Origin of the sequence: Heyndrickxia camelliae, from assembly GCF_002844575.1 — a bacterium.
GTDB lineage: Bacteria > Bacillota > Bacilli > Bacillales > Bacillaceae_C > Margalitia > Margalitia camelliae.
Genome location: NZ_PIQO01000001.1, coordinates 461371 through 519041, shown reverse-complemented (window position 1 = coordinate 519041; position 57671 = coordinate 461371). Strand labels below are relative to the sequence as shown.

The following is a 57671-nucleotide window of genomic DNA, read 5'->3' as shown; positions in this document are numbered from 1 at the left end:
TTGTAATGAAACGTACAACTATGATAAAAAAGAGCAGACCGAATATTAAAAATAATATCCCTGCTCCTTTGTTAATATTGGCTCTTTTTTTGATCATTTACCTTCAACAACCTTAACATTATTTTCATTTAATTTTAATCCCAGTTTTTCGGCCTTTTTCTTAATTCGATCATATTGACTTAAGTCACTGACCTGTGTTTGCAAATCGTTATTTGCTTTTATTTGAGATTGAATGGAGGACTGCTGATTTTGAATATCTCTATTCACTTTATAGATAGCAGCTTGAGTAGAAATAATCTTGATAGCCATTATAGCAATAAATGCAACTAACAATGCTCCTAGCACTTTCTCTCCTAAAGTAATGGATCTTCGGGTATGTACGGGTACTGGCTGTTGTTTTGTTTGGGTATTTTGTTGTCTTTGTGGTTCTAAATACTGTTGTTTCCTAGCTAAATTACTCAAGCTCTTCTCCTCCTTTTATTTGATGTAATCTCTGATTTGAGACATATTTTATTACAGCTTTTCAGCAACTCTTAACTTCGCTGACCTAGCGCGGTTATTATGATTTAATTCCTCTTCACTAGGTATTATTGGTTTTTTTGTGATGATTTTTAGTGGAGGTTTGTATTCATCCGGTATAAATGGGAGACCTGGAGGTAACTCGGGCCCTTGACTCGCTTCTTTAAAAATCGTTTTACAAATTCTGTCTTCCAATGAATGAAAAGTAATGACACTAATTCTTCCACTTGGTTTTAATAATTGAATTGCATCTTTAAGGGAATTTTCAAAAACACCTAACTCATCATTAACCGCAATTCTTATTGCCTGGAAAACCCTTTTTGCAGGATGACCGCCTTTTCTCCTTGCTGGTGCAGGTATCCCCTCTTTAATTAATTCTACAAGTTGTCCAGTTGTTTGAATGGGTGCATTCTCACGCGCAGCCTCTATTTTTCTGGCAATTTGTTTCGAAAATTTTTCTTCCCCATATTTAAAGAAAATTTTCACTAATTCTTCGTATGGCCAGGTATTTACTACTTCGTATGCTGAAATTTCTCCACTAAGGTCCATCCGCATATCTAACGGCGCATCATGGTGGTAACTAAATCCTCGCTCGGGTGTATCTAATTGTGGTGAAGAAACCCCCAAATCATATAAAACACCATCGACAGCTTGAATTCCTATTCTAAGAAGCTCGTCCTTTATATTACGAAAATTACTATTAATAAAAGTTACCTGGTTTTCATATTGGTTCAATTTTTCTTTTGCATGCTTTAGGGCTGTTACATCTTGATCAAATGCAATTAGCCTTCCTTGTGGTGAAAGCTTGGACAATAGGTACTGACTATGCCCAGCGCCTCCAAGGGTACAGTCTACATAAATACCATCTGGTTTAATATTTAATTGATCAACGGTTTCTTTTAATAGCACAGTTGTATGCTCAAACATGTAAAAAATCACCTTCCAATCGAATCATGGGAAATTAATTTTATTATCATTGCCCTTTTAAGTCTTAGATGTCAAATCCAATCATATTTTCCGCAATTTCGGCAAATGATTCTTCAGATTCCTCAAAATAGTCTTCCCATAAATCCTTGCTCCAAATCTCTATTCGATTGGAAACACCTAATACGACACACTCTTTTTCTAACTGGGCATAGGCCACAAGTGGAGTGGGGATATTGATTCTTCCTTGCTTATCCAGTTCACACTCAGAAGCGCCAGAAAAGAAAAATCGGGTAAAAGCACGTGCATCTTTTTTTGTTAGTGGGAGGGCTTTAAGTTTTTCTTCGACTTGTTTCCATTCTTCAATTGGGTAACCAAATAAGCATCGATCAAGTCCTCTCGTGATAACAAACGTCTCACCTAAGAGCTCACGAAACTTGGCGGGAATAATAATTCGTCCCTTCGTATCAATGTTGTGTTGGTATTCCCCCATGAACATAGAACAAGCCCCCACTTTCTAAAATAAATGTACCACATTCCCCCACTTTTCACCACCTATTTTTTAAATTATACTTGACCCTTAATATTTCCTGCTTTTTGTCATGTTTTTTTCATAAAAAAAACCAGTTTGAAATCTCAAACTGGTTTACAATCTTATTAATTTATGGGTTCCGTCAAACTCATACGGAAGAGATAAAAGATCATCAATAAATGCGATTCCATATTTATTAATGAAATAAAAGATATTCCAAATTCTTTCTTGTGGAGAATTATTTGGTCTTAAGCTTCTTTCGATGCGATTATATACTTCCAACACGTTGTCATGCTTTTGTTCAATATTTAAATTAATTTTCCTTTGTAAGAACTCAAGCTGACGCATATGGATAGATAAATTTTTCTCAATCAACGGTTCGATACCTTTATCACTGTTGGATAGAATTTGGCTATATTGTTTTTCTAGCCAGTCCCTCGCTTCTGATACTAGTCCATCCAACGTTTCATCTTTTACTGAATTCCAATAATCAGTTCTGACTTCCTCTACTCCATCACGAATGGTCTGTACAACATCTAACTGCATTTCCTCCATATCTGCAGCAATGGAGCGTTCTAAGATTGTCAGATTCAATCTTGCAATAACAGGAGGCATATCGAATCCCATATGTTCAAAGGCAAGCTTTAATTCTGCCCAATATGCTATTTCACCAGGACCTCCGATAAAAGCAAGGGTTGGAAAGAGCCATTCCTCCATCATTGGTCTAGTCACTACATTATTACTAAAATGTTCTGGATGATTTTCAAGTTCTGTTAATAACTCCATTTTAGTAAACTGGACTTTATTATTTTTGCCGATGTAGATATCTTGCTCTGGGAAGTAGTCTAATAATATTCTCTCCTTCCCATCATAATAGAATAAATTAACGGCATTCTTTCCAATGTCAATAGTATTGGCAAAATCAAAAGAACCAATATTCTGTTGCTGTTGTAAGACTAAATTAGTAATCGAACTACTTTGTTCAATAATCTGTTTAAAGAAAGGAACCTCTAGCCTTCTTAATTGTTTATCTGCGGAATCAATAAGCAGTACCCCATATTTAGAAAATAGATCAAGGATTACTTTCACAAAAAAATCAACAAACGTTTTGGATTGATCAATTGTGTTGTCCATCATATGAAGCAGCTTGTTAGTATATTCAGTTTCTCCGAAGTGCTCGAATACTTTTTTAACCCATTTTTTCATATGTACTTTATCAAATTCCACATCGGAAACCATTCGTTTATCAATTGGTCCCTCAGCATAACTTAATTTATGGATGGAACGATCTTTTTCTACAAAAACATGGTTAACTTCTAAGTAATCATGATCTTCTCCCGCTATCCAGAAAACCGGAACAACAGGGACTTGTAATGCCTGTTCCTGTTCCCTTGCAAGGTGAATAATCGAAATAAGTTTATGAACTGTATATAACGGTCCTGTCAATAATCCAGCTTGTTGCCCACCTATAACCACAACTGATTCAGGTTGTCTTAATTTTGCAAGAGACTTTTTTACTTCCTCAGTTGGAGAAAATTTCTCCATATATGCTTCTATACAATCTGCAAGTTTTTCTCTTTCAAATGTTCGAGCTTGCACATCTTTATATCGCTTCTTAAAAACATCTTGATCTGTTATGTCATAATGAAAAAAGTCTTTCACAGGTTTTTTTTGCTCTATGTAAAGGGAAGCAAAACGGTTCGTTGCTGGAATGAAGATTTTTTCCAGATCCATAAGGTGAATCTTCCTTTCTCAATAACTTAATAAAACAAATGATAATTTTCCATCTTAATCTTGTTAGAGTATAGCATTATTATGCAGGAAAGAGAAAAAAATTGCTTAAATAATTTTCCTTGTTTAATTCATTGCAACTGAATCAAGTACACTTCTTGTCAAACCATAAATCATAAGAATAATGTATGCGGCACAAAATAATAAGAAATTAAAGCGCCAAAATCCTTTGAAAACCTTGGAATAAATAATTTCATTCCGCATATAGCGATATAAGAAAACAAAACCTATGGCTATTAACAGCAATAGCAATATGATGACCCATAAAAATGAATGTGACCATAATACAAACGCAATTTCATTAACCGATAATATAAGAAATAAGGTAGTAATATCAATTGCGTAAGAAACAGCTCTTCTATGATTATTCGTAATAAGTTTCACTGCGAAAAACACTAGTAAATAGGCAATGAAAGGAATCAATATCAATACTCCGGCGATCCATGAAAGAAATATTCCCATTCTATTCTCCGCTTCCCCCTTCCATTCCCTTTACCATTTGAAATAATATCTTTGTAATTGGCAATTGGATTTTTTGTGATTTCGCTCTTTCTAAAATATAGCCTAGAATCGCATCTATCTCTGTTTTGCGATTATGCAGGATATCATTAAGCATGGAAGACTTATTTTCACTAGTATTACGGCATATCTTCAATATTTCCTCAAAAACCAACTGCTTGTCCATAAAAGAAAAGACGGAAAAAAGCTCAAGAAAATACTCTTTTAACAATGATAAATAGAAAGAGTTTGTTATAAGTTGACCATTTTTTATTTTTAAAACAGCTGTTAGAGGATTAATAATTGCATTAATCATCAGCTTTTTTACAAGCATCTTTTCCCAATTATATTGCTGACAAAATGGGAAAGAAGCAATATTGTATGAAACCAGGGAGTCGATGATAGAGCTTTCCCCTTTATACATAGCAATATTGGTTTGGCCAATACCATTATGTTTCACAGTATAATCATTTACTTTTAAAGCACCGTGCTCAACCGTTCCTACTAATATTGTTTTACTGTTTAAATCTTTTAATATTTCTATATGTCCCATACCGTTTTGCAAAAACAACAACGGTATTGTGTGTTTCAAGTCAACTAAAATTGGTTTGATATTTGGAAGATGGTATTGTTTCACTGCAACAATTACCAGATCTTGTTCATTTAAAGATTCATATCCTATATTTGATTTCACAATGGTTTTAAAGCATTTGTTGCCTTCCATAACGATTGATATTCCCTCTTTTTCGAGTTGTGCACACTGCTCCTCTCTTCTCGGAATTATCGTTACGGCATGCTTCTTTCCTAGATATCCAGCAAATAAAAGACCTATGGATCCTGCACCGATAATTGCGATTTTCATTCGAATCCCTCAATTTAATTCTTTTATACTATTGTACCAAATTATAATAATAGTGTGAAAAAAAAAGAAATGCGGCGATCCGTTAATGATTGAATTCGTTATTTACGCACAAGCGCCCTAAAAATCACTTTTTTATACAAGTTAATGAAACGTCCTTCTGTATAATAAAAAAACAACCAACCTTGCCCATATCACAGAACTAGTGACCGGTAATCACAGAAAAAAACAAAAGACCAAATCTTTTGCGATTTGGTCTTTTGCACTTGCTTAATTTACACAGGATACACTGGGTGTTTGCGTGTGCTAAAGTTTAATTCTTTTGTTTCATATAGATGGAATCGACTAATCAATACTTTTCTTAAATCATTTGGTGCTACTATCTCATCAACTATTAATTCGGAAGCCAGCTTATAAATATCAATGGTTTCTTGATATTCTTTTTGCTTTTCCTGAACGAAGGCTATTCTCTCTTTCGGGTCTTCAATAGCCTGAATTTTATTAGAATAGACAGCATTAACGGCAGCTTCCGGACCCATTACAGCTATTTGCGCCGTCGGCAATGCAATACAACAATCCGGTTCAAATGCCGGGCCAGCCATTGCATACAATCCTGCACCATATGCTTTTCTAACTATAACGGATATTTTCGGAACAGTAGCCGAGCTCATGGCGGCAATTAATTTCGCTCCATGTCGTATAATCCCTGCCCTTTCTACCTTTGTACCTATCATAAATCCTGGAACATCTGCTAAAAACAATAACGGAATATGGAAGGCATCACATAGTTGAATAAACTTTGCTGCTTTATCCGCGGAATCCACAAATAAAACTCCGCCCTTTACTTTAGGCTGATTGGCGATAATTCCAACCGCTCTACCTCCAATCCTAGCTAACCCTGTAATTAACTCTGGTGCGAATAGTTTTTTAATTTCAAAAAAGCTCTCGTCATCGATCAGTGAATCAATGCATTCATACATATCAAACGGAGCATTTTGGTGTTTTGGAATAATCTCATCTAAACTTCTGCCATTTCTAGGTTGAACAGCTTCCACCTTACTTGGCTTCTCTGAATAATTCTTTGGAAAGTATCCTAAATACTTACGAGCGGCATCAATCGCCTCTTCTTCTGATTGTACTAACATATCCCCACAGCCGCTGACAGAACAATGCATTCTCGCACCGCCCATTTCCTCAAGCGATACCTTTTCCCCAATAACCTTTTCCGCCATTCTCGGAGACCCTAGATACATAGAGGCATTTTTATCTACCATAATAACAATATCGCAAAACGCTGGTATATAAGCCCCACCCGCAGCAGAAGGTCCGAACAACAAACATATCTGAGGGATCATTCCGGATAATTTTACTTGATTGTAAAAAATTCTCCCTGCACCTCGTCGGTTTGGAAACATTTCTAATTGATCAGTAATGCGTGCACCTGCGGAATCGACTAAATACAATAGAGGAATCTTTAACTTTTCTGCTGTTTCTTGAATACGTATGATTTTCTCAACGGTTCTTGCTCCCCAAGATCCTGCCTTAACCGTTGAATCGTTTGCCATCACACATACTGTTTGACCATTTATGGCTCCGATTGCTGTGACAACTCCATCTGCTGGCAAATCATCCGCTTGGCAATTTGCAAACAGGCCATCCTCTTCATATTCTCCATTATCAAACAATCTATCTAAACGATTCCTTACAAAAAGTTTATTTTGGCTCTTAAGTTTTTCATGATACTTTTCAGGACCACCCGCACTAATTCTTTCCCTTATTTCTGATAGTGACACATCTGCAATTTTTGTCATATAGCCATCTCCCCTCGTCCAAAGAGCTTATTCTAATGTTAGTAATATGTCTCCTTCATTTACAAAATCTCCAATGTTTACTTTTACCTCAGTTACTTTACCAGCTACTTCGGCATCCATTGGGATCTCCATTTTCATGGATTCCAACATAATGACCGTCTGCCCCTGCGTAACCTCATCACCATTGTTTACAAATATATTTAAAACTGTACCTGCCATTGAAGCATAAACTTCCTTCATGAATTTTTCCTCCAGTTTCAATGATTAATAGACTTTAATTTATCGATAATATTAGTAAAATAATAACCGTTTTGAAAATCTTCACTCATTAATACATGCTGGATAAAAGGAATATTTGTTTTAATTCCTTCTATTCTCGTTTCCAGTAAAAATTTTTGCGTTTTTTCTATACAAGCTTCTCTTGTTTCCGAATAAATAACACACTTAGCAATCATCGGATCATAAAACGGAGTTACCTTAAGTCCTTCACTATATCCTGCATCAATTCTTATCCCATCGTCCATCCCCCATGAAAGAGATGTAATCGTTCCTGGTGACGGATAGAATGTCTTAGGATCCTCAGCGTATATCCTTAATTCGATTGCATGGCCCCTTTTCATTATATCCTTTTGGGTTAGTGGGAGTTTTTCCCCGCAAGCAACACTTATTTGCCATTTTACCAAATCAAGATCAGTAATCATTTCTGTCACCGGGTGCTCCACTTGCAGACGTGTATTCATTTCTAGGAAATAGAAATTTTCGTCTTCATCTACGATGAACTCTACTGTACCAGCATTTTCATAGTGAACCGCCTTAGCTGCCTTTATTGCAGCTTCATACATTTTCCTTTTTGTTTCCTCTGATAAATGGGGTGATCCCGCTTCCTCTATAACCTTTTGATTCCTGCGCTGTACCGAACAATTTCTTTCAAATAAATGAATGACTTGGTCATGCTGATCCGCAAATATCTGAACTTCAATATGACGTGCACGATCGATACATTTTTCAATAAATACACCGTCTGTACCAAAATAGCTTAATGCACGATTTTTCGTGGATTCAAAATGTTGATTGAGCGCTTGCTCATTTTCACAGCGAATCATTCCAATTCCCCCGCCTCCACCGCTTGCTTTAAGCATAACTGGGTAACCAATTTTCTCCGCAAAGGCAACCGCCTCCTCAACATTTTGCAGTCCGGTTACACTTCCAGGTACAACTGGAACACCTGCTGCCATCATCTTTTTGCGCGCCTTTATTTTATCACCCATTTCGTCCACGGTCTCCGGACTTGGGCCAATAAACTTAATCCCGCTATCCTTAACCTTTCGTGCGAATGCACTATTTTCAGAGAGCAGCCCATAACCAGGATGAATTCCCTGAACCCCTTCCTTTAAAGCGATATCGATTATTAAATCCATATTTAAATAGGATTGGTTTACCGGTGGTGCTCCAATACAAACTGCTTTATCAGCTTCCTGAACATATGGAAGCAGAGCGTCCGCATCAGAAAATATCGCTACTGTTTCGATTCCCATTTGTTTGCATGTTCGTATTATACGAGATGCAATTTCTCCGCGATTTGCTATTAAAATCTTATTCATAGCAAAACCCCTTTCCGTAAATCTCATTGATCTCTTATAACGGAATGATCTGCATTTGACTTAGCTATTTCCCCTTCAAAATGCATCACAGTTATAAATTTCTACAAAAAATTTTAAATTCCTCCCTTTTTTTGCAAACGCTTTCGAAACAAAATACGGAAAAACTTCCGCTTCTGGTATATAATTAAATATATACACATAGTTTTTGAAATATTGCCAATAAATATCTTCACAATAGATTAAGACAAAAAGGAGGAACACTAATGGAAATAAAGAGATTGAAAGTTAACTATAAAACACTAGAGGAATTTAAGAAATTCAAAGAATACGGTCTCCAAGAATTATCCATGCTCGAGGACCTCCAAGAAAACATTATTGAAGATAATTCAGAATCCCCATTCTACGGAATATATTATGCCGACAAACTGGTTGCTCGGATGAGTTTGTATCAAAGAGATGCAAAATATGATCTTTATTTCGAGCCGCAACAAACATATTTAGAATTATGGAAATTAGAAGTACTCCCGGACTATCAGTTCAAGGGTTTCGGTAAAGCACTTGTTGATTTTGCTAAAGGCTTTGGTCTTCCAATCAAAACTAATTCTAGAATGCAGTCAAGGGAGTTTTGGGACAAAATGGAGTTCCAAGCTGTAGAATATGATATGAATAGAGATTTAGGACTAAATCCATTAGTGTGGTGTCCTGAGGGTGTGAACCTGCAAAAAACAAACAGCTAATTCGCTGTTTGTTTTTTGCAGGATTTATTATTTAAGAGCCATTTTTCTAGCTTTTTCCATAATCGCTAGCATAGAAGAGTATTCCTTTTCCAATTCACTATATTCTCTTTTTTGTTCTTCATACAATTCTTGTAATTGTCCCAATTTATTTTGGAAATTATTTACCTCATTTTTTAAACTTTCCTTCTCCTTTTGAATCTTTTCTTGTGATGCTTGTAAATTTCCTAAAAATTTAATAACATCCGCTAATGTCAGATTAACAACTGCATCAACCTGTTTATACTCTTCTGTTTGCGGCACTTGAACAGGCTCCTCTTGATGATCACTTTGTTTGCTTTTTCTTTCTTTTCTTTGTTTCTTCGCTAATTCTATTCCCGATTTATATTGTTTTCGAACATATGAGTTCCAACGAAAGCCACAAGCGGCAGCGGTACGATTCATTTGCTTTCCGACCTCTTCAAACGCTTGAAGCTGCGTGCTTCCTTCACGAATATGCCTTAAAACCACCTCTGCTAATAATAAATCTTCATCATGTGACCATGCATCTTGACGAGTAGAAGACACTTCTATCCCTCCCAGCTATTTTATTAACTTTTTAACTGTCTGATAGACAAGAAAATGAGCCCTATTGGTTTCGTTCTTTCATGCCTACCATCACATTTATTTGACAGTATTGCTAATTAAAATTTCTCCCCTAAGTAGTAAAATCTAAATGGATGCATCACAAAAACAACTAATGAATGACACGCTATATACTTCTACTATAGGAGGATTTCTTTATTCATACATATGCAGCTGATAGAAAAGATAGACTATATCTGGAATTACATTTTATTTAATTAGGAAGAAAATTTTCTAATATTTCGTTACCCTTTTTCCTAGTAATAAAAAAAGATGAAGAGCCATGGTCTCTTCATCTTTTTTCGTAATATTTTACAACTGAAAGCTTTTATAGATACCTTCAGTGAAAAACACACAATATTAGTTATTTACTACATCCTTGCCTTTATATGTTCCACACGCTTTACATACACGGTGAGCAAGTTTCATTTCACCACAACTTGGACATTCAACCATGCCAGGCACTTGTAATTTAAAGTGTGTACGGCGTTTTCTTTTTGCTGTTTTGGATGTTCTTCTAAAAGGTACAGCCATTCTTCCCACCTCCTTAAAGAGATCACTGTTGTATAAGATCCAGTAGTGCTGGTTCTTCCAATTTTCAAGATTCTTCCTTATCAAAGAATTTAGCTAATCCGGCTAGACGAGGATCAATTTTCTTGGTGTCTTTGCCATCATTAGGTTTGTCTTGGTTTTCAACCACAACTTCCCAGTCATTCCCAGAAGGAAGGTCAGAATCGTCTTTTGCTTCCTCACTAAATACTTGCATAGGAATTTCCAATAGAAGTAATTCGGTGATAATTGGGTTCAAGTCAATCATTTCACCGATTGGACGGTGAACTTCAGCCTCGTCATCTTCAAATGTTTGTTCAGGCTTCAGTAAAAATATTTCAGTAGATTCAATATCGATTGGAAATGGAACATCTTTTAGTGTTCTTGCACAAGGCAAGATGAGTTTTCCGTGTATATGAAGGTGAAAAGTTACCTTCTCCGTTGTAATATTTGCAATACCTGTTACATGTATCGGAGAAACATCACGAACCTGCGAATCCCTTTTCATGAGCTCTGCGGAAACATCTATCATTTCATCTAATTCAATGTTTTTTCCTCGATATTTTTGTAACTGAATCGTAGACCATTTCATGTAAATCACCCCAAGGCAACAAAGGTAATTATAGCTTTCCTCATACCTTTTGTCAATATTTTATCTTTACAAATTCGAAAGCAATAGGAATATAAGTTAAACGGAAAAGCTATATCAAATAATTTGTTTGATCACTATATAAAAATCGCTATATTTTTATGTAAGATCTAACCTTAGTATTGTATACTGTTTTGCAGAAAATGCAAACACATTCATATAAAACGAAATATTACCTGGTTTTTTCCCAACTAGTGATAAAATAAAGTCAACATAAAAAAATGCCAGTTTTTCATTTACATAAAAACATGGAGGGAAAATATGAGAAGTACAGGAATTATTGTGGAATACAATCCATTCCATAATGGCCATCTATATCATTTTAACCAATCGAAGGAATCTTCAAAAGCTGATGTTGTAATTGCTGTTATGAGCGGGAATTTTTTACAAAGGGGGGAACCTGCTATTGTCTCTAAATGGGCTAGAACCAAAATGGCGTTACTTTCAGGTATTGACCTTGTTGTTGAGCTTCCTTACAAATTTGCGGTTCAACAGGCTGAAATCTTTGCATTAGGATCTGTGTATCTATTAGATGCTTTAGGCTGCCAAAGTTTTTGTTTCGGGAGTGAATCCGGGAAGATTGACACATTTACCAGGACAATTGACATTCTGCAAAAAAATCATCATCAATACAATGAAAATATAAAAAAATATATGCAATCCGGAATCAGCTATCCTTCTGCATTATCTAAGAGCTTTAAAGAATTAGGGTTAGGAGAGGAATATCTTGATCTTTCCCAACCAAATAATATATTAGGTTACCAATATGTTAAAGCAAGGAATCATCTTCATTCTAAAATGGAAGCATTAACTATTTCCAGAAAAAACGCCAATTATCATGATGAAGATTTTTCTTCCTCTACCATTGCAAGTGCTACCGCTATTAGAAAAGCTATCTTTGATGAAAATGATACATTAAAGATACAGCAATATGTCCCTATTGCCACTTTTAACGAGCTGTCGAATTACAAACAAGTTTTTGGCATACTCCACGAATGGGAGAGATATTGGCCATATTTGCAATATAAGCTGCTTACTTCTTCACATGAAGAAATTGCGGAATGCTATGAAGTAGAAGAAGGGATAGAGTTTAGACTAATTAGAGAAGCTGAGAAAGCAGTCAGTTTCCAAGACTTTATGGAAAAGGTGAAAACAAAGAGATACACATGGACTAGAATTCAAAGAATGTGTGTTCATATCTTAACAAACACCAAAAAAACGGAAATGAAAAATGAACATAGATATCCAGAGTATATTCGACTTCTTGGAATGAGTGCTAATGGCAGAAATTATTTAAATGAAATGAAAAAAAGCATCTCTTTACCAATTATTTCAAAGCTCTCAGCATTCCAAAATGAAGCAGTTCAGCTAGATATTAAAGCAGCAAAAGTATATTCACTTGCTTTAAAAGAACCAAAAAGGAAACATCTACTAAACCTGGAATTTGCTCAACCGCCTATACAAATAGGAAAACGTGAAGCATAGTATGAAAATTTCACCATTACAGCCTCAATTAAAAATTGAGGCAATACTTTGCCGCAACACGCATACAAGACCAGCAGGATAGTAATGACTACTCGCAATAAAAACAGGTGATTCGCATTTCACCTGTTTTTTTGTGGAAGTTTTTCTAAATAGGATAGAGCATCATCGAAAGTTTTTACTGGCACTATTTTCATTTTCGTTCCAATATCCTTTGCGGTCGCTAATGCCTCTTGATAATTCGTTTTTATTTTAGGAACGGCTTTTTTCATTTCGGGAGTTATATCATCATTCGGTGCAAAGAAAATCTCTGCGCCTTCCTTGTCAGCTGCCACTACTTTCTTATCAATGCCTCCTATTCTCCCTACCTTTCCGTCGGGATCAATAGTGCCGGTTCCAGCAATACTATACCCTTTCGTAATATCTTGCTTTGTTAATTGATTATATATTTCTAAGCTAAACATTAAACCTGCCGATGGTCCTCCAATACTATTTGTTTGGAAGGAAACTTTGGGCTTGGATATTAACTCTCTATCATCTACAAGCCCAATCCCCATTCCTACTTTCCCCCCAGCATCTTTAAATGAAGCTAATGTAATTTCATCAGTCTTTTCTTCATTATTACGAATATATCCAACACGAACTTTGTCTCCCGCACGTTTCTCTGCTATATAATGAATAAACTGCTCAGAAGATGTAAAAGTATGATTATCTACCCTGATAATTCTATCTCCTGGTTTGAAAACTTTTGCAGCTGGCATTTTGGGATAAACATCTAATACATATACCCCTTTATAAATAAAGTGATATGGTTTATTCGCTTTTTTATATGCCATTTGGATGGCATTATGCTTTGAACTTTCCATTAAATACAATTGATACACATTATACTCTTCGTCTGTTTGGTTTTTGTCCTTTATTTGATTAACAGATACTATTTCATCATATTTTTTTACTTTGGCTAAGAGATAATCATAAATATTTGCCTTACCTAATTGAACAGTGGTTAACATTAGTTTGCCTTTATCGTCATATCCTCCTTGTACTTTTACGATAGACTCTAGTTCATGTGCCATCCCTGGTTTTTCAATATAATATGGCAGCCGATAAAAGAACAGAGCCAATAATAAAATCACTATTATGAGGGTAACCGGATACCGTAGTTTATGCTTCATTTTTTTTCCTCTCCTTCCACTGTTTCAACGCCTCCATTATCTCTGGTATTTTCTTTCGTGTTTCTTCTTCTCCTATCTTAATAATTTCGCTTGTATTTGTAAAAGCCGTAGAACTAAATTGTGAAACATCAGGCTGGATTAAAATGTCAGACCCAAGTTGCTGATTATTAATGGCCTCCATGTGCAAAATATCAATACTCTTCATAATAACATCGTATATATTGGTGATCTCCGTTTCTTTTTTACTAAAGGCAACATCGACTCCGATGATAATATCCGCACCCATTTTTCTTACAACGGAAACAGGGACACGGTCTATTACTCCACCATCAACTAATATTTTCCCATTCATTTTAACAGGAACAAAAATGCCTGGTATCGAAATACTTGCCCTAACTGCATCTGCAATCGATCCACTGGAAAATATCACTTCTTCCCCCTTTGTAAGATCTGTAGCTATGATAGAAATCGGAATCTTTAAATCTTCTAGGTTTTTCCCATGAGTAAATAGCTTGATAAAATCCTTTACTCTGTTTCCACTTATAAACCCCATTTTAGGTACAGTGAAATCCATATAAAATTTCCTTCTGAATGCTAGGGAAAGTTTTATTAACTCTTCGATATTATGTCCCATCCCATAAAAAGATGCGACGAGTGCTCCCATACTGCTACCTGCTATATAATCAATCGGTATATTATTCTCCTCTAAGATTTTTAAGACACCTAAGTGGGCAAATCCTCTTGCTCCGCCTGATCCTAATGCCAAACCAATTTTCGGTTTGTCCATTTTTTTTAATCCCCTTTCAAATGGTAAAACTGCTTTATACACAAAAAAAAAATGAATTTCGAACTTATAACATAATATGGTCTAAAATATTTAACTATGAGTATATTGATTTATATGAGGACAAGTAATGAAAAACATATTGGCCGTAAATAGAAGGTTGATAAGACCTAAAAATACCATATTGGTTCAACTGACCATTTGAGAAAAGGTTTCCAAATGGAGTTTCACTTTATTTAGGAGGGACAAAGGTTGTTTAAATCAAAATTAAAAACCGTCTTTTTAGCTTCCAGCGCAACATTAATGGCAATATCAATGATTGTTCTTCCCAAGGTAACATCCGAAGCATCGGTTGACGGATTAAATATTTGGTGGGGAGTGGTATTTCCATCCCTGTTTCCTTTTTTCGTTATTTCCGAATTATTGATAGGCTTTGGTGTGGTAAGGTTTATAGGGGTGATCCTTGAACCGTTAATGCGCCCTTTATTTCGTGTTCCAGGAGTCGGAGGATTTGCGTTAGCAATGGGGATGGCATCAGGCAATCCGGCTGGCGCCAAAATAACTGCTAGGCTTCGGCAGGAAAAACAAATTTCTCAGATTGAAGCTGAAAGACTTGTATCGTTTACTAATTATTCCAGTCCATTGTTCATATTCGTGGCTGTATCAGTAGGATTTTTCCATAACAAGGATTTGGGGCTAATATTTGCTATTGCACATTATGCAGGGAACATAATTGTTGGGTTATTCATGAGATTTTATGGATATTCACGTGAAGAAAGAGTAACAAATCAAATGAGGAAAATCCCAATAAAAGAAGCCTTAAGAGCATTACATAAAACCCGTATAGAAGATAAACGGCCAATTGGGAAACTATTAGGGGATGCCGTAAATTCCTCCGTTCAAACGTTATTAATGATTGGCGGATTCATTATTCTTTTTTCTGTAATAAATCGTCTATTATTTCATCTTCATATTACATCTTTCTTAGCTAGTATTATCGGAAATGTACTGTTGTCGATTCATTTTCCTACTTCATTAAGTATCCCATATATTGCTGGATTATTTGAAATCACGTTAGGAAGTAAGTTACTAAGTGAAGTTGCCAAATCCACTCTGTTACAGCAAGTGGTCTTGACGAGCTTTATACTTGGTTTTAGTGGCTTTAGTATTCAAGCACAAGTAGCAAGTATTCTTGCACAAACAGATATTCGTTTTAAGCCATTTTTCATCGCTAGAATCATGCATGGTTTTATTGCTGCAATCATTACGTTTCTTATATGGAAACCGATTTACTTAAGATTTTTTCATCCTGATAAATCAACCAATCTCCCCGTATTTTTAAGTGGACTCAAACATCATTATATAGATGGAATGTACCAATGGGGAATACATTATGGACCGCTTATCACCATCGGGGTACTCCTGTTTTACATTTTTCTTTATTATAAGAGAAGTTTTCACTAAAATTAGAAATGCTGCACCAAAGTGCAGCATTTCTACTGATTATTGATATTTCTTTCGAAGAGCCTCTTCCACCGCTTTTGGAACAAGGTCTGATATACGGCCATTATATTTTGCTGCTTCTTTTACAATACTTGAACTCAGGAATGAGTATTGATTATTGGTCATGATAAAAAAAGTTTCAATTTTCTCATTGAGAACTCTATTCATGGATGTAATTTGCATTTCATACTCAAAATCAGAGACTGCACGTAAGCCCCGAATAATAGCATTCGCTTTGACATTTGAAGCATAGTCGACAAGTAATCCTTGAAATGAATCAACAACCACATTAGGAATATTTTTTGTTACTTCCTCTATTAATTGTTTTCTTTCTTCAACAGAAAACAGAGGATTTTTGGATGAGTTATTTAGAATAACTACATATAATTTGTCAAATACTCTTGCGCCTCTCTTAATGATATCCAAATGCCCATTCGTAATTGGGTCGAAACTCCCCGGACAAACTGCGATGCTTGTCATTTTACAACTCTCCCTTATATGTATCTAATCGAAATATAGAAAGACCGATGATTCCATATTTCGCTGTCTTTACAGATATTAAATCTCCTACTGAATTCGGCAGCTCCAAATCAGAACTATGTTCACATACAATGGTACCGTTTTCACTTAGCATTTTAGCATCACTGATCATCTTTAGTAAATCCACAAGCTTTTGTTTTTTATATGGAGGATCTAGGAAAATAACATCAAATGAAATTTGCCTCTTAATTAAGGCCTTTAAGGCGCGCTCCGAATCGTTTCTGAAAACCTCGCTTTGCTCCTCAAAACCACATATTTTGAGATTTGCTTTTACCGTTTGAAATGCCTGAATATCACGGTCAACAAAAATAACTTTTTCCAAGCCTCTACTCAGTCCTTCAATTCCTAAGCCACCGCTTCCTGCAAATAAGTCTAGGCCAATTCCACCTGAAAAATAAGGACCTACCATATTAAATATCGCTTCTTTAACTTTGTCAGTTGTTGGTCTTGTTTGATTGCCGGGAACAGATTTTAAGCTTTTCCCTTTACGGCTTCCTGAGATTACCCTCATTTTAGTCACCACAATATTTTTTTATTATTTTTTCCTTACTATCCTACCATAATGCGTATAGATGGAAAAGCTATAAATTGGTCATATGCGATATACACTGTTTAGAACAATTTTTGTCGATTTGTTAGAATGACGTTATTCGAGGATGTATAAATTTACCGTCATTGGTCATACTTTTATTAGCGACATCATTTTAGATGTTGTTGCCAACCGCGGAGAAGACTTACGTTTCCCCATAAGTTCTTCCTCCGGTTTCTCCTCTCCCTTTGCCTTCTGTCCTTTACATAGGATATAGAAGGACCCTGCAGGAAATCTGCAGGGTTTTTTATTATTTTGAATTTATTAGATCTATTTGTTTTTCACGATTATCTATGCTTACCTTAAATAGCTGCTTTAACCAATTTTCCTCGATATAATACTTCTGACTCATTTCAATAATTGGATTGCTAAGTACACCATATTTTTGATTGTTAAAATAAAAAATATGACTATTTTTATCAAAAATATATTTTTGATTAGGTTTCTCAATTTCGATTTTTGAACTTTTATTTGATAACTTTACAGTATATCCTAGTGCAGACAACGTTTCTTCAATAGGGTACACCCTTTTTCCTTTTAGTAAAATAATTTTCAAGTTGTTTTCAACTTTTCCATCTATGAATACCATACGAGGATCATAAAAATGCAATGGTTTCAATGGCTCCTCTGGTCGCTTATTTTCTTGAAAATAATATGTTTTCCATCCTGATGCCTTTTGTATTAAGATATCTAAATCCTTTTCCTGTATTTTTCTCTCCTTAATATCCATTATATCGCTAATCCATTTTTCCATTTCATTATCACTTAGTATGTTGGCAAGCTGTTTAAACATCGCTTTTTCTTTATTATTGCCAATTGGAATGCCTAGTATGGAAGAGGTAACGATATCTCTTATCCACTCTTTAGTATCAGGAAATCGGTCTTTTAAATAGGATTGAACAACCATAGGTTTAAGACTAGAAACGTCCTTTTTATTTAATAGGATTAAGGATCCGATTTGTTTTGTTGGTTTATCTGTTGTTATATATAGAGAGACAGGATATTGATTTATCCATTTATTTATTTTATTAAAATGAAGATCCGGAACACTTACGGATTCATCATGGTATACTGTTAGCCAATCATTTACTGATGCTTTTAAAAGTTTTCGTTTTATCCAAAGCAACGAAGGATATTTTCCATTACTTTCAAAAACATAGTAATCAATGAATTTAAGGCGTTTAACAGAAATGTTGTTTCCGCTTGATATCCAAGTACCGTTTTGTAATTGACTTTCTGATAATTGGATATTAATTTTATCCAAATTTAATTTATTTAATTGAATAAACCAATTTTCTAACTCAAGCAAATCATTTGCACTACTTACTTTCGGTATCCTAAACGTAAAGGTTACCGTATTGCTGCTTATTTTTAGTTTTGATTTATTCGGACCTGTCCAATCACATTCTTTGTGAGATCCCTCGATACATTTTAAACTAATAATATTTTTAGGTAGGAGCACTTCATAAATTTCAGGACGTATATGCTGTATGCTTTGTTGAATAGAAAAATAATTATTTTGATGTTTTATGGAAATATCCGCTTTTACTTTTTCCTGGTATTCTCTGCTTTGTGTGGAAAAGCTTTTCCATTGAAAAAATATTACGCTAACTAAAATAACGGTTAAAATACAAACGGCTATTTTCCAGCTACTCTTTCGCTGCATTTTTCTTACCTCATTTATAAATAAATAATATCCATTGATTCCTTCTCTTTTTTATAGTTCAATGATACATTAATAGTAAATACAATAGCTATATGCAAAATGAATAATGATTGCGAAAAGGATAAGAAAGTGTGGGGAAATATTATGATTCAACGATTTATTGAGCTTGGAGAAGGTTATTCAGATATATACGAATTAATCGAATTAGCGAAAGCAAATCAACATCGTTTAGCACATTTAATGGCATTTAATACGAACATAATGGACAAGAAGCTAACTTCTTTAGTGGTTATTTTGCAACCAACAGATCCAGGTAATTTTCAAGCATTATATATTTGCAGAGAAGGAATACCTAACCCTAAAGTAATACCAAATAAAAGATATGAACTATTCCAAAATGTTGCTGAACTATTAAATAAAAATATCATTGAAATAGATGTAAAACCATCTACACTATTTGCAGAAAAGGAATTATATTATCAGTATTTAATCGGAATATTAAGAATGAACCATTTCATTAAACCTCTTCAATAAGAAAAGTGAAAGCGCCTTGATCATCTTTTAGCCAATTTGCGCTACAGCCGACTTTTTCCGATATTGGATTATGGATAACCAATTCAAAAAAAAGCAACAAGTGATTAACCTCACCTGTTGCTTAAATACCGATTTTATAATCGTATTCTTTCGCCTTATCCGGCTTTGAATTTTCATATTCAGTTTTTAAAAAAGGCCTATATGATGGCTCCACCTTACGTACAAATCCAAAGGAGCCTAGTTTTTCTTCCAGCGTTTCTATCTCGGAACGATCGCAATATAAAACTACATACTTCATTTTTTTGGATATATAGTGAATATTACCGAATCGCCGCAATGACTTGGCATGTTTTAAATTATTTAACCATATAATTAATCCTTGTCTATCTGATTGCATATCCTAAATCCCCTTATTTTCATTCACATAAGTTTACCATATAATTTGAAAGAATCGCAATAGAGTGAAACTTTTATTTGGAATGATTTTGCTAGTTGTAAAAGAAATAGGAATACCTAAAAGTATCCCTGATTGGTTGAAGTACTCTATTTTGCTTGACTACGCTGAACAACCGCAGCTTCCTCCGGTTCCACATCCACCAGAACATGCTGAACCAGAATCAAAGAAGGGATTTCCGGTTGGTACTTTGATATGTTCCGAAACAGATTTGCCAACAATCACACTAATCTCATCTAAGATTTGTTGAAGTTCGTTTTCCGCTTGACGAAAACGTGCTACATTTTCATCTAAATCCATTTCCCGCTTCGCTTCACGGGTTTTTTTATTGATATCTTTATAATCCGGATGATATCTGCCAAATCGTTGTACATCCTCAAACAAATCCTTCATACGCATGAATTCACTAATCTTTTTTTGTGTTTCAGAATCATGTTTAAGCTTAAAATAGGCTGTTCTATATTTTAACGCGGCTTCTGATTGCAATATCTTCTTTGCTAAGTCTTCCGCTGCCGTTAGTACCTCTAATCTTTCAATAGTTGCAAGCAAAATGCTCACCTCCAACATCATTTTACCATGTTTTCAGCAAGCAAGCGAATTTTAATGTATTAAATAGTAATATAGAACTTCTTACTCAGTCCAAGGCTTTTATTATTTGGTTTGACAATATCAACTTTCACATAATGAATTCCGCTATTTAAATCTTTTAAAATAAATGCTGCTGTATTATAATCTCCCTTAAATTCACCATCTACATATACTTTAATTTTTGCAGGCTGTCCTTTATTCAAACCGGAAAATGATACGTAAGGAACGAAGCATTCCACAAATAAATCATTTCCACGGACAAAATGACGAATGGTTGCCTCTTTTTTAACTTGGCTTACCATATTTCCCTCAGAAGCTTTTACATTTATGGTCTCAGGCTTTGGTATATTTTGTCTACAGCCGCTTAGGATTAGCAAAGATAATAATATGCCTAGCATTTTTTTCATGTACATCACTCCTTGATTTTATCATTCTTCAAATCAAGGAATTTTACTCAACCTTTTTATGCAAAAGCCAAGGACATATAATAAAATGTGCTTTTTATGATTGAGTATACATTGCTTGAACCATATTCATCATCATGGAAGCCATTTGTACTCCATTCGTAAACTTTTCCATACGATGAGGAATGGTTCGTTTATAATAATGCATAGACGTGATTTCAAAGCGCTCTAATTCCTCAGGATGTCGGCTTAATGTCCGGTACCAAATCGGCTGTTCACGAATAAATTGCTTTAATTCATTATTTGAATGAATATATTCTATTATTTCTAAACGCATGAAAATACCTCCACACTACTCAATCCTTTCGAAAAGAAAATGGATTTCTTCCTTCAGGGGCTTGATTTTGATTCTGAGTTCCTCCAGAAGATGCACCACCCTGGAATTGTGCCAATACACCTTGAATTGCTGCAACCGCTTGACTTAAATTATGAATATGATGATCCATTTGATCCGGATCCATTTTCTGCAGAATATTGCCAATTTGATTTATCCAACCTTTTTCTGTTTTAGATGTTTTTTTTGTTTTAGTTTTAGTATTCGTTTCGTCTGCATGTTCACTTTGATATGTTTCCCATTTTGGATCATCTTCCCCTAATAAGTACCAGTCCTCAAATAATTCCTGCCAAGTATGTTCACCCTTGCGAACCTCCTTAATAAGCCCGGGATGTTCTTTTACGAACGACTTAAATTTTTCTACTGAAGGGTGAAGTTTTTTCGAAGCCATATTTTTTCACCTCTAAAAAAGAGCACGTTTTTATATCAAAATATGATAAACACATAGAAATGGTGAAAAAGTTTTGCTATCATTGGAAGAGTTGAAACTAATGAAGAAAAGTGAATCATCTTGCCCAACGACAGATCAATGAGTAAAATTTGAGATGTAATTTCATCTTCGTAATCTTCAACTGGGATATAATCAATCGTGCTGTGTTATGCAGGAGCTGGTGAAACGTGGACTTTAAAATTCACTTGATCTGACTTTGCTTATGGAGCAGACGTAGATCCGCTAGCCGACAGGCGTTATAGCTAAACAAATTTCTAACTCGTCAAAATAATTTATGTCAATAAAACTTATAAATTCTTTGATTAGAATAAGAGGGATTAAAAATAATGAAAAAACAGGATGTACAAGAACTATTTAATCAATGTATGGAACAAGCAACAGCTGATGAACTAAAAGTTATTCATCAGCTTTTAACGGGGGTACAAAGAAAAAAACAGAAATACAATGATTCCTATATTAGTGCTATCTTGAATATGGAGAAGTTTCCATCTGATAATGAATACAAGATTTCTATTCCCATTAACACTTTAACTGATAATTCCCTTGGGATTGTTCATGGCGGAATTACTGCAACCGTTTTAGATACAGTGATGGGGACATTAGCAAATACGTTAGTCCCTGAAGGGTATGGTGCCGTTACCTCAAACCTAGCCATTCATTTCATTGCACCTGGAAAAGGGGAAAAAATGGAGACCATCGCAAAAATTATCCATAAAGGAACAAATACATTAGTGATAGAAGGAACCGCATTTTGTGATAACGGAAAGAAAATTGCACATTGCACTGGCACATTTTTCATTATTAAAAAGTAGAAAATCCGAGCTATTAGCTCGGATTCTAATTTATTTCCAACTTTTCTCAATAAAATTTTGAGTATAATATTTCCGATAAACTCCTACTCCTAAATGGGTAAATCCCTTTTCAAGCAAGGACTTTCTATGACCTTCAGAATTTAACCAGCCTTCAACAGCTGCAGGACCATCTAAATATTGCGCTGCAATATTTTCTCCTGCCAACTGATAAAAGACATGTGCCGTATCCAATCTCTTAGCCAGATCTCCATACTTAGGAGATTCATGAGAAAAATATTGTTCATTAAACATATCTTCACTATGCTTGTAGGCAACTTGTGCTACTTCACTATCCCATTCTAACTTTTTTAAATGAAATCTCTCACGAATAATATTCGTAAGATCAAATATTTGCTGTTCACTGCCTTTTTCTATCATTTTCCATTTCGCTTCATTAGGCTCTTTAGGCTTGATTAGTTCTCCTCGGTATACCATTTCATATGGTCTCTGTTTTATAAGTGTTTCTTTATCCATGAACCTAATACTCGATAATGTACCTGTAAATTTATCTAGGGAAAGCTGAGCAAATATATCTCCCAATTTAACTAATGGTCGGATATTCAAATCTTCCTCGGACAATTCAAATCGGTAATAGCCCTTATTATAATTAAGCAGTATCTCTGTATTTAATAAGATCGATTTATAAATGTCCTCCACTTTTTCCCCTATTTTAAATGGTTCGATGCCTAACTCATTACCAACTGCGAAAATGGTGACTACCTTTCCATTTTCTACTCCTGCCTGAAAATATTTTTTGTCATTTTGTTTATATATCCACCAATCATAATCATAGGGAGAGGAGTCTATTCTTGAAGGTTTTCCATATACTTTGATAAGATTGCTCGTATTCTTTCCGATAAAAGTGGAAATGCCCTCTTCTGGCCGTTTATAACTTTTCCCTCTTTCTTGCTTTGTTAACATATTTTGCTGGTCAATCTTTGGTTCCTGTGAGCTTTTATCACCATTTAATATGGGACTATCTTTTTCTGGTCGTAGATGTAAATATAAGCTTATAATAAATATAATGGCTAATACCATTAATACTTTATAAAAAGTACGCAGCTGGCATTCCTCCCTCCCCATAATAAATAAAATCTATATTAAAAATTATTATATTATTCCAATCCATACTTCCATTATAGCATTTAATGAAAAGGAGATTACAGTAGTAATGTTAAGATAATGTAAGAAACCTCTCAATTTTATGATAAGCACCCATAAAATCCCCTTTTAATGGTTTAATTGGTTTTTAGTGGTTTGAAATTCATATTAATAGGTTTGCTTGCTCTAGCGTGGTTAATTCACAAAATTAGCTATTGTATTAAACCGACTAATTTCCTTGTTGTTCTGTTCCTTATATTTCACAATGTATACATTGCAAGTTAGTAAATTTTGGACTATTATTAAACATGAGACAAATTGCGCATTTTATTAATAGAAAATGCTTTACGGGAGGTAAAACGATGAGATTCGAAAATACAAACCTTGAAACTTTAAAAATTGACTTAAACCGTTTAGATGATGTAATGGAGAGAAATGGTATGATTCGCGCTGGTCAATGGGACTATGAACGTGTTTCTTATGATCGTAAATTTCAAGTGAAAGAAGGCATTTATTATCTTCGCGTGCAAGGATATGCTGTTGAAGGCGATGTAGATACATTCGATGCAACCATTCAGTTAATGGTTCCGATATTAGGAAAATATTATTACCCTCATGGAGTAGAATATGGAGAAGATGAGGTATATCCAACACATTTAGTGAATCAATGTGAAAAACTTCTTAAGAATATTAAAAAAGAAGCAGAAGCATTTGCAGAATAATAACGGATAAGAGGATGATAAAAACAGTTCGGAAAAAGTTTTCCGAACTGTTTTTATTATGTACCCAATATCGCCTTAATCATTGAGGTTGTTTCCCCACCATGATAAAAGACATATAGCAGCAAATAAACTACTATACCGGTGATAGCGGTTAAAAACCAAACAATACTAGTAAATGGTCCCATTTTACGATGGAATGAATACCTTTGTTTATATCCTGTCCATAAAGAAATAATCCCTAATACAGCACCAACTGTTGCTAAAGTAATGTGGAATATTAGGAAGATAGTATAAAATATTTTTATACTGTCTGGGCCACCAAAGGATGTATTCCCAATAAATATGGTTCTAGATGCATAGATAATGAAAAAAACAAGTGCAAAAATAGCTGCAGTAAGCATCACTTTCATATGCTGTTCAATTTTTCTCTGTCTAATAAGTGACCAGCCGATTGCAACAAAGATTGCACTAATCACGATACAGGACGTACTTATAGTTGGCAAAATAGGTAATGACATTATATAGACCTCTCCATAATTTTAATTAGTATATATGTACATAGAAGGAACACCTTCTTTATACTACTTCACTGGTTCTGGTTTATTGGCAAGCATCATTTCAGTAAGTTTCTCAGCCTCTTCTTGATCTTTTCTAAACCATTCAAATAGAATTTTTCCTAGTACAATAATATCAACAATTTCTTGAACAATTTTCATTATTACTCCACCAAGCTGCTGATCTTCCAAAACAGGCATAGGTGAAAATAGTTCTGGACCGCTTAAATTCAAACTGGCTAATGTTTCTGTAGGGACACATAAGGACATCGCTTGCAGCCAGCTTGTGCTATCGGAATATGTCTGATAAATGGGGTGACCGGCAAATATAATAATTCCACAAGCGGGTGTTAAAAGTATAGCGCTTGTAATTAAATAAGCAACCTTCTTCACACCAGACAATTGGCTCTGACCTGGTATGTTATTAATCATCGGCCACCATAAAAATATTGCTAGTACAAACAAAAATAATGTATACAATCCATGTGCAGCCCCATTTTTCTTAATTGCATCAAAAACTAGCGGCAAGTGATATAAAGAAAAGAAGACATTAAATAATATCACGGAAATGACAGGTTTAGTGAATAAACGAAATACTTGTTTAATTACTGGAAGCCTTAAAAAAGAGAGCCAAAGCCAGTTTGGGATAGCTAATATAAACAATGGCGGAATTATCATCACAAGAATGGACATTTGAACCATATGCATGGTGAACATAATATGTCCCATCAAATCAATTGGCGATCCTTTTACCGCATATATTAGAAACATTGCTAAAATAAAATATATAGCCTGTTTGGGTTTCAATGGTTCGCTCTCTTTAAAGTGTTTCCTCCAAACAGTTGTGGTAAGAAAATATAATACAGTTATAACTAATATCGTCAATAAAAAGAATGGACTCCACAATGCACGAAAACCAAAAATACTTATAGCACCCAATATTATCACCTCGCATAGTAAAATCTTCAACTTTCATTATACTTTTGTTCTATGGAGACTTCAATGTGCGGTGCACTTAGTTAGTGACAGAATCATTACATTTACATAGAACACGAGAGTTACCTAAGCTAGGCAAAGACCATCTCATAAAGTAAAAAATCCAGACCGTAGTCTGGATTTTTATCTTACCACCATATTATGGTACTGAAAGTTAGAATGGTAAGAAAACCAACTAAAGCTCCTGAAAATAGAAACAATTGTGGAGCTTCATGCCCTTTATGACTCATATGCATGAAATAATAAAGTTGAAATATAACTTGCACAATAGCAAGTAATAAAATAATCGGAATCGTAAACCATTTTGAAAAATCAGCGTATACTGCTCCAAATGCAATAAGTGTAAGGAAAATCATCAATATAAATGAAATTACTTGATATTTCATTTCCTCTGCACTTTTTCTTCGACGATAGTCATAATCAACCCGAGGGTTACCAGTTTTTACTTGTTCATTCGTCATATTCTTATCCCACCATTCCCATTAAGTATACGACTGTGAAAATGAAAACCCATACAACGTCGATGAAATGCCAGTATAAACTTGCAACATAGAACTTAGGTGCATTATATAGGTTTAAACCACGTCCAGAGTTTCGCAGCATTAACGTTAGAATCCAAAGGAGACCGAATGCTACGTGTCCTCCGTGAAATCCAACTAATGTGTAGAACGCAGAACCAAATGCGCTGCTTGTAAAAGTATGATGAAACTCAGTTACATAATGATGAAATTCATAAACTTCGGTACCTAGAAATCCAGCACCTAATAGGACTGTAATTAACAACCAAAATTGCATTTTTTTAAATGCAAAGTTTTTCATGTGATACATTGCATAAACACTTGTGATAGAACTTACTAAAAGTAACATAGTTGCTAAAAACGATAATGGTAATTCAAAAAGGTCCTTAGCATGTGCCATTGAAGGATCAGGAACTTTATCCTTCAATGAAATATAAGTAGCGAAAAGTGAAGCAAATAGTACAGTTTCTCCACCAAGGAATAGCCAAAAGCCTAAAAATTTATTTTTCGCTTCGAGGGTTGCTTTTTCAGGCGCTTCAGGCCAGGTTTTTGGCGTGAATTGTTCTTCTACATGCATTATGCCTTAACCCCCTTATCTTTATCATCTTCCAAAAGTTCTTCTTTATGAATATGGAATCCATGATAATCCTTCACAGAGCGTATTAACATACCTAATAGTGCAATACCAATTCCAATAATAAGAACTGGAAGTCCCCAAGTATTGCCTTTATCACCATGATATAGTGCACCGAAAGCGGCTATAAATAATCCGCCTGAGATGACAACTGGTAATATAGATGCATCAGGCATATGTATATCACCAAGCGGCTCAGCTGGAGTAAGTTCTTTCTTACCTTCCATTTTTTCAATCCACCAAGTATCAACTCCACGTACAAGTGGAAGCTGCTTGAAGTTATAGAATGGTGGTGGTGATGGAATTGCCCATTCAAGAGTACGTCCGTCTCCCCAAGGGTCATTACCAACACGTTTATTTTGTACCGTGGTAATAATAATGTTAATAAGCATAACAATGACACCGAATGCCATGAATGCAGCACCAACCGAACTTATTAGGTTTCCTGTATCCAAACCTTGGTTCGGCAAGAACTTCCAAATACGACGTGGCATACCCATTAATCCAAGGAAATGTTGAATAAAGAATGTCAAGTGGAAACCAATTAAGAAAGTCCAGAATGTAATTTTACCTAAGACCTCATTTAACATTGTTCCAAACATCTTTGGCCAATAGAATTGCGTTCCTGCAAGGATTGCAAATACAACTCCACCAACGATTACATAGTGGAAGTGAGCAACAACAAAATAAGTATCATGATATTGATAATCTGCTGGAGCTGCTGCAAGCATAACCCCTGTAACTCCACCCATTAGGAAGGAAGGAATAAATGCAACAGACCATAGCATTGGGGTAGTAAATTTCAAATTTCCGCCCCACATTGTAAATAGCCAGTTAAAAATTTTCATACCTGTTGGTACGGCAATAGTCATGGTAGCAATTGCAAAAATTGCATTGGCCACATTACCTAAACCCACTGTAAACATGTGGTGAGCCCATACCATGAAACCTAAAAATCCGATTAAGACAGTTGCAAATACCATTGACGAATAACCAAATAGTCTTTTTCGAGAGAAAACAGGAATAATTTCCGAGAAAATCCCAAACGCTGGTAGAATCAAGATATACACTTCTGGGTGTCCGAAGATCCAGAATAGATGTTCCCAAATAATGGTGTTACCTCCGCCAGCAACATCAAAGAATTGTGCCCCAAACATACGGTCAAATGTCATTAAAAATAATCCAACTGTAAGTGGGGGGAATGCAAATAAGATTAGTGCAGATGTTACAAAAGTTGTCCAAGTAAACATAGGCATACGCATATAGGTCATACCAGGTGCACGCATATTGATAATGGTTACTAGGAAGTTAATCCCCCCCATTAACGTACCAAAACCTGAAAGCTGAAGACCTAATGAATAAAAGTCAATACCATGACCAGGTGATTCTTTGGATAATGATGCATAAGAAGTCCAACCTGCATCAGGTGCTCCACCTAAAAACCATGATAAGTTTAAGAATACTCCCCCAAAAAAGAAGAACCAAAAACCTAATGAATTGATGAATGGGAACGCAACGTCACGTGCACCAATTTGCAGTGGCATTACAGCATTCATAAAAGCGAACACCAAAGGCATTGCGGCTAAGAAAATCATTGTCGTTCCGTGCATTGTAAGCACTTCGTTATAAAGACCTGCACTAACAAAATTATTGTCAGGTATAGCAAGCTGGATACGAATCATCATGGCTTCAATACCACCGATTAAAAAGAACAATCCACCCGCAATGAGGTAAAGGATGGCGATCTTTTTATGGTCTACTGTCGTTAAGTAATCCCATATGGTAGCACCAAAACCTTTCTTTTGAGCTTTAGTACTCACAGTTAAACCTCCCTTTTGTGCCTAAAAACTTTTATCGATTTTCCACTTTTAAGCCCATTAGGTAATCTGCTAATGCATCTAGGTCTTGATCAGATAATTGATCTTTGAAGGCCGGCATCTTATTACCTGGTTTATAGGCTTGTGGATCCTTGATCCATTTTTTTAGATTCTCTTTATTGTGATCTAAAATACCTGCAACTCGCTCACGTTCACCAAAAGTAGCTAAGTTAGGCGCCAAACGAGCAGATTCAGGTCTTTTATCATTTGGTGTTACAGCATGACAGCTAGCACATGATTGTTTGAAAATATTTTCGCCATCCTTTGCAAGTGCTGTAGTAGGCGCAGGATTAGTATCTGCCTTCATTTCGTCTACCCAGCTTGCAAAATCCTCTTTTGACATTGTTTTCACTTTAAAATCCATTAGACCGTGTGAAGGTCCACAAAGCTCAGCACATTTTCCATAGAACAAATTGTTAGCTTCTTTTGCCTTATCACTGTCAACTTCTAACCAGAATTTATTTACGTTATCAACGTTTGCATCAATTTTTCCACCGATTGCTGGAATCCAAAATGCATGTTTTACATCAGCAGCTTTTACGTTGAAATATACTTTTTGATCTTCTGGCATTACTAAAGTCTGACTGGTAATTATACCTTGATCAGGATACTCAAATTCCCACCAATAAAGATGTGCACGTACATTAACAACAAGTACTTTGGAATGGCCGTTTTTGTCTTTCTTATCCATAGCCTTTGTATCCCCTAAATTAAAGGTGGCTGCAATTACTGGTATTGCTAAAATAACAAGTAAAACGATAGGAATGACAGTCCAGATAATCTCTAATACGTGATTTCCCTCTACTTGTTTAGGAATATAATCTTCTTTTCCTTTCTTGCGTCGGAAACGGATTAGTGCAGTAACATAAATAACGACGACTACTGCTATTACAATTACCATGATACTCGTGCTCAAAATCATTAAGTGATATTGTTTTTGAGCAACTTCACCGGCTGGATCCAATGCAGATAAATATGGTTTCCCACAACCGGAAAGAGCAAGCGCTAACACAGCAAATACTGACATTAAACGCCATTTTCTCAGCCATTGTTTCATAGCCTTTTCAAACCCCTCTTTCTATTATGTCTTATAGTTTACAAGGACAAAAAATATATTTGGATTTCTCTTAAAAGAAAGAATTCCCCTATTTAATAAGAGTTAGGATAACCATTGCAACAAATATTATTGTTAAATAATTGAGCGAATAAACAAACATCAGTCTCGCCCATTTTAAGTCATCTTTCATTTTATAACCGTATAAACCTAATACAAGCCAACCAATATTGAAGGCGGTTGCTAAAATGACGAATGGTATTCCAAGTGAAAATAGGAAAAATGGAAGCGGTAATAATAAGGCTACCCAAACAACCATATGATTCTTTGTTGTTTTAAATCCTTTTACAACTGGCAGCATCGGAATGTTTGCTGCTCTATACTCTTCACATCTTTTCATCGCAAGTGCGTAAAAATGCGGAGGTTGCCAAATAAACATTAATAAAAAGATAATCCAGGCTACTGTATGTAAGTGTGGATCTACGGCAGCCCATCCGATTAATGGGGGTACCGCTCCTGGAATACTACCTATAATCGTATTACTTACAAATAGTCTTTTTGACCACATGGTATATAGAACCACATAACTAAAAACTCCAATTATACCAATAACACCAGCAGTTACGGTGGTCATAAATAAAAGAATCAATCCTAAAATAACGAAGAAAAGTCCAAGTGATAAAACCTTTCCTGCACTTATCTTACCTGTTACGGTAGGTCTTTTTCTTTTACTATGCATGATTTGATCAATATCACGATCAATATAGTTATTGAGTGTACATGATCCTGCAATAATTAAGCCTGAACCTACCAAAGTCAGAAAGACGATATCTAGAGATTGAAAAAAATGTTTATTTGTAAACACGATTGCTAACCACAATCCAGTGAATGTTGTAATTAGATTTGAATTAACGATTCCTATCTTTATTAAAGAAAGAAAATCTTTTAACGCGGTTGTTTCTGGGATTTCTGTTTTTTCTACACCGGTTATGACACGACTGTCGGACATTTTTTTCCCTCCCCTCAAGTAGTTAAAATAAACATATAGCTTTACTATAAAACAAATCTTATATAATTGCTATATTTCCACAAATTGTCGTTAATTGTTCATTTTTTAAAAGAAACAAAGTGGATAATATATCATCAAAAAACCGACATTTAAAGTTTACCACAAAATAATTGTAAATAGACTTTTTATATTTGATTGTTTCATAAAAATAGCCGTCAAATTCATAATAAATCATTACTGGTTTGATTATTGTGAATTTTTTTTGACATAATTATGGCGAATATGTGTCGGTTTTTCCACATTGTTACTTTCCCCCATTTTTATATGGATTATTTAGTACGGTTGGTTAAATATGTAGGCAACTCTTAAATGCCTGTAACAAAATTTTCGTTTGTCTTTTCTATCTTATTTATGTAGTATCAGTAAGTGTACTTGATTCTATCATTTTAAAAAAACATTATATAATGAAATAAATAATGATTTTTAAAGGAAAAGAAGGTGTATAGATTGCATCGAGGATTAAAATCGCTTGCTGTATTAACAACACTTGGAATGCTATTTGTATTAATCGGTGGAGCGTTAGTGACAAAGACTGGTTCCTCAATGGGATGTGGCAGGTCATGGCCACTATGCCATGGTCAAATCTTACCAAGTCCATTAACACCAGCAACAATCATCGAATTAGCACATCGGTTAGTTTCGGGCAGTGTTGGAATTCTGCTTCTAATATTAGGAATATGGGCCTGGAAAGCAATGGGTTATAAAAGGGAAACGAAGTTTTTAGTCATATTATCTTTGTTCTTCCTTATCTTGCAAGCACTAATAGGAGCTGCTGCCGTTGTCTGGGGGCAAAATAGTTTCGTTCTTGCATTGCATTTTGGAATTTCGTTAATTTCATTTGCATCCGTCCTACTATTGACTTTGTTAATATTTGAAATTGATCAGAAATTCAACGCAGCTAAGCTTGTTATTGATAGACGGATGAAGTTCCATATTATTGGAGTGACAATCTACAGTTATCTTGTTGTGTATTCCGGTGCACTTGTGCGCCATACAAAGTCAAGTTTGACCTGTTTAGATTGGCCACTGTGCTACAATGGATCCCCAGAGCTTCCTACAAATATTCATCAATGGATTCATATGGGGCACCGCTGCGCAGCTGCAATCATATTTATATGGATCGTTTATATCACGGTAATAGCCATAAAAAATTATAAGCAACATCCTATTTTATATTGGGGTTGGATCATTGCCTTTGTTCTTGTTTTACTGCAAGTTATCGCAGGAGCATCCATTATTTATTCCTTAGGGAATCTTTATATCGAATTAATTCATGCTTTGTTCATCTCCTGTCTATTTGGCCTTTTAAGTTACTTCCTGTTGCTTGTAAGCCGTAACCATTACTACATAAAACATCAAAAACACCTAAACAAAACAACGTAAATAAGTGCAGACATTATGTCTGCACTCTTTTTATTCTACAAAAGAAGTCTACGTTATTTATTATATAGATAACGAAATAAGGTTAGTTCTTATCTGCTTCAGCACTTATAGCTAGCTGGTTTCTACATCTCCACTTTAAGCTATGACAACATTAGGAAAAAATACACTTCAACTGTTACTCATCCATACTCCGAGGGCAAGTCACTTCGGCTTTTATTATGCTTTTTGTAATTCTATTAACAGGTCACCTGTTTGAATAGATTCTCCATCAGTGACGTGAATCTCTTTGACAATAGCAGAGAAAGGCGCTTGTACAGTTGTTTCCATTTTCATCGCCTCGGTAATCATAAGGTGATCCCCTGGTTCAATTCTATCTCCATTCTTTACAATAACCTTAATAACGGTTCCAGGCATTGTCGCTCCAATTTGTTCTTCATTTTTCGGATCTGCTTTCACTTTTTGAACAACAGTTGATTTTAAACTTTCATCACGAATAATAACTTCACGCGGTTGCCCGTTTAATTCAAAATAAATGATTCTTGTGCCATCTGGTCTCGCTTGTCCAATCGACAGCATTTGAACAATGAGGGTCTTACCTGTTTCAATTTCAACCTCTATTTCTTCCCCTATTCTCATTCCATAAAAGAAAGTCGGAGTATCAATCACAGAAACATCGCCATATTGATCAGCTGTTTTCAAAAAGTCAAGGAAGACTTTTGGATATAGAGCATAAGAAAGTAAATCTAATTTGGATATTGGACTATTTACTTCCATTTCCAATTTTGCTTTTAAATGATCAAAATCTACGTTTTCTAATAACTCCCCAGGTCTAACAGTAATTGGTTCCTTATCTTTTAAAATTACTTTTTGCAGTTCCATTGGAAAGCCGCCATGCGGTTGTCCTAAATAACCTTCGAAGAGTTCCACCACTGAATCAGGAAAATCGATTTTCGCTCCTTTTGCAATGACATCTTCTTCGGTTAGATTGTTTTGAACCATAAATAATGCCATATCCCCAACAACCTTTGAGGATGGGGTAACTTTTATAATGTCTCCGAACATCAGGTTTACTTTTGCGTACATTTCTTTTACTTCTTCCCAGCGGCTGCCAAGCCCAACAGCCTTAGCTTGCTGCTGCAAATTGCTGTATTGGCCGCCAGGCATTTCATGTTGATAAATTTCTGTATGTGGAGCATTCATTCCGCTTTCAAAATCATTGTAATATTTTCGTACATCCTCCCAATAGTGAGATAAAGCTTCGACATCATTAATATCAATATCAGGAACTCTTTCTGTCCCCTCAAGTGCATAATAGAGAGTATTCATACTAGGCTGAGATGTATGTCCAGACATGGAGCTTAAAGCAACATCTACAATGTCAACTCCGGCGTCAATCGCTTTTGCATAGGTGAATATACCATTTCCGCTTGTATCATGGGTATGAAGATGAATAGGAATATTCACTACGTCTTTTAATTCAGAAATCAGTCGGTAAGCAGATTGTGGTTTTAATAAGCCTGCCATATCCTTAATTGCTAAAATATGTGCCCCTTGCATTTCAAGTTCTTTTGCTAAATCCTTGTAATATTGAATATTATATTTTACCCGTGAAGGATCATTAATATCGCCTGTATAACAGATTGCGGCCTCCGCTATTTTTCCAGTTTGTCTAACTGCATCAATAGCGATTTCCATACCTTTCACCCAATTTAAGCTGTCAAAAATCCGGAAAACGTCAATTCCTTTTGCGGCAGATTCCTTAACAAATTCGCGAATAACATTGTCGGGATAATTTTTATAACCAACGGCATTCGATGCTCTTAAAAGCATTTGAAACAATATATTTGGAATTCGTTCTCTAAGCTCTGTCAAACGTTGCCAAGGGTCTTCCTTTAAGAAACGATACGCAACATCGAAGGTTGCTCCTCCCCACATTTCTAATGAAAAAACTTCAGAAAGTAATTTTGAAGTAGGTTCAGCAATTTTTTTCAAATCATGTGTCCGCACCCTAGTAGCAAGTAAAGACTGATGAGCATCACGAAATGTTGTATCAGTTAACAGCACTTGTTTATGCGATTTGATCCATTCTACTAAACCAGACGCTCCTTCTTCATCTAAAATTTGCTTCGTTCCTTTTGGAGTTATAGATGAATAAGGTAGTTTCGGTAACCTCGGTTTTGAAAAATGCGGCTTTTCTTTTTTCACGATACCAGGAAAACCGTTAATTGTAACGTTCCCAATATAAGTAAGCATTTTTGTTCCGCGGTCCTTGCTGATAGGAAAATTAAATAATTCCGGTGTTGTATCAATGAAAGAAGTATCATACTGACCACTTTTAAATTTTTCATGTTTAACAACATTTATAAGAAATGGAATATTTGTTTTAATTCCTCGAATTCGGAACTCCTGCAAGTTTCTGACCATTTTGGACGCAGCTTGATTAAACGATAATCCCCAAGTGGAGAGCTTTACAAGCAATGAATCATAATGGGGTGTAATCTCAGCACCTTGAAAACCATTTCCTGCATCCAAACGTACCCCAAAACCACCACCAGATCGATAAGCCATAATCTTACCTGTATCTGGCATAAAATGATTCAATGGATCCTCTGTGGTTACCCGTGATTGAATCGCAAAACCATTAATTTTTAGTTCAGATTGCATAGGTATACCTACTACCTCTCCATGCAATGTATGCCCTTCTGCAATTAATATTTGTGATTGAACAATATCAACACCGGTAATCATTTCTGTAATCGTGTGTTCAACCTGAACTCTTGGGTTCACTTCAATGAAATAAAATTCATTGCCAGATACTAAAAATTCTACTGTGCCGGCATTAACATAACCCACATTTTTCATTAAACGAACGGCTGCATTACATATATTTTGACGTAGTTCTTCAGTTAGGGATACACATGGAGCAACCTCTACAACTTTTTGATGGCGTCGTTGAACAGAGCAATCCCGTTCAAATAAATGAATAATCGTACCATCATAGTCCCCTAAAATTTGCACTTCTATATGTTTAGGATTCTTTACAAACTTTTCAACATATACCTCATCATTTCCAAAAGCTGCTTTGGCCTCCGATTTTGCGCGGGTATACGCCTCATCTACTTCTTGGAGGCTATTAACAATCCTCATTCCACGGCCGCCTCCACCTAACGAAGCTTTAATAATAATTGGCAGCCCGTGTTGAGTTGCAAAAGCTTTTACCTCTTCCACATTTTGAACAGGTCCGTCACTACCAGGAATTACAGGAATTTCAGCTCGCTTAGCCTGCTCCTTTGCCTTTACCTTATCCCCAAACATATCTAAATGGATGGTTTTGGGACCAATGAAGATAATCCCTTCCTCCTCACATCTGCGGGCAAACTCAATGTTTTCCGAAAGAAATCCATAGCCCGGATGGATCGCATCAGCATGAGATTTCTTTGCAATTTCAATTATTCCTTCGATGTCTAAATATGCATCAATAGGTTTCTTTCCTTCCCCAACTAAATATGCTTCATCTGCTTTATAACGGTGATATGAACCCAAATCTTCCTTAGAATAAATAGCAACAGTACGAATATTTAATTCTGTGCAGGCACGGAAAACACGAATCGCTATTTCCCCTCTATTTGCTACCAAAATCTTTTCAATTCTTTTCATCCTATCTCTCCCTTTCGCAAGATTGTCCAGATGTGATATGTATATTAATGAACCTTAAAGGTATTATACTTAATTGATTTAGCTGCAACTGGCTTTTCCTTTTTCTTTTTATACTTTTCCTCGTATTTTATAAACATTGCAACGTTTACTAATATTCCTAAGGAAATAGACAATAACAATAGAGAGGATCCACCATAACTTATTAAAGGAAGAGGTACTCCCGTAATTGGAATTAAACCTACTACACCACCTAAATTAATAAAAGTTTGAATAGCAATCATACTGGATATTCCTATAGCCAATAAACTGCCAAAGGTATCCTTGCATTTCACCCCTATATATATTCCTCTTAAAACAATATAGGCAAGTCCAATGATAACAAATGCAACTCCAAACACCCCTAATTCTTCGGCAATGACTGCCATAATAAAATCTGTATGGGGTTCAGGGAGATATCCAAGTTTTTCTATACTTTCACCAAGTCCTTGGCCTTTAATGCCTCCAGCACCGATAGCAAAGTAGGAGTTTACAAGCTGATGCCCTTCTTTATCTACTACATCTTTATCAAATGGATCTAGAAAACCGGTTATCCTTCCCATTTTCGTAGGGGAGAAAATCTTATCTTTTTTGATAATGACTATAGGTGAAAGCAGTAAGGCAATAACTAAACCGAATGAAACTAACTTCATTAACGTTTTAAGCTTCATTCCAGAACAAAGAATCACCGTCATACCAATTAAGAAAATAATAGCGGCTGTCCCTGTATCCGGCTGTATCAAGATTAGGAAGCATACTAATATTAGAAATGCCAGCGGTGGCACTACACCCTTATTAAAATTATCGATATATGATTGTTTTTTGGAATAAACTGCTGATAGATAAATGATAACACTGAGTTTTACAAACTCTGATGGTTGAATAGAACTGGAGCCAACTTTCAACCAACTATTAGCGTTATTCACTATTTTTCCAAATCCAAAGATGGCGATTAGCCCCAACACCGATAGAAGCATAATTGTCCCTAAAAACTTATTAGACTGATATATTTTGTAGGGAAAAAAGGAACAAAACCCAAATGCAATAAAAGCCAACGCCAAGTTTTTTAATTGTTTTACATAAAAAAAATCACTTTTCACATCATAATTTATAGCAACAACCATACTTGCACTATAAATCATGACTAATCCAAATAAACAAAGCAGTATGTACACGGTGATGATGGAGTAGTCGAACGACTTTAAGATTTTTTTAAACATAGTAACCTTCCAATCCTTTAGTCTACAAAAGATATTCTTCAAATTATTTAATTATCCTTCTTTTAAAAGTCATAATTTAAAAGGGAAAATTTGTTATACAAATAAGCAAACAGAACAAATATCAAAAAAACTCAAACAAATCCTAAAACTTGTTTGAGTTTTTAAACGTCTATTTTTTAGTGAATGCATCGTGTAAAGCAGTAAGTTCTCTCTCCAAAGAATCGAGCATTTCCTTGCCATCCTTTTCATTCACTAATCCCAATCTTACTGCAAAATCTATTTCACGGGAAAGGCCAAACATTTGTGTATCCAATACCTCTTCATATAAAGGACATTGGGGCATCGTCAAATTATCCATTTGGACCTTAATTAATCGCAATATTTTTTCTGCATCTATCTTTAACAGATTATAGGCTTTTTCCCGGTAATCCACTTTAATATCAGACGCCAACTTGATCCCCCCGTTTACCAGACAATAGACAATCCTATTTTAAAATTTTACTAAGAAATCGAATGAATTGCAAGAAAGAAATCCCTAGTTTACCTTGGAATTTAGAGTTCTTATAATTATTCTACTAAATGTGACAATTAGTATAGAAAAAGGTATAATTTTAATATCGCAGTAAGGAGGATTACATAATGATTATACCATTTAAAGGGAAAGTGAAATTTCCAATCACATTAGATGTTGGTACATGGATTTTTGATGATCGTAAAGTTGATTTAAATACATACTTTGATCCAGATAGAGAAGAAATTGACGAACTAGAAAATTATACAAAGCAAGTTGGACAATTTTTTGATCGTGAAATAAAAGAAGGTGCCACTCCCCCTTCTGAACAAAAACCAAAAAAAAGATTCTTAAAAGAAATATTATTAACTGGAACATTTGGAATGAAACTTGAACCATTTATTAAAAATGCAGAACCATATGGGAATACCTTTGTACTCGAGACATCTGACGGAGATATCAGCTTTCCAATCGAGGAAGCATATTCGTTTATAGCGGCCTTCTCAAAGGAAGGAAAGCGTTTGGATGATGGGCCAATCCACGTATTATTTGAAGATGGTTCAAATAAAGAACACCCCATAAAAAATGTGAAGGCTTTTCGAATTGAATAAAAGCTAAAAAAGCAGAAGAAACCTTCTGCTTTTTTTGATGAACATTTATTTCTTTTTTTTCATATTATATATATCGGTTATAAAATATCCGCTGCTAATTGTGCGAGGCCGGAACGCTCCCCTTTCATTAATTTAATATGACCAGCTACCGTCTCATCTTTAAATTTTTCTAGTACATATGTTAAACCATTATTGTATTCATCAAGATATGGATGGTCAATTTGTTCTGGGTCGCCCATTAAAACAATTTTACTTCTCTCTCCCACCCTCGTTAAAATGGTTTTTACTTCATGTTTTGTTAAGTTCTGAGCCTCATCAATAATAATAAACTGCTCAGGGATACTCCGCCCTCTTATATATGTTAAAGCTTCCACCTCGATCGACCCCATACCTGCTAAAATAGCATCTAATTCCCCTGGTTTTTTCGTATTAAATAAATATTCCAAGTTATCATATATCGGCTGCATCCACGGGCGAAGCTTTTCCTGTTTTTCGCCAGGAAGATACCCTAGGTCCTTTCCCACAGGAACAATTGGCCTTGCAACTAACAGCTTTTTAAAAATGTGCAGGTCCTCTGTCTGCATTAACCCTGATGCGAGAGCAAGCAATGTTTTTCCTGTTCCCGCTTTTCCAATCATGGTAACTAGAGGAATATCGGTGCGAAATAGTAACTCCATCGCCATTGTTTGTTGCACATTTCGAGGTTTTATCCCCCAAACGGAATCAAAAGCATGAATTAACTTTTTCACTATCTTTCCCGTTCTATCCACTATTCCAATCGCGGATGCCGAGCTTCCTAATGCATCTTTCAGAATTAGAAATTGATTTGGATAAAATGGATGATTGGTAATTTCGGATAAGTGCAGCTCTCCTTTCTCATAAAATTGATTTAATAATTCTATATTAATGTGAATTTCTAAAAAGCCTGTATATATATGATCAACTTCTACCACTCGATCATTCAAAAAATCCTCTGCATCCAATCCTAAAGCATCTGCTTTTACACGGACAAGTGCATCTTTACTGACAAGTATGACTCGCCTTCCATTTTCTTTTGTACTTTCCTCAAGAGACAGATTTTTTGCAACCGCCAATATACGATTATCGTTCGTTTTCTCAATAAAAATATCCTGAAGTTGATGAAAAGAGCGATGATTTAATTCAATTCGAAGCTCTCCACCATTATCAAGCGGAATTTTCTCGTGGAGCTTTCCTGCTTGTCTAAAGCCGTCTATCAATTTGGATACCTGCCTTGCATTCCTGCCTATTTCATCCATATACCTTTTCTTTGAATCAACCTCTTCCAACACAACGGCCGGAATCACAATTTCATTATCCTCAAATGAAAAAATAGCATATGGGTCCTGCAACAAGACATTGGTATCTAACACATATATTTTTTTCAAATTGATGCCTCCTGCTCCTCATTGGATTAGTTTATCTTATGTTTCTTCTCTTCATCCGGTTCATTAGAAGTGGACGGACATTGCTAAAATATATGAAAGAACGAATAAAGATAGAAGAAAATTGCACACTAAAAATAAAAGGTGGAAGCCTGCGGCCTGATGTTCGGACATTAGGGGCTTTAACTAAGATTATGGAAGTACAATGAGGTAACTGGCGAGCTATTGAAATTGAAAGTCAACTATCACTAATTTTGTTTGCATTGGCTCTGTTGGGATGGGACCCGATTGTCCGCTAGTCGATAAGCCGTTGAAACAAATAAAGAGTAACTGCTTAAAATTTAGGTAAAAACTTATTTTTTTAATTTTAATAAAGCTATTCGGGAGGGATTACAATTTGCCAAAAATATGTATATTAATATGTCTTCTTCTACTGTTAACTTCTTGCTCACAAAGAAATGGAGTATTGGAGAATAATCAAAATACCTCTCCACGTCCAGTTTCAATGAAAAATGATCAAACAACTGATAATGTAGATCGTAAAACAGGAATCGTAGTTTCAAAAAGGTTAGTAAAACTTGCGAGTGATGTCCCAGGAGTCCGTGATGCTACTGCTGTTGTGTTCGGAAAATATGCGATAGTAGGAATTGATGTAGACTCAAAGCTTGAGCGCTCACAAGTCGGAACAATTAAATATTCTGTTGCGGAAAGCTTGAAGCATGATCCATATGGTGCCGAATCCATTGTCGTTGCAGATCCAGATATCACTGCTCGATTGAAAGAGATAGCAGCGGATATTCGAAACGGCAAACCAGGACAAGGGATCGTTCGTGAACTTGCGGATATTGCGGGGAGACTGATGCCTGAAATTCCAAAAAATATCGTTCCTGCAAAAAATCCAGATAACGCACTGGAAAAACCTAAACAAAATTTAAACAATCAAAATGAAAATAAATTGGAGAAACAACAAGAGGAACAATCAAATCACAAAAAATAAATTTTTCACGATTAATCATGGTATACTGGAAAAGGATTGATTTTGAGAAAATTCTTGAGGTGTAACCGATATGAACGTGAAATGTATTTTATGTGAAAAGATAGAATCGATTGATGATGACACACTAATAGCCAAACGCTTAAAAAACCGTCCCATCCATACATATATGTGTGATGAGTGTCATGATAGAATAACCAAAAAAGCATTAGACAGACTTGCAGCCAGATCAGCAGAAACACAGCCAGAAGACGAATAAAGACCCGGCTATTATTAGCGGGTCTTTACATATTTTTTTGTGCTTCTGCTTTTTTCTGGTTGTGGAGGCGAATTTTATAAATAATCAAAATTAGACTTGCAACCACTAACCCTTCCGTAATTGGCAAAAATATGCCAAGAAAAGTTAAGATAGTACATCCCAATATTAAAAATATGTAAATGACAGCAGATTTTAATAATGGCAGCTTTTTAGCAAATCCAAGCTTAAAAACCAAAATACAAAGAGCAATAATAGTTATATAAAGCAGCCACATTCCCAATTCCGGATTCTGGTCAACCCGATATAAGGAAGCAAAGAAGGAAAGTCTTTCGTGAACATCTGTGCTTGGCAAGTCCTGTACCCCTTTCTGATTATTTTGAAGATAAATCATACATTTATCTTATTTGTCCCCTAATCCATTAAGAGAGATGTGAGAATGCCTTCCCACATCTTTAGAATAACATACTTCTACCATAAATCATTTTTTAAATTATTTCATTTCTGCAAACTTTTGCTTTTTAGCAACCTTTTCACGTTCGTTTTTATTTAATATTTTTTTACGTAAACGGATTGATTCTGGTGTTACCTCACAATACTCATCATCATTTAAATACTCTAGGGCTTCTTCAAGTGACATGATACGTGGCTTTTTGATAACAGAAGTTTGATCTTTTGTTGCTGAACGAACGTTTGTTGCATGTTTCACCTTAGTAATATTAACTGTAATATCATTTTCACGTGTATTTTCTCCTACAATCATACCTTCATAAATATCGGTACCTGGTTCCACAAAAATAGTTCCGCGGTCCTCCACTTGCATAATTCCATAAGTAGTTGCTTTTCCTGTTTCCATCGATACTAGAACACCTTGATGACGTCCCCCGACTTTTCCAGGCTGCATTGGCTGATAGCTGTCAAATGTATGGTTTAGGATTCCATATCCGCGCGTTAATGTCATAAACTCTGTTGAATAACCGATTAGTCCTCTCGCTGGTACGTTGAAGATTAAACGAACTTGACCGTTTCCATTATTAATCATGTCTAGCATTTCACCTTTGCGGGAACCTATTGATTCAATAATAGCACCAGTGTTTTCCTCAGGGACATCGATTTGCACGCGTTCAATTGGTTCACAACGAACTCCATCAATTACTTTTACAATAACTTCCGGTTTTGAAACTTGAAGTTCAAATCCTTCGCGACGCATATTTTCAATTAGAATGGAAAGATGCAATTCGCCACGACCGGATACTACCCATGCATCAGGTGAATCGGTATTTTCAACTTTTAAACTCACGTCTGTTTGAAGTTGAGAGCGAAGTCTTTCTTCGATTTTACGTGCTGTTACAAACTTCCCTTCTCTTCCTGCAAATGGGCTGTTATTTACAATGAATGTCATTTGTAAAGTTGGCTCATCGATTCGAAGTGGAGGAAGTGGATCTTGATTGTCAATAGGACAAACGGTTTCTCCGACGTTAATATCTTCCATTCCAGATACAGCTACTAAATCACCGGCATATGCTTCTTGAATTTCAACTCGTTTCAATCCAAAGAATCCAAATAACTTGGTCACACGAAATTGTTTTACTGAACCATCCAATTTCATTAATGCAACTTGTTCTCCTACTTTCATCGTTCCCCGGAAAACACGTCCAATTCCAATACGGCCAACATAATCATTATAGTCTAATAATGCAACCTGAAATTGTAATGGCTCGTCGCTGTTATCAATCGGTGCTGGAATATGTTCGACAATCGTATCAAATAGAACCTTCATGTTTTCATCTTGTTTATTAGGGTCTGAGCTTGCTGTTCCATTGATTCCAGAAGCATAAATAACAGGGAATTCTAATTGATCTTCATTTGCATCTAGTTCAATAAATAGTTCCAGAACTTCATCCACCACTTCTTCTGGACGGGCAAAATCTCGGTCAATTTTATTCACCACTACAATTGGTGTAAGATTTTGTTCTAATGCCTTTTTTAATACGAAACGTGTTTGTGGCATACAACCTTCATAGGCATCCACCACGAGCAATACACCATCCACCATTTTCATAATACGTTCTACTTCTCCACCAAAATCGGCATGGCCTGGTGTATCCATAATATTGATTTTTTTATCTTTATATTGAATGGCAGTATTTTTTGCAAGGATTGTAATTCCTCTTTCTCTTTCTAAGTCATTAGAATCCATTGCACGTTCTGCTACCTGTTCATTTGAACGAAATGTTCCGGATTGCTTTAGAAGCTGATCCACAAGTGTCGTTTTACCGTGGTCAACGTGAGCAATAATCGCTATATTTCGTAAATCTTCTCTTCTATTCAAAGTTGTTCCTCCTGACCTTAAAGACGATCATATTTATTAAAGGCTCTTTTCTTAAGCATTGTTACTTTTGTAAAAGAAAATCTTTTAAACTTCTCCATCCACCTAAAGCATAGGTATCTTTGTTAAGAAAAGATGCCCCGGAGCTAAGTCTAACAACAGATTACGAAAAGCAACAATTTATTCGAGAACAGCCTTAGTATATCTCCAACTTAAGTATTATATCACAGTGACTAGAAAAGCAGAAACTTTTTAGGTAAAATTAAACGTGAAGGCACTTTGAGTATCGATTGCATACTTTCGAAATAAAACTCAAGATGAAGGAAACCACACTCGATAGTTCATTTAAGACTATCGCAGAGTGGAGACCCAGAAGTATACTATTCGATAGGAGCTGGAAATGGAAACGGAGGCACTAAAAGTGAAGGATATAAAATGGATTTTCTTACTCTATGCAATCTGTGCAGCATTATCTATGATGGGTATCGGCGTTGCAATTGGTGAGTCAAGTATAATTGGAATAGTTATTAGTATCGTATTTTTAATGTTATTCTTAGGACTTGGATTTAAAACAAAGAAAAAATGGAGAGAAGAAGGAAGGCTTTAAAGACTTAAGGAGGGTGAATCACTTGATCCACCCTCCTCTTATTTCAATAAATAATCATGTAATATTTTCTCATGAAGCCCTGGTTTACTTACAAATACTGTACTGCCTTCTAGGAGATTCAAAGATTCTCCTTTTACTGTTGTTATTTTTCCACCGAGTTCTTCTACAAGAATTTTCCCTGCGGCAAAATCCCATGGGGATAGACGCATCGCTATATAAGCATCAAAGCGACCAGTAGCAATATATGCCATTTCAAGAGCTGCAGAACCAAGCGATCTTGTGGAACGAACATCTCTCACCAATTTATGTAAGTTCTCAATCGGCACATGTTTGTTCGATATTAACCAGGTTGCATTTACCCCTACTATAGCATCACTTAGAGGCGGTTCTTCCAGTTTGGGTAATTTATTTCCATTGAAGTAAGCACCAGTACCTGCTATGGCATGATAAAGTTCTTTATGTACCACATCATAAACATATCCTAATTTTCCGATACCATCCTCATAAATACCGATGGAAATGGAGAAATTCCTTTGCTGGTGAACAAAGTTGACGGTTCCATCAATGGGATCAATGATCCAAATAGTTCCTTCTGTATTATGTAAGTTTTCCCCGTAGCCTTCTTCCCCCAAAATATGATGTTCAGGATATTTTTCACGAATTTTCCCTATAAAGTATTGTTCAATTTGCTTATCTATATTTGTTACTAAATCATTTCTGTCTGATTTTGTTTGAATCTGAAGAGTATGGGTAAAGGAGTCTGTTATTTTTTTCCCCGCTTCTTTTAACCACTCCAATACATCTGTATGTACTTGATTCCAATTTGTCACAATGAATCCTCCAAACATACTAACCTAAATGTAAATTTAGCTTAAAGGAAAACGATAGCTATTTCAAGTTTACTGCTTCTAAATATAATATGGGATGATTCATTTATATAATACTCACAAAAACGAACCCCATCCTGATAGATGAGGAAAAGAATACAACAATCTTAACCACTTTTCTTTCTAAATTGCCTTCATTTTAAGAAGTTCATCTCTGATTTTTTCAAGTCTCATTTTTGCCTTTGTTTTTAATTCTTTATCATTATTTTGCATCGCTTCAAATAGTACCGCCAATTCATAATCAAGCTCCAATCGTAAAACTGCAATCCGTTCAAGATCATGCTTTTTCTTTTTCGTAGTACCCATTACCTGTTTCATAAAATTTCACATCCTTCCAATCTTATTACAATCTTAAAAATCTTTTTAAATGTAGTTAAAATTCCGGATTAAAATAGCTACTATGCAGTAATAAAAATATGAGATTCGTGCTTATGATATTGTATGTTTAAAGTAAAAGGTTGCAACTAAAATGTGTTTATGCCTAATAAGAGCACTATAAGCAAAAATATTGGACAGGTATCTAAATATGGTAAAATAGGTTTATTGTTACTAAATATCATTCATACCTATATTCCCACTTGCCAGGAACTATTAAACACATTGAACAAAATACTGCCATTTTTAAAGACAAGCATGAATTATAGAGAGGTGTCACAACTATGAGTTTTAATGGATTTACAAATGAAGATTTCGATTTATTTTTAATAGATGGGCTTGATGCAAGAATGGAAAAGCTTATTTCTACTTTACGGCCCAAATTAGCCCATCTTGGCGAGCATTTTGCTCCTGCTTTAAGTGTTTTAACTGGTGAAGAAATATTTCCTCATGTTGCAAAACATGCTCGCAGAACGATAAATCCGCCAAATGATACATGGGTTGCTTTCGCCAATAACAAGCACGGCTATAAAATGGTGCCACATTTTCAAATCGGCCTGTGGCATACTCATCTATTTGTTTGGTTTGCAGTTATATATGAATCACCGCTAAAGGTAGAATACGGTAAAAAATTCGAGAAGAATATTGGGAAAATTATCGGTGAAATTCCCTCTACCTTTGTATGGTCTGGCGATCATATGAAACCCGATGCAAAAGCAATGAAAGACATGAGTAAAGACGACTTAATGCAGCTATTTAAACGTGTCCAAACGATTAAAAAAGCGGAAATTCTCTGCGGAATAAATATTCCAAGAGAACAAGTAGTAGAAATGTCTGGTGAACAATTAATAAATCATATTCAAGATACCTTTAATACTTTAGTACCCCTTTATAAAATGTAGCAAACAACATTTTGATAAAATAGTCAAAAAAACCGCAAGCATTAGCTTTGCGGTTTACATTTTTATAATCTTACCATGCTCCATCTCTTTCATTTTCTTAATTACCTGATATGGAGAATAACCACTCTCTTTTTCAAATTCATTGCAATATTTCTTTTCTTCTGCCTTTCCGGGAACTATTTCCTTAAAGCGTTTATATTTTTCCATTAATTTTTCCCGAGGTATTCCTTTTTCGTATGCCTTTTCTATGGTTTCGAAAAATTGTATAACATCTACAACTTCCTTCGTACTCCAATCTGTGTCAAATGGATATTGGTACTCCATCTTATCACCATCTTTCTTATTTTACATGCTGTTATTTTGACCAATTTCCACGGATATCTTCCGCCTGTTTAATCATTCTCTCAAAAAGCTCTGCAACAGTAGGCACATCCTTTATAAGCCCCATCACTTGCCCAGCCCAAGCAAATCCTTCATCCACTTTTCCATCATAGATATATTTTTTGTTTGCTGAACCGCTTATGTATGTTTTTAGAGCTTCATACCCTCCCATTTGCTTTTCGATATCCAAAATTTGTTCAGTCCAATTATTTATAATAGCACGTGCAGGTGCACCAAGCGATTTTTTTATCACCACTGTGTCGGTTTCCTCACCCTCTACTAGGGCTTGTTTATAAATATCGGAAGCATGTACACATTCCTTTGTTGCAATAAATCTAGTGCCCATTTCGACACCTTCTGCTCCTAAGCTTAATGCTGCCATTAGCCCTCTGCCATCGCCGATTCCTCCCGAAGCAATAACAGGGATGCCTACTGCATCAACAACTTGAGGTACGAGGACAAATGTTCCGATTTCATCTTTTCCTAGGTGTCCTCCACCTTCATTTCCAACTACCATTACAGCATCTGCACCTAAGGTTTCAGCCTTTTGAGCCTGCTTTTTAGCTGCTACTAAGACAAGCTTCTTTACGTTTACACCCCCTAGTTGCTGAAAAAAAGGAGTTGGGTTTCCGCCTGTAACAGAAACAACTGGTACTTTTTCTTCTATGGCAACTTCTACAAAATGTGAAAAGGGCCTTCCATGCTGACCAATGGCAAAGTTCACACCAAATGGTTTATCTGTGAGTTTTTTAACCTTTCTTATTTCATCTCTTAGTTTTTCAGGGTCTTCCAATGACATTGCAGTGATTTGGCCGAGTCCTCCTGCATTAGAGACTGCTGCAGCCAGTTCAGCATAGGCAAGGTATGCTAATCCACCTTGAATAATAGGATACTTTATGTTAAAAATTCGTGTTACCCTCGTTTCCCAATTCATCCAAACACTCCCTTTCTCCCTTACATATTTCTATATTATAATAATAAATTCCTTTTTGGATAAAGTAACTATTTGCAAAGCACGGTTTAAATGCTATAATTCATTTGTTTTATGTAATTATTGCTTATCCTTGATTTATTAAAACAATATTATTAATGTGCAATAATAAAGGATGTAAAAAAAATTCACTTAAGATAAATGAGGTGCTCAACAAATTGTCGCAAAATGAAACTCCTTTATTTACCGGGTTAATGGAACATGCAAAAAAGAACCCTGTTCAATTTCATATTCCAGGGCATAAAAAAGGAACTGGAATTGATCCTGAATTTCGTGAATTTATCGGAGATAATGCTTTATCTATCGATTTGATAAATATTTCACCACTTGATGATTTACATCAACCTAAAGGAATGATTATGAAAGCACAGAGATTGGCAGCAGAAGCATTCGGTGCAGATCATACCTTTTTCTCTGTTCAAGGAACAAGCGGGGCAATCATGACAATGGTAATGGCTGTTTGCGGACCTGGCGATAAAATTATAGTGCCGAGAAATGTTCACAAATCTGTTATGTCAGCAATTGTATTTTCCGGAGCAACTCCCGTTTTCATTCATCCAGAAGTAGATCCGAAGTTGGGAATTTCCCACGGTATTACAACAGAATCTGTATCCAAGGCACTGCAGCAAAATCCTGATGCTAAAGGTGTTCTAGTTATCAATCCAACCTACTTTGGTGTAGCAGCAGATTTAAAGAAGATTGTAGAAATCGCCCATACTTATCAAGTACCGGTCCTAGTCGATGAAGCACATGGTGTTCATATTCATTTTCATGATGAATTGCCGATTTCCGCTATGCAGGCTGGAGCTGATATGGCAGCTACGAGTGTACATAAACTTGGTGGTTCTTTAACACAAAGTTCCATACTAAATGTGCGCGAAGGGCTTGTAAACGTCAGCAGAGTGCAAACTATATTAAGCATGCTCACTACCACATCGACATCCTATATTTTGCTTGCTTCTCTTGATGCTGCACGCAGAAGATTGGCAACAGAAGGAAGGGAATTAATCGACCAGACTATTCGTTTAGCAAATTCAATTCGTGAACAAATTAATGAAATTGACCATTTATATTGTGTAGGGAAAGAAATTCTAGGAACTAAAGCAACGTTTGATTATGATCCGACTAAGCTTATTATCTCAGTAAAGGATCTAGGCATTACTGGATTTGATGCTGAAAAATGGCTGCGTGAGGTATATAATATTGAAGTAGAGTTATCAGACCTTTATAACATATTGTGCTTAATTACTCCTGGTGACACAACAAAGGAAGCAAATATACTAGTTACAGCCCTTCGTGAATTATCTAAACAATTTTCTCATCTTTCTGGGAGAGTTCATATCGAAGTAATGCTTCCAGATATCCCTCTGCTTGCATTATCACCTAGAGAAGCATTTTATTCAGAAACAGAGGTTGTTCCTTTTGAGGAATCAGTAGGAAGAGTCAGCGCAGAATTTATAATGGTATACCCACCCGGCATCCCAATTTTCATTCCAGGAGAAATTATTACGGAAGATAATTTAAAATATATAAAGAAAAATATAGAGGTTGGATTACCGGTTCAAGGACCAGAAGATTTCGAACTAAAAACCTTAAGAGTTATTAAAGAGCATAAGGCAATACGTTAAAGTATCTCCCCTTTCATGGGGAGATTTTTCATTAAAAAAGAGAGTGAATATTCATTACACTCTCATAAATTTTATCTTATTATTCTTCATTCATTATATCTTGGTCACAGCATTCGCAACAATTCGAGTAAAGAATACTGACTTTTTCATCCTCAAAATGATCAATAACAGAGTTACATGATTGACAAACTATAGTCCCCATTTTATTCTCCCTCTCATGATATATTGAAAACGCTTTATTTTCTATAATCATAATAATATATCACATTAGAAATTTCAAGACCATTTTGTATAACACATTTAATCAAATAAGACCAATTAATTCAAATATAATTATAAAAATGCCATCCTAGAGGGTAACATTTGATGTAGGATAAACTGAAGTAAGAAAAATGCAGATAAACTGAGTAAGGTAATGAAAATAGTAATGCGATTTGATTTTACAATCATTCTTGTTAATAAAAAGGCAAGATATAAAAACACAAGAAACATAAGAATTTTGTAAACTAAATGGTCCCGATTGGAAAGCCATTCTGCAAAAGTAAAACCACTCCACACCATTAATTGAAAGAGAAAGGCAACATAGTTTTTCATATTATCACCATCGAATATTAGATGTAATTCTATTAATATTCCTATTATATGCCCTTTACACACTGTTTTAAAACTGAATCCAAGGATTTTAATCAAGCTCCATCTTATTCATCTGCATCGCAATGTCATTCCGTACTATAGAGAGACATACACTAAGGTAAATATCCGTACGCTTCAATAAGTGCTGTTTAATCAAAAGTAAACTACAATTATTTTCACCGGACATAGGTTCCGGTGTTTCTATAAAAAGCCGCTAATTTTTTTTTTTGCGAACAGACAGTACGTCATGGAACGAAAATCATCTAACAAATCACGACGGAATCTAGGATCATAAAGCTCTAAAAATATCCGCTTTTGACATAGATAACGAATAGTTTATTCCCATAAACATATGTATTTAACTTTATAAAAAAAAAACAAAAGCACCCAAAAGGATGCTTTTGTACATAAATGCTTAATTACTTAATAATATGAATTGGAGTTCCAAGAGCTACTTCAGCAGCTTCCATTGTGATTTCTCCTAATGTTGGATGAGCATGAATTGTCATCGCAATGTCTTCTGCAGTCATTCCTGCTTCAATTGCTAGACCAATTTCAGCGATCATATCAGATGCGCTAGGACCGGCAATTTGTCCACCAATAACGAGACCGTCTTCTTTACGTGTTATTAATTTTAAGAAACCGTCTGTGCTGTTTAATGCAAGAGCACGGCCATTAGCGGCAAATGGGAATTTAGCTGCTACTACGTCAATTCCTTCTTCTTTCGCTTGCTTCTCAGTGTAACCAACTGTAGCTAGTTCAGGTTCAGAGAATACAACCGCTGGCAATCCAAGGTAGTCGATTTCAGAAGGATGTCCTGCAATTGCTTCTGCAGCAATTTTTCCTTCGTAAGATGCTTTATGCGCTAAAGCAGGACCAGCTACGATATCACCAATTGCATAGATGTTTGACACATTTGTACGGCATTGTTTATCGATTTTGATAAGACCGCGTTCAGTCATTTCGATGCCAACTTGTTCAAGACCCATTTCATCCGTATTAGGACGACGACCAACTGTTACTAATACATAATCTGCTTCAACTGTTTTTTCTTCACCTTTAGCTTCATATGTTACAACAACGCCATCTTCATTTTCTACTACGCCTTTTGCCATTGCATTAGTAACAATTTCTGCGCCTTTTTTCTTCAAGTTTTTAGAAACAATTGAAGTCATTTGTTTTTCAAAAGCACCTGCAAAAAGTTCAGCACTACCTTCAAGAATGGTCACTTCTGTACCAAAGTTAGCATACGCAGATCCAAGTTCCACACCGATTACACCGCCGCCGATAATTACCAATTTCTTAGGAATTTCTGGCAAGTTAAGGGCACCTGTAGAATCGATAACTCGTTTTGAGTATTTAAATGTTGGAATCTCAATTGGGCGAGAACCAGTAGCGATTATCGCGTTCTTAAATGTATACGTTTGGGCAGATTTTTCATCCATAACACGTAATGTGTTGGCATCTACAAAATAGGCTTCACCTTTTACAATATTTACTTTGTTTCCTTTCAATAAGCCTTCAACTCCGCTTGTTAACTTATTAACAACGGAACCTTTCCATTCTTGGACCTTTGAAAAGTCAACAGTTACATTCTCAGCTGAAATACCAATATCATCTGAATGTTTTGCTGTTTCATAGCGGTGGCCGGCATTAATTAATGCCTTAGATGGGATACAACCAATGTTTAAGCATACTCCACCAAGATTTGCTTTTTCAACAATTGTTACTTTTTGACCAAGCTGTGCTGCACGAATTGCTGCAACATATCCACCAGGGCCTGCACCGATTACTATCGTTTCTGTTTCAATAGGGAAATCTCCAACTACCATTTTTTATTACGCCTCCATTAGTAATAATTCTGGATCGTTCAACAAGCGCTTGATTTGGTTAAGTGCATGTTGAGCGGTTGCTCCATCGATAATACGATGATCAAAGCTCAATGATAATGCTAACACAGGAGCGGCTACAATTTCACCATTTTTTACTACAGGTTTTTCTGCAATACGTCCAATTCCAAGGATAGCAACCTCTGGATGGTTGATAACAGGAGTAAACCATTGACCGCCTGCAGAACCAATATTGGTAATGGTACAAGATGCACCCTTCATTTCATTTGGTGCTAGTTTTCCTTCACGAGCTTTAGTTGCAAGTTCATTAATTTCTTTTGAAATATTAAATACAGATTTACGATCTGCATTTTTCACAACTGGAACCAATAGACCTTTATCTGTATCTGCAGCGATACCGATATTGTAGTAATGCTTTTGAATAATTTCACCTGCTTCATCATCAATTGATGTATTTAAAGTAGGGAAATCACGAAGGGCACTAACAAGTGCTTTCACAACGTAAGGCAAGAATGTAAGTTTAATTCCTTTTTCAGCAGCAATTTCTTTGAATTTCTTACGATGTGCAACTAGTTTTGTTACATCCACTTCATCCATTAAAGTAACATGTGGAGCAGTATGTTTTGAATTTACCATTGCTTTTGCAATTGCTTTACGGATTCCGCTCATTTTCTCACGAGTTTCAGGGAATTCGCCTTCAGGAATTACAACCTGTGCAGCAGCAACTGTTTCTTCTGCAGCTTGTGGTGCTTCTGCTTGCGGGTTAGCTGCTTGGTTTCCACCGTTAGCAAATGCATCAATATCTTCTTTTTGAACACGTCCATTATTTCCTGAACCAGTTACAAGGCGAATATCTACACCTTTTTCACGAGCATATTTACGAACAGAAGGCATTGCAATAACGCGACGATTTGGGTCTACTTCCGCAGTTTTAGGAGCTTCTGAAGTAACGTCTGCAGCAGGTGCTGGAGCCTCAGCCTTTGCTGGTTCTACCTTTTCTTCTGCCTTTGTTTCTTCTTCATCATGATCCCCTTTAAACTTCAGATCTTCGTAACCAGGGGCATCAAATTTAATAAGAACATCACCGACAATAGCAACTGTTCCTTCATCCACTAGAACCTCTTCTACAGTTCCAGCTACTGGAGATGGAATTTCCACTACTGCTTTATCATTTTGTACTTCACAAAGTACATCATCTTCATTTACTTTATCGCCAGGTTTAACAAACCATTTTACGATTTCACCTTCATGAATACCTTCACCAATGTCTGGTAATCTAAATTCAAATGACAATGTTGTTCACCCTCCTATAGTAATATTTTTAAAGTCCATAGCCCTTCTAAATGAAGGGCTACTCTCATATTCTGAATCTAGCGCTTTACATTTAATCTTAGAAATTAAGTACTTTTTTAGCTGTTTCCATAATATCTTTGTGATTAGGAAGCCAAACAGATTCTGCTTGTGAGAATGGATATACTGTATCTGGTGCCGCTACGCGCAATACAGGTGCCTCTAAGCTTAGAATAGCACGTTCATTAATTTCAGCTACAACATTTGCTGCAATACCAGCTTGTTTTTGAGCTTCTTGAACAACAATCGCACGGTTTGTCTTTTCAACAGAAGCAATAATGGTATCTACATCAAGTGGACTGATAGTACGTAAATCCACTACTTCAACAGAAAATCCTTCTTTTTCAAGTTCTTCTGCGGCTTTTAATGATTCATGAACCATTGCACCGTAAGTAATAATGGATAGATCTTTACCTTCACGTTTCACTTCTGCTTTACCAAGTGGAATTGTATACTCTCCCTCTGGAACTTCTTGACGGAAAGAACGATAAAGCTTCATATGCTCTAGGAAGATTACAGGATCATTGTCGCGAATCGCAGAAATCAAAAGTCCTTTAGCATCATATGGTGAAGAAGGAATTACCACTTTTAATCCTGGTTGGGATGCAACAAGACCTTCTAAACTATCTGCGTGAAGTTCAGGCGTATGAACACCGCCTCCAAATGGCGAACGAATCGTAATAGGAGCATGCATGCTACCTCCTGTACGATAACGCCAACGTGCCATTTGACCATTTACAGAGTCCATTACCTCATATAAGAATCCAAAGAATTGAATTTCTGGGACAGGACGATATCCTTGAGTAGCTAAACCAATTGCAAGACCGCCAATACCTGATTCTGCAAGCGGTGTGTCAAATACTCTATCTTCCCCAAATTCTTTTTGAAGACCTTCCGTCGCACGGAATACGCCGCCGTTAACGCCAACGTCTTCACCGAATACCAATACATTCTCATCATTTCTGAGCTCTGTGCGTAATGCATCGGTAATTGCTTGAATCATTGTCATTTGCGCCATGGCTTATTTCGACTCCTTCGCTTTATATAATTCGTTCTGTTCTTGTAGGTTATGAGGAAGCTCCTCAAACATAACAGAAATTAAGTCTGTAACTTTTTGTTTTGGTGTATCATCTGCTTTTTTAATAGCAGCTTTAATATCTTCTTTTGCTTGTTCGATAATTTCGTTTTCTTTCTCTTCACTCCATAGTCCTTTGTTTTCCAAGAACTTGCGGAAACGAACGATTGGATCTTTTTTCTCCCACTCGTTATCTAATTCAGACGTACGGTAACGTGTAGGATCATCTCCTGCCATTGTATGTGGACCGTATCGATAACACATTGTTTCAATTAAAGTTGGACCTTCACCATTAATAGCACGTTCGCGAGCATCTTTAACCGCAGCATATACAGCTAATGGATCCATTCCATCCACTAATTGTCCAGGAATACCTGCAGCAACAGCTTTTTGCGCAATTGTTTTTGCAGCAGTTTGCTTATCGCGCGGAGTAGAAATCGCAAATTGGTTATTTTGAACGACAAAAATAGCAGGAGCTTTGAATGCACCAGCAAAGTTAATTCCTTCATAGAAATCACCTTGTGATGAACCACCGTCACCTGTATATGTAATCGCTACTGCTTTTTTACCACGTTTTTTGATACCTAAAGCAACACCAGCAGTTTGCACATATTGGGCACCGATAATAATTTGTGGAGGAAGTACATTAACACCTTCTGGGATTTTCATTCCTTCAACATGTCCACGGGACCATAAGAATGCTTGATACAATGGTAGACCATGCCATACGATTTGTGGCACATCGCGGTAACCTGGTAAAATAAAGTCCTCTTTTTCTAATGCAAAATGGGATGCAATTTGAGAAGCCTCTTGTCCAGCGGTTGGTGCAACGAAACCTAAACGACCTTGTCTATTTAATGAGATAGATCTTTGATCTAGGATTCGTGAGTAAACCATGCGACGCATTAATTCTTGAAGCTCTTCATCTGATAAATCTGGGACTGCAGATTCATTTACAACTTCACCATTTTCATTTAAGATCTGAAACATCTCAAATTGCTCTTCAATTTTTTCGAGCGTCTTTTTCGGGTCTAATGGTGCTTTTTTTGTTGAAGCCATGTAAAGTCACCTCTTCCTTTCTTATAAAAAATATGTTTAAAATAGTAACTACCGTTTTTACGTTTAGATGAGCCTCACAATTCCTGTTAAAACATCTATATTTAAAAGAATATTTTTGGTTTTGGATATGTGGGACAGCATTCAAAAATAGGTTACCCAAAAACAATAGGAAATAATGTTTTATATAACCTTTTTAATGTAAAAAAACGTACAAACGAAGTAAACCTTTTCAATCTATAAACTGTATTAATAAAAATTCAATTATTATTAATACAATGTGTTAATTCCTCTAATAGATTACATCAAAACTTTTAACCAGTCAATCAATTAAACCATACAAACAATACTTTTCTAACATAACTTTTCAATTTATCTATATTTCAAACTAAAATCTGTACTAGTCGAAATATCATGTCTGTACTATAATACCTTTTTATTCCCCTAAAATATAAAAAACAGGGAAATAAATCCCCGTTTTTTATACTGTATATTAAATAAATAACAGTCTTAAGATAATATCGCTCTTATGAATTGTTTTTGATTCTCGCATGCTTATAAAAATCCAATTTCTTTTCATTATATATTTTGGTTTCATCATTAAATTGTTTATTCGCCTCCATCACTGCGGAGAACAACTTATTAGTTGAATTTATCTGAGCTTCAATATCATTAATCGAAACAGTTTTTTGTTTTAGTAATTCATAAAGTTTTTGATCTGCATCGAGTCCTTTAATATATGCATTGTAAAGCTTCTCATGTGTTTTATAACGTTTTTCCATTAAAGAATATAGACGGAATGCTTCCTCCTTTAAATTTTCATCTTGCAAATCGGATATGATTGATTTCAATTTCATAAATTCTTTTTGAGAGGAAAGCATCGAATCTTGTTCCTTATCCATTCTTTCTTTTCTTTCGCTAATATTTAATAATGCTCTATCTGATAATTTCACAACTTTTTGATAATCTTTCATTCCCAAATTCATAATTTGTTCAAATAGATGTGTCTCTTCCGATTCTAGCTTTGCTAAGGGGGATTGTTCACTTTGAAATCCTTTTTCCTTTGATACAGTTTCTTCTAATATTTGATAGATTTTTTCCTCTGGTTTAGACTGACAACCAGCCATCAAAATACAAAGACTAATACAAATGATACAAAAGCGAATCATTGCCACGATTTATCCTCCTTTATTCGTTGGATTTTAACTATATAAATAATTCTAAATTTTATCAATAGAAGATTGTGTCCTTTTTTTAATAGATTCCCTTCATATTTATGCCTGAATATAGAAGATATGACTTTTTTAATAGATTTGGCATCATGTGTAATATATGTAATACAGGAGAGATTTTATAGGAAACAAAAGTACCAAATATAATTCGAAAAATATTTTTTCATTAACTTATTTAAAATTCATATTAATGGAAGTTCATTGATCCGAGTTATTTTTAATTTGTGAAATCGGCTATTTCTTACCTTTTTGTCTGTCCATTTCCTTATGTAATCCAATATTAGCCAAGAGAGATACTGCTATTTTTACACATACTATGAATAAGAAATTCTTGTCCGCCTTTACTTTCCAGCAGATTTCATTAAAATAATAGGTAGGAGTGATTCGCCATGTTAAAAAGGCTTAGGAAAAAGCTGGCTAAACAATGGAACGATTTACTAAGAAAAAAACAAATTGCATGAAATGCACTTTTCTTCAAATAAAGTCCAATTAAATAAATTCTTCCATCATTTAATGGATTCCATTAAGGAGAAAATGCCTTCCCAAAGAAAATTATTCTTAGGAATATTTTAGAAAACGATTGATAAAAAACGGATAATGAGTTGTCCCTCAACCATGAGGGATTCTTCTTTATAAATTACCTTCATCATTTAATCTAATGATGAAAATAACATGAAAATCTTGTTAACTTTTTATATAATAGAAAAAGTTACAATTGAAAACGGAGTTAGGAGAGAAGAAAGATGATGTATAAAGTGTATTTTCAAGAAGACAAATATGAAGTACCAGTTCGAGAAAAAACAAAAACTATTTTCTTAGAAGCAAATTCGGAACGTGAAGCACGCCAATTACTTAAAGACCGCCCAATTAATATTGAATTTGTACAACTCGTTGAAGGACCGTACTATGAATACGAAAAACAACAAGAATATTTCAAAATAACGGAGATTAGGTAATTATATGAAATTTGTAAAAAACGATCAGACAGCGGTTTTCGCCCTTGGCGGTTTAGGTGAAATCGGAAAAAATACTTATGGCGTACAGTTTCAGGACGAAATTATATTAATTGATGCAGGAATTAAGTTTCCGGAAGATGAATTGCTTGGAATTGATTATGTAATACCTGACTATTCATATTTAGTAAAGAATGTTGATAAGATAAAAGGATTATTCATCACTCACGGACACGAGGACCATATAGGTGGTATTCCTTATCTTCTTAGACAAGTAAATATTCCTATTTACGGCGGAAAGCTTGCGCTCGGACTGTTAA

Annotated in this window: 62 protein-coding genes (2 of these 62 only partly in view); 15 read left to right on the top strand and 47 right to left on the bottom strand. The window is 35.4% G+C overall.

Annotation, left to right across the window (positions count from 1 at the left end):
* The 10 genes from CWO92_RS02615 to CWO92_RS02570 all read right to left on the bottom strand — a co-directional run.
* Positions 1-97 carry the 5' end (the start) of a penicillin-binding protein gene (locus CWO92_RS02615; protein WP_101352612.1) on the bottom strand. 2144 nt of this gene lie to the left of the window's left edge, so 97 of the gene's 2241 nt are visible here — the first part of the coding sequence; its start codon is at positions 95-97; the stop codon falls past the left edge of the window.
* Positions 94-462, bottom strand: a complete 369-nt coding sequence (gene ftsL, locus CWO92_RS02610) for a cell division protein FtsL (RefSeq protein WP_101352611.1) — start codon at positions 460-462, stop codon at positions 94-96. The genes CWO92_RS02615 and ftsL overlap by 4 nt, the downstream gene beginning before the upstream one ends.
* Before the next feature lie 51 nt (positions 463-513).
* Entirely contained in the window at positions 514-1446 is a 933-nt protein-coding gene (rsmH, locus tag CWO92_RS02605; protein ID WP_101352610.1) for a 16S rRNA (cytosine(1402)-N(4))-methyltransferase RsmH, read from the bottom strand.
* Positions 1447-1510: 64 nt separating this feature from the next.
* Positions 1511-1942 carry a division/cell wall cluster transcriptional repressor MraZ gene (gene mraZ / locus CWO92_RS02600; RefSeq protein ID WP_101352609.1) on the bottom strand — a complete coding sequence of 144 codons (432 nt, stop codon included), beginning with the start codon at positions 1940-1942 and terminating at the stop codon, positions 1511-1513.
* 147 nt (positions 1943-2089) lie between these two features.
* Positions 2090-3709, bottom strand: coding sequence for a bacillithiol biosynthesis cysteine-adding enzyme BshC (gene bshC / locus CWO92_RS02595; protein WP_101352608.1), 1620 nt, complete (start codon positions 3707-3709; stop codon positions 2090-2092).
* A gap of 123 nt (positions 3710-3832) precedes the next feature.
* Positions 3833-4228 (bottom strand): DUF3397 domain-containing protein, encoded by a 396-nt coding sequence (locus CWO92_RS02590; RefSeq protein WP_101352607.1) that lies wholly within the window; start codon positions 4226-4228, stop codon positions 3833-3835.
* 1 nt (position 4229) lies between these two features.
* A complete protein-coding gene (locus tag CWO92_RS02585) occupies positions 4230-5126 on the bottom strand; it encodes a 2-dehydropantoate 2-reductase (protein WP_101352606.1) in 897 nt (298 codons plus the stop codon).
* A gap of 272 nt (positions 5127-5398) precedes the next feature.
* Positions 5399-6934 carry an acyl-CoA carboxylase subunit beta gene (locus CWO92_RS02580; RefSeq protein WP_101352605.1) on the bottom strand — a complete coding sequence of 512 codons (1536 nt, stop codon included), beginning with the start codon at positions 6932-6934 and terminating at the stop codon, positions 5399-5401.
* A gap of 27 nt (positions 6935-6961) precedes the next feature.
* On the bottom strand, positions 6962-7174 hold the full coding sequence (locus tag CWO92_RS02575; RefSeq protein WP_101352604.1) for an acetyl-CoA carboxylase biotin carboxyl carrier protein subunit: 213 nt from the start codon (positions 7172-7174) through the stop codon (positions 6962-6964).
* Between the two features lie 17 nt (positions 7175-7191).
* Positions 7192-8535 (bottom strand): acetyl-CoA carboxylase biotin carboxylase subunit, encoded by a 1344-nt coding sequence (locus CWO92_RS02570; protein WP_101352603.1) that lies wholly within the window; start codon positions 8533-8535, stop codon positions 7192-7194.
* Positions 8536-8798: 263 nt separating this feature from the next.
* Between CWO92_RS02570 and CWO92_RS02565 the strand changes: the two genes are divergently transcribed.
* The gene (locus CWO92_RS02565) at positions 8799-9272 is read left to right on the top strand and encodes an N-acetyltransferase (protein ID WP_101352602.1); all 474 of its coding nucleotides are present in this window, start codon (positions 8799-8801) and stop codon (positions 9270-9272) included.
* Between the two features lie 27 nt (positions 9273-9299).
* Here CWO92_RS02565 and CWO92_RS02560 read toward each other — a convergent pair whose 3' ends face one another.
* The 3 genes from CWO92_RS02560 to CWO92_RS02550 form a co-directional block, all read right to left on the bottom strand.
* Entirely contained in the window at positions 9300-9836 is a 537-nt protein-coding gene (locus CWO92_RS02560) for an RsfA family transcriptional regulator (RefSeq protein ID WP_101352601.1), read from the bottom strand.
* 417 nt (positions 9837-10253) lie between these two features.
* Positions 10254-10427: a 50S ribosomal protein L32 gene (gene rpmF / locus CWO92_RS02555; protein ID WP_055740518.1), complete on the bottom strand. Its 174-nt coding sequence runs from the start codon at positions 10425-10427 to the stop codon at positions 10254-10256.
* Between the two features lie 64 nt (positions 10428-10491).
* Positions 10492-11034: a YceD family protein gene (locus tag CWO92_RS02550; protein ID WP_101352600.1), complete on the bottom strand. Its 543-nt coding sequence runs from the start codon at positions 11032-11034 to the stop codon at positions 10492-10494.
* Positions 11035-11352: 318 nt separating this feature from the next.
* Here CWO92_RS02550 and CWO92_RS02545 point away from each other — a divergent pair, with 318 nt between their 5' ends.
* Positions 11353-12576 (top strand): nucleotidyltransferase, encoded by a 1224-nt coding sequence (locus tag CWO92_RS02545; protein ID WP_101352599.1) that lies wholly within the window; start codon positions 11353-11355, stop codon positions 12574-12576.
* A 119-nt stretch (positions 12577-12695) separates the two neighbouring features.
* On the opposite strand, the gene CWO92_RS02540 is transcribed toward CWO92_RS02545, so the two are convergent.
* Together CWO92_RS02540 and CWO92_RS02535 are read right to left on the bottom strand one after the other, a co-directional pair.
* A complete protein-coding gene (locus CWO92_RS02540; protein WP_101352598.1) occupies positions 12696-13748 on the bottom strand; it encodes a SepM family pheromone-processing serine protease in 1053 nt (350 codons plus the stop codon).
* Positions 13738-14535, bottom strand: coding sequence for a patatin-like phospholipase family protein (locus CWO92_RS02535; protein WP_101352597.1), 798 nt, complete (start codon positions 14533-14535; stop codon positions 13738-13740). The genes CWO92_RS02540 and CWO92_RS02535 overlap by 11 nt, the downstream gene beginning before the upstream one ends.
* 249 nt (positions 14536-14784) lie before the next feature.
* Here CWO92_RS02535 and ylbJ point away from each other — a divergent pair, with 249 nt between their 5' ends.
* Positions 14785-15996 carry a sporulation integral membrane protein YlbJ gene (ylbJ, locus tag CWO92_RS02530; RefSeq protein WP_101352596.1) on the top strand — a complete coding sequence of 404 codons (1212 nt, stop codon included), beginning with the start codon at positions 14785-14787 and terminating at the stop codon, positions 15994-15996.
* 39 nt (positions 15997-16035) lie between these two features.
* Here ylbJ and coaD read toward each other — a convergent pair whose 3' ends face one another.
* The 3 genes from coaD to CWO92_RS02515 form a co-directional block, all read right to left on the bottom strand.
* Positions 16036-16515, bottom strand: a complete 480-nt coding sequence (gene coaD, locus CWO92_RS02525; RefSeq protein WP_101352595.1) for a pantetheine-phosphate adenylyltransferase — start codon at positions 16513-16515, stop codon at positions 16036-16038.
* Position 16516: 1 nt separating this feature from the next.
* Positions 16517-17086, bottom strand: coding sequence for a 16S rRNA (guanine(966)-N(2))-methyltransferase RsmD (rsmD, locus tag CWO92_RS02520; RefSeq protein WP_101352594.1), 570 nt, complete (start codon positions 17084-17086; stop codon positions 16517-16519).
* A 328-nt stretch (positions 17087-17414) separates the two neighbouring features.
* The gene (locus CWO92_RS02515; protein ID WP_101352593.1) at positions 17415-18830 is read right to left on the bottom strand and encodes a stalk domain-containing protein; all 1416 of its coding nucleotides are present in this window, start codon (positions 18828-18830) and stop codon (positions 17415-17417) included.
* Positions 18831-18974: 144 nt separating this feature from the next.
* Between CWO92_RS02515 and CWO92_RS02510 the strand changes: the two genes are divergently transcribed.
* Positions 18975-19364, top strand: a complete 390-nt coding sequence (locus CWO92_RS02510) for a DUF7147 family protein (protein ID WP_101352592.1) — start codon at positions 18975-18977, stop codon at positions 19362-19364.
* A gap of 121 nt (positions 19365-19485) precedes the next feature.
* On the opposite strand, the gene CWO92_RS02505 is transcribed toward CWO92_RS02510, so the two are convergent.
* The 5 genes from CWO92_RS02505 to CWO92_RS02485 all read right to left on the bottom strand — a co-directional run bounded on the left by CWO92_RS02505 (position 19486) and on the right by CWO92_RS02485 (position 21595).
* Complete coding sequence (locus CWO92_RS02505; protein ID WP_101352591.1) at positions 19486-19761, bottom strand: YlbG family protein; 276 nt, start codon at positions 19759-19761, stop codon at positions 19486-19488.
* Between the two features lie 159 nt (positions 19762-19920).
* Positions 19921-20367 carry a YlbF/YmcA family competence regulator gene (locus tag CWO92_RS02500; protein ID WP_101352590.1) on the bottom strand — a complete coding sequence of 149 codons (447 nt, stop codon included), beginning with the start codon at positions 20365-20367 and terminating at the stop codon, positions 19921-19923.
* A gap of 59 nt (positions 20368-20426) precedes the next feature.
* The gene (locus tag CWO92_RS02495) at positions 20427-20813 is read right to left on the bottom strand and encodes a hypothetical protein (RefSeq protein ID WP_101352589.1); all 387 of its coding nucleotides are present in this window, start codon (positions 20811-20813) and stop codon (positions 20427-20429) included.
* A 94-nt stretch (positions 20814-20907) separates the two neighbouring features.
* Positions 20908-21147, bottom strand: a complete 240-nt coding sequence (locus tag CWO92_RS02490) for a YlbE-like family protein (protein ID WP_101352588.1) — start codon at positions 21145-21147, stop codon at positions 20908-20910.
* A gap of 19 nt (positions 21148-21166) precedes the next feature.
* Complete coding sequence (locus CWO92_RS02485; RefSeq protein WP_101352587.1) at positions 21167-21595, bottom strand: YlbD family protein; 429 nt, start codon at positions 21593-21595, stop codon at positions 21167-21169.
* Between the two features lie 386 nt (positions 21596-21981).
* Between CWO92_RS02485 and CWO92_RS02480 the strand changes: the two genes are divergently transcribed.
* Entirely contained in the window at positions 21982-22467 is a 486-nt protein-coding gene (locus CWO92_RS02480) for a PaaI family thioesterase (RefSeq protein ID WP_101352586.1), read from the top strand.
* Positions 22468-22497: 30 nt separating this feature from the next.
* On the opposite strand, the gene CWO92_RS02475 is transcribed toward CWO92_RS02480, so the two are convergent.
* Positions 22498-23568, bottom strand: coding sequence for a CAP domain-containing protein (locus tag CWO92_RS02475; protein ID WP_437177503.1), 1071 nt, complete (start codon positions 23566-23568; stop codon positions 22498-22500).
* Between the two features lie 401 nt (positions 23569-23969).
* Between CWO92_RS02475 and CWO92_RS02470 the strand changes: the two genes are divergently transcribed.
* Positions 23970-24329: a YugN family protein gene (locus CWO92_RS02470; RefSeq protein ID WP_101352584.1), complete on the top strand. Its 360-nt coding sequence runs from the start codon at positions 23970-23972 to the stop codon at positions 24327-24329.
* 56 nt (positions 24330-24385) lie between these two features.
* Here the strand turns inward: CWO92_RS02470 and CWO92_RS02465 are convergent, their stop codons facing one another.
* From CWO92_RS02465 to cyoE, 7 genes are all read right to left on the bottom strand, one after another.
* Positions 24386-24847: a DUF420 domain-containing protein gene (locus CWO92_RS02465; protein WP_101352583.1), complete on the bottom strand. Its 462-nt coding sequence runs from the start codon at positions 24845-24847 to the stop codon at positions 24386-24388.
* Positions 24848-24910: 63 nt separating this feature from the next.
* Positions 24911-25831: a cytochrome c oxidase assembly factor CtaG gene (gene ctaG / locus CWO92_RS02460; RefSeq protein ID WP_321207753.1), complete on the bottom strand. Its 921-nt coding sequence runs from the start codon at positions 25829-25831 to the stop codon at positions 24911-24913.
* 176 nt (positions 25832-26007) lie between these two features.
* Entirely contained in the window at positions 26008-26340 is a 333-nt protein-coding gene (gene ctaF, locus CWO92_RS02455) for a cytochrome c oxidase subunit IVB (protein WP_101352581.1), read from the bottom strand.
* A 4-nt stretch (positions 26341-26344) separates the two neighbouring features.
* Positions 26345-26974: a cytochrome (ubi)quinol oxidase subunit III gene (locus CWO92_RS02450; RefSeq protein ID WP_101352580.1), complete on the bottom strand. Its 630-nt coding sequence runs from the start codon at positions 26972-26974 to the stop codon at positions 26345-26347.
* Positions 26974-28851 (bottom strand): cytochrome c oxidase subunit I, encoded by a 1878-nt coding sequence (gene ctaD, locus CWO92_RS02445; protein ID WP_101352579.1) that lies wholly within the window; start codon positions 28849-28851, stop codon positions 26974-26976. The genes CWO92_RS02450 and ctaD overlap by 1 nt, the downstream gene beginning before the upstream one ends.
* A gap of 31 nt (positions 28852-28882) precedes the next feature.
* Entirely contained in the window at positions 28883-29965 is a 1083-nt protein-coding gene (coxB, locus tag CWO92_RS02440; protein WP_101352578.1) for a cytochrome c oxidase subunit II, read from the bottom strand.
* Between the two features lie 88 nt (positions 29966-30053).
* Positions 30054-30971, bottom strand: coding sequence for a heme o synthase (cyoE, locus tag CWO92_RS02435; protein WP_101352577.1), 918 nt, complete (start codon positions 30969-30971; stop codon positions 30054-30056).
* A 507-nt stretch (positions 30972-31478) separates the two neighbouring features.
* On the opposite strand from cyoE, the gene CWO92_RS02430 reads away from it, so the two are divergent.
* Entirely contained in the window at positions 31479-32414 is a 936-nt protein-coding gene (locus tag CWO92_RS02430; RefSeq protein WP_101352576.1) for a COX15/CtaA family protein, read from the top strand.
* Between the two features lie 216 nt (positions 32415-32630).
* Here CWO92_RS02430 and pyc read toward each other — a convergent pair whose 3' ends face one another.
* The 3 genes from pyc to CWO92_RS02415 all read right to left on the bottom strand — a co-directional run bounded on the left by pyc (position 32631) and on the right by CWO92_RS02415 (position 37778).
* Positions 32631-36071: a pyruvate carboxylase gene (gene pyc / locus CWO92_RS02425; RefSeq protein WP_101352575.1), complete on the bottom strand. Its 3441-nt coding sequence runs from the start codon at positions 36069-36071 to the stop codon at positions 32631-32633.
* Between the two features lie 44 nt (positions 36072-36115).
* Positions 36116-37327 (bottom strand): FtsW/RodA/SpoVE family cell cycle protein, encoded by a 1212-nt coding sequence (locus CWO92_RS02420; protein WP_101352574.1) that lies wholly within the window; start codon positions 37325-37327, stop codon positions 36116-36118.
* 169 nt (positions 37328-37496) lie between these two features.
* Positions 37497-37778 (bottom strand): Fpa/YlaN family protein, encoded by a 282-nt coding sequence (locus CWO92_RS02415; protein ID WP_101352573.1) that lies wholly within the window; start codon positions 37776-37778, stop codon positions 37497-37499.
* Between the two features lie 188 nt (positions 37779-37966).
* Between CWO92_RS02415 and CWO92_RS02410 the strand changes: the two genes are divergently transcribed.
* Complete coding sequence (locus CWO92_RS02410) at positions 37967-38449, top strand: hypothetical protein (RefSeq protein WP_101352572.1); 483 nt, start codon at positions 37967-37969, stop codon at positions 38447-38449.
* Between the two features lie 77 nt (positions 38450-38526).
* Here CWO92_RS02410 and CWO92_RS02405 read toward each other — a convergent pair whose 3' ends face one another.
* The gene (locus tag CWO92_RS02405) at positions 38527-39855 is read right to left on the bottom strand and encodes a PhoH family protein (protein ID WP_101352571.1); all 1329 of its coding nucleotides are present in this window, start codon (positions 39853-39855) and stop codon (positions 38527-38529) included.
* 394 nt (positions 39856-40249) lie between these two features.
* Here CWO92_RS02405 and CWO92_RS02400 point away from each other — a divergent pair, with 394 nt between their 5' ends.
* Both CWO92_RS02400 and CWO92_RS02395 read left to right on the top strand, forming a co-directional pair.
* A complete protein-coding gene (locus CWO92_RS02400) occupies positions 40250-40849 on the top strand; it encodes a YhcN/YlaJ family sporulation lipoprotein (RefSeq protein ID WP_101352570.1) in 600 nt (199 codons plus the stop codon).
* Between the two features lie 70 nt (positions 40850-40919).
* Positions 40920-41105 (top strand): YlaI family protein, encoded by a 186-nt coding sequence (locus CWO92_RS02395; protein ID WP_101352569.1) that lies wholly within the window; start codon positions 40920-40922, stop codon positions 41103-41105.
* Positions 41106-41130: 25 nt separating this feature from the next.
* Here CWO92_RS02395 and CWO92_RS02390 read toward each other — a convergent pair whose 3' ends face one another.
* Positions 41131-41457, bottom strand: a complete 327-nt coding sequence (locus CWO92_RS02390) for a YlaH-like family protein (RefSeq protein WP_233269754.1) — start codon at positions 41455-41457, stop codon at positions 41131-41133.
* 138 nt (positions 41458-41595) lie between these two features.
* On the bottom strand, positions 41596-43434 hold the full coding sequence (typA, locus tag CWO92_RS02385; protein WP_101352567.1) for a translational GTPase TypA: 1839 nt from the start codon (positions 43432-43434) through the stop codon (positions 41596-41598).
* Between the two features lie 418 nt (positions 43435-43852).
* On the opposite strand from typA, the gene CWO92_RS02380 reads away from it, so the two are divergent.
* On the top strand, positions 43853-44038 hold the full coding sequence (locus tag CWO92_RS02380) for a YlaF family protein (RefSeq protein ID WP_101352790.1): 186 nt from the start codon (positions 43853-43855) through the stop codon (positions 44036-44038).
* A gap of 38 nt (positions 44039-44076) precedes the next feature.
* On the opposite strand, the gene CWO92_RS02375 is transcribed toward CWO92_RS02380, so the two are convergent.
* Together CWO92_RS02375 and CWO92_RS02370 are read right to left on the bottom strand one after the other, a co-directional pair.
* Entirely contained in the window at positions 44077-44868 is a 792-nt protein-coding gene (locus CWO92_RS02375; protein ID WP_101352566.1) for an inositol monophosphatase family protein, read from the bottom strand.
* A gap of 180 nt (positions 44869-45048) precedes the next feature.
* The gene (locus CWO92_RS02370; protein WP_101352565.1) at positions 45049-45243 is read right to left on the bottom strand and encodes a YkzI domain-containing protein; all 195 of its coding nucleotides are present in this window, start codon (positions 45241-45243) and stop codon (positions 45049-45051) included.
* Between the two features lie 341 nt (positions 45244-45584).
* Between CWO92_RS02370 and CWO92_RS02365 the strand changes: the two genes are divergently transcribed.
* Positions 45585-46202 carry a YktB family protein gene (locus CWO92_RS02365; RefSeq protein ID WP_101352564.1) on the top strand — a complete coding sequence of 206 codons (618 nt, stop codon included), beginning with the start codon at positions 45585-45587 and terminating at the stop codon, positions 46200-46202.
* 54 nt (positions 46203-46256) lie between these two features.
* On the opposite strand, the gene CWO92_RS02360 is transcribed toward CWO92_RS02365, so the two are convergent.
* Both CWO92_RS02360 and CWO92_RS02355 read right to left on the bottom strand, forming a co-directional pair.
* Entirely contained in the window at positions 46257-46526 is a 270-nt protein-coding gene (locus CWO92_RS02360) for a UPF0223 family protein (protein ID WP_101352563.1), read from the bottom strand.
* 31 nt (positions 46527-46557) lie between these two features.
* Positions 46558-47517, bottom strand: a complete 960-nt coding sequence (locus tag CWO92_RS02355) for an NAD(P)H-dependent flavin oxidoreductase (protein ID WP_101352562.1) — start codon at positions 47515-47517, stop codon at positions 46558-46560.
* Between the two features lie 215 nt (positions 47518-47732).
* Here CWO92_RS02355 and CWO92_RS02350 point away from each other — a divergent pair, with 215 nt between their 5' ends.
* Positions 47733-49202, top strand: a complete 1470-nt coding sequence (locus CWO92_RS02350) for an aminotransferase class I/II-fold pyridoxal phosphate-dependent enzyme (RefSeq protein WP_101352561.1) — start codon at positions 47733-47735, stop codon at positions 49200-49202.
* 79 nt (positions 49203-49281) lie between these two features.
* On the opposite strand, the gene CWO92_RS02345 is transcribed toward CWO92_RS02350, so the two are convergent.
* The 6 genes from CWO92_RS02345 to CWO92_RS02315 form a co-directional block, all read right to left on the bottom strand.
* Positions 49282-49404 carry a GapA-binding peptide SR1P gene (locus CWO92_RS02345; protein ID WP_101352560.1) on the bottom strand — a complete coding sequence of 41 codons (123 nt, stop codon included), beginning with the start codon at positions 49402-49404 and terminating at the stop codon, positions 49282-49284.
* 850 nt (positions 49405-50254) lie between these two features.
* Positions 50255-51667 carry a dihydrolipoyl dehydrogenase gene (gene lpdA, locus CWO92_RS02335; RefSeq protein WP_101352558.1) on the bottom strand — a complete coding sequence of 471 codons (1413 nt, stop codon included), beginning with the start codon at positions 51665-51667 and terminating at the stop codon, positions 50255-50257.
* 6 nt (positions 51668-51673) lie between these two features.
* Positions 51674-52978 carry a dihydrolipoamide acetyltransferase family protein gene (locus CWO92_RS02330; RefSeq protein ID WP_101352557.1) on the bottom strand — a complete coding sequence of 435 codons (1305 nt, stop codon included), beginning with the start codon at positions 52976-52978 and terminating at the stop codon, positions 51674-51676.
* 97 nt (positions 52979-53075) lie between these two features.
* Positions 53076-54053, bottom strand: coding sequence for an alpha-ketoacid dehydrogenase subunit beta (locus CWO92_RS02325; protein ID WP_101352556.1), 978 nt, complete (start codon positions 54051-54053; stop codon positions 53076-53078).
* Between the two features lie 3 nt (positions 54054-54056).
* Positions 54057-55169 (bottom strand): pyruvate dehydrogenase (acetyl-transferring) E1 component subunit alpha, encoded by a 1113-nt coding sequence (pdhA, locus tag CWO92_RS02320; RefSeq protein ID WP_101352555.1) that lies wholly within the window; start codon positions 55167-55169, stop codon positions 54057-54059.
* A 524-nt stretch (positions 55170-55693) separates the two neighbouring features.
* Complete coding sequence (locus CWO92_RS02315; RefSeq protein WP_233269758.1) at positions 55694-56335, bottom strand: YkyA family protein; 642 nt, start codon at positions 56333-56335, stop codon at positions 55694-55696.
* Positions 56336-57141: 806 nt separating this feature from the next.
* Between CWO92_RS02315 and CWO92_RS02310 the strand changes: the two genes are divergently transcribed.
* Together CWO92_RS02310 and rnjA are read left to right on the top strand one after the other, a co-directional pair.
* Complete coding sequence (locus tag CWO92_RS02310; protein WP_101352553.1) at positions 57142-57354, top strand: DNA-dependent RNA polymerase subunit epsilon; 213 nt, start codon at positions 57142-57144, stop codon at positions 57352-57354.
* Positions 57355-57358: 4 nt separating this feature from the next.
* Positions 57359-57671, top strand: the 5' end (the start) of a protein-coding gene (gene rnjA, locus CWO92_RS02305; RefSeq protein ID WP_101352552.1) for a ribonuclease J1. The gene runs 1355 nt beyond the window's last position; only the first 313 of its 1668 coding nucleotides appear in the window; the start codon lies at positions 57359-57361; its stop codon lies beyond the right edge, outside the window.

Bases quoted from the DNA above. Each gene is read 5' to 3' on its own strand.
- CWO92_RS02590 (WP_101352607.1), bottom strand. From the start codon at position 4,228: ATGGGAATATTTCTTTCATGGATCGCCGGAGTATTGATATTGATTCCT.
- CWO92_RS02450 (WP_101352580.1), bottom strand. From the start codon at position 26,974: ATGCATGTAGAAGAACAATTCACGCCAAAAACCTGGCCTGAAGCGCCT.
- CWO92_RS02510 (WP_101352592.1), top strand. From the start codon at position 18,975: ATGATTCAACGATTTATTGAGCTTGGAGAAGGTTATTCAGATATATAC.
- CWO92_RS02315 (WP_233269758.1), bottom strand. From the start codon at position 56,335: ATGATTCGCTTTTGTATCATTTGTATTAGTCTTTGTATTTTGATGGCT.
- CWO92_RS02565 (WP_101352602.1), top strand. From the start codon at position 8,799: ATGGAAATAAAGAGATTGAAAGTTAACTATAAAACACTAGAGGAATTT.
- CWO92_RS02360 (WP_101352563.1), bottom strand. From the start codon at position 46,526: ATGGAGTACCAATATCCATTTGACACAGATTGGAGTACGAAGGAAGTT.
- CWO92_RS02325 (WP_101352556.1), bottom strand. From the start codon at position 54,053: ATGGCGCAAATGACAATGATTCAAGCAATTACCGATGCATTACGCACA.
- ctaF (WP_101352581.1), bottom strand. From the start codon at position 26,340: ATGACGAATGAACAAGTAAAAACTGGTAACCCTCGGGTTGATTATGAC.
- CWO92_RS02535 (WP_101352597.1), bottom strand. From the start codon at position 14,535: ATGGACAAACCGAAAATTGGTTTGGCATTAGGATCAGGCGGAGCAAGA.
- coxB (WP_101352578.1), bottom strand. From the start codon at position 29,965: ATGAAACAATGGCTGAGAAAATGGCGTTTAATGTCAGTATTTGCTGTG.
- lpdA (WP_101352558.1), bottom strand. From the start codon at position 51,667: ATGGTAGTTGGAGATTTCCCTATTGAAACAGAAACGATAGTAATCGGT.
- coaD (WP_101352595.1), bottom strand. From the start codon at position 16,515: ATGACAAGCATCGCAGTTTGTCCGGGGAGTTTCGACCCAATTACGAAT.
- CWO92_RS02545 (WP_101352599.1), top strand. From the start codon at position 11,353: ATGAGAAGTACAGGAATTATTGTGGAATACAATCCATTCCATAATGGC.
- CWO92_RS02355 (WP_101352562.1), bottom strand. From the start codon at position 47,517: ATGAATTGGGAAACGAGGGTAACACGAATTTTTAACATAAAGTATCCT.
- CWO92_RS02575 (WP_101352604.1), bottom strand. From the start codon at position 7,174: ATGAAGGAAGTTTATGCTTCAATGGCAGGTACAGTTTTAAATATATTT.
- CWO92_RS02345 (WP_101352560.1), bottom strand. From the start codon at position 49,404: ATGGGGACTATAGTTTGTCAATCATGTAACTCTGTTATTGATCATTTT.
- rsmD (WP_101352594.1), bottom strand. From the start codon at position 17,086: ATGAGGGTAATCTCAGGAAGCCGTAAAGGGAAAAGCTTAAAATCTGTT.
- CWO92_RS02570 (WP_101352603.1), bottom strand. From the start codon at position 8,535: ATGAATAAGATTTTAATAGCAAATCGCGGAGAAATTGCATCTCGTATA.
- mraZ (WP_101352609.1), bottom strand. From the start codon at position 1,942: ATGTTCATGGGGGAATACCAACACAACATTGATACGAAGGGACGAATT.
- CWO92_RS02505 (WP_101352591.1), bottom strand. From the start codon at position 19,761: ATGCAATCAGATAGACAAGGATTAATTATATGGTTAAATAATTTAAAA.
- CWO92_RS02490 (WP_101352588.1), bottom strand. From the start codon at position 21,147: ATGCGTTTAGAAATAATAGAATATATTCATTCAAATAATGAATTAAAG.
- rpmF (WP_055740518.1), bottom strand. From the start codon at position 10,427: ATGGCTGTACCTTTTAGAAGAACATCCAAAACAGCAAAAAGAAAACGC.
- CWO92_RS02465 (WP_101352583.1), bottom strand. From the start codon at position 24,847: ATGTCATTACCTATTTTGCCAACTATAAGTACGTCCTGTATCGTGATT.
- CWO92_RS02370 (WP_101352565.1), bottom strand. From the start codon at position 45,243: ATGAAACAGGTAATGGGTACTACGAAAAAGAAAAAGCATGATCTTGAA.
- CWO92_RS02485 (WP_101352587.1), bottom strand. From the start codon at position 21,595: ATGGCTTCGAAAAAACTTCACCCTTCAGTAGAAAAATTTAAGTCGTTC.
- CWO92_RS02410 (WP_101352572.1), top strand. From the start codon at position 37,967: ATGATTATACCATTTAAAGGGAAAGTGAAATTTCCAATCACATTAGAT.
- CWO92_RS02365 (WP_101352564.1), top strand. From the start codon at position 45,585: ATGAGTTTTAATGGATTTACAAATGAAGATTTCGATTTATTTTTAATA.
- pdhA (WP_101352555.1), bottom strand. From the start codon at position 55,169: ATGGCTTCAACAAAAAAAGCACCATTAGACCCGAAAAAGACGCTCGAA.
- pyc (WP_101352575.1), bottom strand. From the start codon at position 36,071: ATGAAAAGAATTGAAAAGATTTTGGTAGCAAATAGAGGGGAAATAGCG.
- CWO92_RS02495 (WP_101352589.1), bottom strand. From the start codon at position 20,813: ATGAAAAAAATGCTAGGCATATTATTATCTTTGCTAATCCTAAGCGGC.
- cyoE (WP_101352577.1), bottom strand. From the start codon at position 30,971: ATGTCCGACAGTCGTGTCATAACCGGTGTAGAAAAAACAGAAATCCCA.
- CWO92_RS02585 (WP_101352606.1), bottom strand. From the start codon at position 5,126: ATGAAAATCGCAATTATCGGTGCAGGATCCATAGGTCTTTTATTTGCT.
- CWO92_RS02580 (WP_101352605.1), bottom strand. From the start codon at position 6,934: ATGACAAAAATTGCAGATGTGTCACTATCAGAAATAAGGGAAAGAATT.
- CWO92_RS02540 (WP_101352598.1), bottom strand. From the start codon at position 13,748: ATGAAGCATAAACTACGGTATCCGGTTACCCTCATAATAGTGATTTTA.
- CWO92_RS02310 (WP_101352553.1), top strand. From the start codon at position 57,142: ATGATGTATAAAGTGTATTTTCAAGAAGACAAATATGAAGTACCAGTT.
- CWO92_RS02420 (WP_101352574.1), bottom strand. From the start codon at position 37,327: ATGTTTAAAAAAATCTTAAAGTCGTTCGACTACTCCATCATCACCGTG.
- CWO92_RS02470 (WP_101352584.1), top strand. From the start codon at position 23,970: ATGAGATTCGAAAATACAAACCTTGAAACTTTAAAAATTGACTTAAAC.
- bshC (WP_101352608.1), bottom strand. From the start codon at position 3,709: ATGGATCTGGAAAAAATCTTCATTCCAGCAACGAACCGTTTTGCTTCC.
- CWO92_RS02550 (WP_101352600.1), bottom strand. From the start codon at position 11,034: ATGAAATGGTCTACGATTCAGTTACAAAAATATCGAGGAAAAAACATT.
- CWO92_RS02515 (WP_101352593.1), bottom strand. From the start codon at position 18,830: ATGCAGCGAAAGAGTAGCTGGAAAATAGCCGTTTGTATTTTAACCGTT.
- CWO92_RS02395 (WP_101352569.1), top strand. From the start codon at position 40,920: ATGAACGTGAAATGTATTTTATGTGAAAAGATAGAATCGATTGATGAT.
- CWO92_RS02480 (WP_101352586.1), top strand. From the start codon at position 21,982: ATGAAAAAACAGGATGTACAAGAACTATTTAATCAATGTATGGAACAA.
- rsmH (WP_101352610.1), bottom strand. From the start codon at position 1,446: ATGTTTGAGCATACAACTGTGCTATTAAAAGAAACCGTTGATCAATTA.